Origin of the sequence: Microbacterium sp. GXS0129 (assembly GCF_044769785.1) — a bacterium.
GTDB classification, from domain to species: domain Bacteria; phylum Actinomycetota; class Actinomycetes; order Actinomycetales; family Microbacteriaceae; genus Microbacterium; species Microbacterium nymphoidis.
Genome location: NZ_JBIZVZ010000005.1, coordinates 167,586 through 225,003, shown reverse-complemented (window position 1 = coordinate 225,003; position 57,418 = coordinate 167,586). Strand labels below are relative to the sequence as shown.

Annotated in this window: 52 protein-coding genes and 1 tRNA gene (2 of these 53 only partly in view); 31 read left to right on the top strand and 22 right to left on the bottom strand. The window is 67.8% G+C overall.

What is annotated here, in order from left to right; all coding sequences use genetic code 11:
- Positions 1-800: the 5' portion of an APC family permease gene (locus ACIQJ5_RS15395; protein WP_402845140.1), read on the bottom strand. The gene continues 685 nt to the left of window position 1, outside the view; only the first 800 of its 1,485 coding nucleotides appear in the window; it begins with the start codon at positions 798-800; its stop codon lies off the left edge, out of view.
- A gap of 132 nt (positions 801-932) precedes the next feature.
- On the opposite strand from ACIQJ5_RS15395, the gene ACIQJ5_RS15390 reads away from it, so the two are divergent.
- The 6 genes from ACIQJ5_RS15390 (at position 933) to ACIQJ5_RS15365 (ending at position 8,472) form a co-directional block, all read left to right on the top strand.
- Entirely contained in the window at positions 933-1,481 is a 549-nt protein-coding gene (locus ACIQJ5_RS15390) for a TetR/AcrR family transcriptional regulator (RefSeq protein ID WP_231091178.1), read from the top strand.
- Between the two features lie 109 nt (positions 1,482-1,590).
- Positions 1,591-2,913: an NAD(P)/FAD-dependent oxidoreductase gene (locus ACIQJ5_RS15385; protein WP_231091179.1), complete on the top strand. Its 1,323-nt coding sequence runs from the start codon at positions 1,591-1,593 to the stop codon at positions 2,911-2,913.
- A 4-nt stretch (positions 2,914-2,917) separates the two neighbouring features.
- Positions 2,918-3,889 (top strand): helix-turn-helix domain-containing protein, encoded by a 972-nt coding sequence (locus ACIQJ5_RS15380; RefSeq protein ID WP_402845137.1) that lies wholly within the window; start codon positions 2,918-2,920, stop codon positions 3,887-3,889.
- The gene (locus tag ACIQJ5_RS15375) at positions 3,876-5,285 is read left to right on the top strand and encodes an aldehyde dehydrogenase family protein (RefSeq protein WP_231091181.1); all 1,410 of its coding nucleotides are present in this window, start codon (positions 3,876-3,878) and stop codon (positions 5,283-5,285) included. The genes ACIQJ5_RS15380 and ACIQJ5_RS15375 overlap by 14 nt, the downstream gene beginning before the upstream one ends.
- A 155-nt stretch (positions 5,286-5,440) precedes the next feature.
- Positions 5,441-6,328, top strand: a complete 888-nt coding sequence (locus tag ACIQJ5_RS15370) for a hypothetical protein (protein ID WP_402845135.1) — start codon at positions 5,441-5,443, stop codon at positions 6,326-6,328.
- A complete protein-coding gene (locus ACIQJ5_RS15365) occupies positions 6,325-8,472 on the top strand; it encodes an alpha-galactosidase (RefSeq protein WP_402845133.1) in 2,148 nt (715 codons plus the stop codon). The genes ACIQJ5_RS15370 and ACIQJ5_RS15365 overlap by 4 nt, the downstream gene beginning before the upstream one ends.
- 28 nt (positions 8,473-8,500) lie before the next feature.
- Here the strand turns inward: ACIQJ5_RS15365 and ACIQJ5_RS15360 are convergent, their stop codons facing one another.
- The 4 genes from ACIQJ5_RS15360 to ACIQJ5_RS15345 form a co-directional block, all read right to left on the bottom strand.
- Positions 8,501-9,526, bottom strand: coding sequence for a LacI family DNA-binding transcriptional regulator (locus ACIQJ5_RS15360; protein ID WP_402845131.1), 1,026 nt, complete (start codon positions 9,524-9,526; stop codon positions 8,501-8,503).
- 77 nt (positions 9,527-9,603) lie between these two features.
- Positions 9,604-10,485, bottom strand: a complete 882-nt coding sequence (locus ACIQJ5_RS15355; protein WP_402845290.1) for a carbohydrate ABC transporter permease — start codon at positions 10,483-10,485, stop codon at positions 9,604-9,606.
- A 2-nt stretch (positions 10,486-10,487) separates the two neighbouring features.
- Positions 10,488-11,417: a carbohydrate ABC transporter permease gene (locus ACIQJ5_RS15350; protein ID WP_402845129.1), complete on the bottom strand. Its 930-nt coding sequence runs from the start codon at positions 11,415-11,417 to the stop codon at positions 10,488-10,490.
- A gap of 55 nt (positions 11,418-11,472) precedes the next feature.
- A complete protein-coding gene (locus ACIQJ5_RS15345; RefSeq protein WP_402845128.1) occupies positions 11,473-12,834 on the bottom strand; it encodes an extracellular solute-binding protein in 1,362 nt (453 codons plus the stop codon).
- 153 nt (positions 12,835-12,987) lie between these two features.
- Between ACIQJ5_RS15345 and ACIQJ5_RS15340 the strand changes: the two genes are divergently transcribed.
- Positions 12,988-14,172, top strand: coding sequence for a GDSL-type esterase/lipase family protein (locus ACIQJ5_RS15340; protein ID WP_402845126.1), 1,185 nt, complete (start codon positions 12,988-12,990; stop codon positions 14,170-14,172).
- A gap of 60 nt (positions 14,173-14,232) precedes the next feature.
- Positions 14,233-16,281, top strand: a complete 2,049-nt coding sequence (locus ACIQJ5_RS15335; RefSeq protein WP_402845124.1) for a glycosyl hydrolase family 28 protein — start codon at positions 14,233-14,235, stop codon at positions 16,279-16,281.
- Between the two features lie 25 nt (positions 16,282-16,306).
- On the opposite strand, the gene ACIQJ5_RS15330 is transcribed toward ACIQJ5_RS15335, so the two are convergent.
- Complete coding sequence (locus tag ACIQJ5_RS15330) at positions 16,307-17,074, bottom strand: AraC family transcriptional regulator (RefSeq protein WP_402845123.1); 768 nt, start codon at positions 17,072-17,074, stop codon at positions 16,307-16,309.
- 87 nt (positions 17,075-17,161) lie between these two features.
- Here ACIQJ5_RS15330 and ACIQJ5_RS15325 point away from each other — a divergent pair, with 87 nt between their 5' ends.
- Both ACIQJ5_RS15325 and ACIQJ5_RS15320 read left to right on the top strand, forming a co-directional pair.
- A complete protein-coding gene (locus ACIQJ5_RS15325) occupies positions 17,162-17,947 on the top strand; it encodes a sulfite exporter TauE/SafE family protein (protein WP_402845121.1) in 786 nt (261 codons plus the stop codon).
- A 159-nt stretch (positions 17,948-18,106) separates the two neighbouring features.
- Positions 18,107-19,255: an SLC13 family permease gene (locus ACIQJ5_RS15320; protein WP_402845288.1), complete on the top strand. Its 1,149-nt coding sequence runs from the start codon at positions 18,107-18,109 to the stop codon at positions 19,253-19,255.
- A 106-nt stretch (positions 19,256-19,361) separates the two neighbouring features.
- On the opposite strand, the gene ACIQJ5_RS15315 is transcribed toward ACIQJ5_RS15320, so the two are convergent.
- From ACIQJ5_RS15315 to ACIQJ5_RS15305, 3 genes are all read right to left on the bottom strand, one after another.
- Positions 19,362-20,108 (bottom strand): ThuA domain-containing protein, encoded by a 747-nt coding sequence (locus tag ACIQJ5_RS15315; protein ID WP_402845119.1) that lies wholly within the window; start codon positions 20,106-20,108, stop codon positions 19,362-19,364.
- On the bottom strand, positions 20,105-21,175 hold the full coding sequence (locus ACIQJ5_RS15310) for a Gfo/Idh/MocA family protein (protein WP_231091194.1): 1,071 nt from the start codon (positions 21,173-21,175) through the stop codon (positions 20,105-20,107). Before ACIQJ5_RS15310 ends, ACIQJ5_RS15315 begins: the two co-directional genes overlap by 4 nt.
- 195 nt (positions 21,176-21,370) lie before the next feature.
- Positions 21,371-22,579 (bottom strand): ROK family protein, encoded by a 1,209-nt coding sequence (locus ACIQJ5_RS15305; protein WP_402845117.1) that lies wholly within the window; start codon positions 22,577-22,579, stop codon positions 21,371-21,373.
- A 144-nt stretch (positions 22,580-22,723) separates the two neighbouring features.
- Here ACIQJ5_RS15305 and ACIQJ5_RS15300 point away from each other — a divergent pair, with 144 nt between their 5' ends.
- From ACIQJ5_RS15300 to ACIQJ5_RS15285, 4 genes are all read left to right on the top strand, one after another.
- Positions 22,724-23,998, top strand: a complete 1,275-nt coding sequence (locus ACIQJ5_RS15300) for an ABC transporter substrate-binding protein (protein WP_231091196.1) — start codon at positions 22,724-22,726, stop codon at positions 23,996-23,998.
- Entirely contained in the window at positions 23,995-24,906 is a 912-nt protein-coding gene (locus ACIQJ5_RS15295; RefSeq protein ID WP_231091197.1) for a carbohydrate ABC transporter permease, read from the top strand. The genes ACIQJ5_RS15300 and ACIQJ5_RS15295 overlap by 4 nt, the downstream gene beginning before the upstream one ends.
- Positions 24,907-24,986: 80 nt before the next feature.
- Positions 24,987-25,808 (top strand): carbohydrate ABC transporter permease, encoded by an 822-nt coding sequence (locus ACIQJ5_RS15290; protein WP_231091402.1) that lies wholly within the window; start codon positions 24,987-24,989, stop codon positions 25,806-25,808.
- An 87-nt stretch (positions 25,809-25,895) separates the two neighbouring features.
- Complete coding sequence (locus ACIQJ5_RS15285; RefSeq protein WP_402845116.1) at positions 25,896-27,539, top strand: glycoside hydrolase family 13 protein; 1,644 nt, start codon at positions 25,896-25,898, stop codon at positions 27,537-27,539.
- A gap of 471 nt (positions 27,540-28,010) precedes the next feature.
- Here the strand turns inward: ACIQJ5_RS15285 and ACIQJ5_RS15280 are convergent, their stop codons facing one another.
- From ACIQJ5_RS15280 to ACIQJ5_RS15260, 5 genes are all read right to left on the bottom strand, one after another.
- Positions 28,011-29,207, bottom strand: a complete 1,197-nt coding sequence (locus ACIQJ5_RS15280) for a hypothetical protein (RefSeq protein ID WP_402845114.1) — start codon at positions 29,205-29,207, stop codon at positions 28,011-28,013.
- A 40-nt stretch (positions 29,208-29,247) separates the two neighbouring features.
- The gene (locus ACIQJ5_RS15275; RefSeq protein WP_402845112.1) at positions 29,248-30,012 is read right to left on the bottom strand and encodes a Gfo/Idh/MocA family protein; all 765 of its coding nucleotides are present in this window, start codon (positions 30,010-30,012) and stop codon (positions 29,248-29,250) included.
- A 261-nt stretch (positions 30,013-30,273) separates the two neighbouring features.
- The gene (locus ACIQJ5_RS15270; RefSeq protein WP_231091207.1) at positions 30,274-30,864 is read right to left on the bottom strand and encodes an HAD family hydrolase; all 591 of its coding nucleotides are present in this window, start codon (positions 30,862-30,864) and stop codon (positions 30,274-30,276) included.
- Positions 30,865-30,900: 36 nt separating this feature from the next.
- Positions 30,901-31,266, bottom strand: a complete 366-nt coding sequence (locus ACIQJ5_RS15265; RefSeq protein ID WP_231091208.1) for a cupin domain-containing protein — start codon at positions 31,264-31,266, stop codon at positions 30,901-30,903.
- Positions 31,267-31,356: 90 nt separating this feature from the next.
- Positions 31,357-31,809: a VOC family protein gene (locus tag ACIQJ5_RS15260; protein WP_231091209.1), complete on the bottom strand. Its 453-nt coding sequence runs from the start codon at positions 31,807-31,809 to the stop codon at positions 31,357-31,359.
- Between the two features lie 98 nt (positions 31,810-31,907).
- Here ACIQJ5_RS15260 and ACIQJ5_RS15255 point away from each other — a divergent pair, with 98 nt between their 5' ends.
- Entirely contained in the window at positions 31,908-32,891 is a 984-nt protein-coding gene (locus ACIQJ5_RS15255) for a helix-turn-helix transcriptional regulator (protein WP_402845109.1), read from the top strand.
- A gap of 143 nt (positions 32,892-33,034) precedes the next feature.
- Entirely contained in the window at positions 33,035-33,547 is a 513-nt protein-coding gene (locus ACIQJ5_RS15250) for a hypothetical protein (protein WP_402845107.1), read from the top strand.
- A 46-nt stretch (positions 33,548-33,593) separates the two neighbouring features.
- Here ACIQJ5_RS15250 and gap read toward each other — a convergent pair whose 3' ends face one another.
- The 3 genes from gap to ACIQJ5_RS15235 form a co-directional block, all read right to left on the bottom strand.
- On the bottom strand, positions 33,594-34,592 hold the full coding sequence (gene gap / locus ACIQJ5_RS15245; RefSeq protein WP_402845105.1) for a type I glyceraldehyde-3-phosphate dehydrogenase: 999 nt from the start codon (positions 34,590-34,592) through the stop codon (positions 33,594-33,596).
- A gap of 139 nt (positions 34,593-34,731) precedes the next feature.
- The gene (locus tag ACIQJ5_RS15240; RefSeq protein ID WP_402845104.1) at positions 34,732-35,784 is read right to left on the bottom strand and encodes a GlxA family transcriptional regulator; all 1,053 of its coding nucleotides are present in this window, start codon (positions 35,782-35,784) and stop codon (positions 34,732-34,734) included.
- Between the two features lie 118 nt (positions 35,785-35,902).
- Entirely contained in the window at positions 35,903-36,343 is a 441-nt protein-coding gene (locus ACIQJ5_RS15235; RefSeq protein ID WP_402845102.1) for a hypothetical protein, read from the bottom strand.
- A 244-nt stretch (positions 36,344-36,587) separates the two neighbouring features.
- Between ACIQJ5_RS15235 and ACIQJ5_RS15230 the strand changes: the two genes are divergently transcribed.
- Positions 36,588-37,841 carry a ferrochelatase gene (locus tag ACIQJ5_RS15230; protein ID WP_402845100.1) on the top strand — a complete coding sequence of 418 codons (1,254 nt, stop codon included), beginning with the start codon at positions 36,588-36,590 and terminating at the stop codon, positions 37,839-37,841.
- An 88-nt stretch (positions 37,842-37,929) separates the two neighbouring features.
- Complete coding sequence (locus ACIQJ5_RS15225) at positions 37,930-38,466, top strand: hypothetical protein (RefSeq protein WP_231091216.1); 537 nt, start codon at positions 37,930-37,932, stop codon at positions 38,464-38,466.
- A gap of 73 nt (positions 38,467-38,539) precedes the next feature.
- Here the strand turns inward: ACIQJ5_RS15225 and ACIQJ5_RS15220 are convergent, their stop codons facing one another.
- Positions 38,540-39,103, bottom strand: a complete 564-nt coding sequence (locus ACIQJ5_RS15220) for a TetR/AcrR family transcriptional regulator (RefSeq protein ID WP_231091217.1) — start codon at positions 39,101-39,103, stop codon at positions 38,540-38,542.
- A gap of 97 nt (positions 39,104-39,200) precedes the next feature.
- Here ACIQJ5_RS15220 and ACIQJ5_RS15215 point away from each other — a divergent pair, with 97 nt between their 5' ends.
- The 4 genes from ACIQJ5_RS15215 (at position 39,201) to ACIQJ5_RS15200 (ending at position 42,779) form a co-directional block, all read left to right on the top strand.
- Positions 39,201-40,058, top strand: a complete 858-nt coding sequence (locus ACIQJ5_RS15215; protein WP_402845098.1) for an alpha/beta fold hydrolase — start codon at positions 39,201-39,203, stop codon at positions 40,056-40,058.
- Positions 40,059-40,276: 218 nt separating this feature from the next.
- Positions 40,277-41,425 (top strand): ACR3 family arsenite efflux transporter, encoded by a 1,149-nt coding sequence (arsB, locus tag ACIQJ5_RS15210; RefSeq protein WP_402845096.1) that lies wholly within the window; start codon positions 40,277-40,279, stop codon positions 41,423-41,425.
- Positions 41,426-41,457: 32 nt separating this feature from the next.
- A complete protein-coding gene (locus tag ACIQJ5_RS15205) occupies positions 41,458-42,387 on the top strand; it encodes a metalloregulator ArsR/SmtB family transcription factor (RefSeq protein ID WP_402845094.1) in 930 nt (309 codons plus the stop codon).
- Entirely contained in the window at positions 42,384-42,779 is a 396-nt protein-coding gene (locus ACIQJ5_RS15200) for an arsenate reductase ArsC (RefSeq protein WP_402845092.1), read from the top strand. The genes ACIQJ5_RS15205 and ACIQJ5_RS15200 overlap by 4 nt, the downstream gene beginning before the upstream one ends.
- A 50-nt stretch (positions 42,780-42,829) precedes the next feature.
- Here the strand turns inward: ACIQJ5_RS15200 and ACIQJ5_RS15195 are convergent, their stop codons facing one another.
- Entirely contained in the window at positions 42,830-44,122 is a 1,293-nt protein-coding gene (locus ACIQJ5_RS15195; RefSeq protein ID WP_402845286.1) for an NAD(P)-binding domain-containing protein, read from the bottom strand.
- Between the two features lie 81 nt (positions 44,123-44,203).
- Between ACIQJ5_RS15195 and ACIQJ5_RS15190 the strand changes: the two genes are divergently transcribed.
- On the top strand, positions 44,204-44,530 hold the full coding sequence (locus ACIQJ5_RS15190) for an ArsR/SmtB family transcription factor (RefSeq protein ID WP_402845090.1): 327 nt from the start codon (positions 44,204-44,206) through the stop codon (positions 44,528-44,530).
- 147 nt (positions 44,531-44,677) lie between these two features.
- On the opposite strand, the gene ACIQJ5_RS15185 is transcribed toward ACIQJ5_RS15190, so the two are convergent.
- Positions 44,678-44,761: transfer RNA gene (locus ACIQJ5_RS15185), tRNA-Leu, on the bottom strand.
- A 152-nt stretch (positions 44,762-44,913) separates the two neighbouring features.
- Here ACIQJ5_RS15185 and ACIQJ5_RS15180 point away from each other — a divergent pair.
- The 8 genes from ACIQJ5_RS15180 to ACIQJ5_RS15145 are packed head-to-tail and all read left to right on the top strand — an operon-like array spanning position 44,914 to position 54,454.
- A complete protein-coding gene (locus ACIQJ5_RS15180; protein WP_402845088.1) occupies positions 44,914-45,648 on the top strand; it encodes an FhaA domain-containing protein in 735 nt (244 codons plus the stop codon).
- Positions 45,648-46,211 carry an FHA domain-containing protein gene (locus tag ACIQJ5_RS15175; RefSeq protein ID WP_231091282.1) on the top strand — a complete coding sequence of 188 codons (564 nt, stop codon included), beginning with the start codon at positions 45,648-45,650 and terminating at the stop codon, positions 46,209-46,211. The genes ACIQJ5_RS15180 and ACIQJ5_RS15175 overlap by 1 nt, the downstream gene beginning before the upstream one ends.
- A gap of 5 nt (positions 46,212-46,216) precedes the next feature.
- The gene (locus ACIQJ5_RS15170; protein WP_231091283.1) at positions 46,217-47,452 is read left to right on the top strand and encodes a Stp1/IreP family PP2C-type Ser/Thr phosphatase; all 1,236 of its coding nucleotides are present in this window, start codon (positions 46,217-46,219) and stop codon (positions 47,450-47,452) included.
- The gene (locus tag ACIQJ5_RS15165) at positions 47,452-48,867 is read left to right on the top strand and encodes an FtsW/RodA/SpoVE family cell cycle protein (protein WP_231091284.1); all 1,416 of its coding nucleotides are present in this window, start codon (positions 47,452-47,454) and stop codon (positions 48,865-48,867) included. Before ACIQJ5_RS15170 ends, ACIQJ5_RS15165 begins: the two co-directional genes overlap by 1 nt.
- Positions 48,864-50,321: a peptidoglycan D,D-transpeptidase FtsI family protein gene (locus ACIQJ5_RS15160; protein WP_402845085.1), complete on the top strand. Its 1,458-nt coding sequence runs from the start codon at positions 48,864-48,866 to the stop codon at positions 50,319-50,321. Before ACIQJ5_RS15165 ends, ACIQJ5_RS15160 begins: the two co-directional genes overlap by 4 nt.
- Positions 50,318-52,114, top strand: a complete 1,797-nt coding sequence (locus ACIQJ5_RS15155; RefSeq protein ID WP_231091286.1) for a protein kinase domain-containing protein — start codon at positions 50,318-50,320, stop codon at positions 52,112-52,114. The genes ACIQJ5_RS15160 and ACIQJ5_RS15155 overlap by 4 nt, the downstream gene beginning before the upstream one ends.
- A gap of 33 nt (positions 52,115-52,147) precedes the next feature.
- Positions 52,148-53,815 (top strand): Stk1 family PASTA domain-containing Ser/Thr kinase, encoded by a 1,668-nt coding sequence (gene pknB / locus ACIQJ5_RS15150; protein WP_308070730.1) that lies wholly within the window; start codon positions 52,148-52,150, stop codon positions 53,813-53,815.
- 36 nt (positions 53,816-53,851) lie between these two features.
- A complete protein-coding gene (locus tag ACIQJ5_RS15145; protein WP_402845083.1) occupies positions 53,852-54,454 on the top strand; it encodes a MarR family winged helix-turn-helix transcriptional regulator in 603 nt (200 codons plus the stop codon).
- On the opposite strand, the gene ACIQJ5_RS15140 is transcribed toward ACIQJ5_RS15145, so the two are convergent.
- Both ACIQJ5_RS15140 and ACIQJ5_RS15135 read right to left on the bottom strand, forming a co-directional pair.
- On the bottom strand, positions 54,355-57,231 hold the full coding sequence (locus ACIQJ5_RS15140) for a family 78 glycoside hydrolase catalytic domain (protein ID WP_402845081.1): 2,877 nt from the start codon (positions 57,229-57,231) through the stop codon (positions 54,355-54,357). The genes ACIQJ5_RS15145 and ACIQJ5_RS15140 overlap by 100 nt on opposite strands.
- A protein-coding gene (locus ACIQJ5_RS15135; RefSeq protein ID WP_402845079.1) for an MFS transporter crosses the window boundary here: on the bottom strand, positions 57,228-57,418 show its end. 1,093 nt of this gene lie beyond the right edge of the window; only the last 191 of its 1,284 coding nucleotides appear in the window; the start codon falls outside the window, past its right edge; it ends in the stop codon at positions 57,228-57,230. Before ACIQJ5_RS15135 ends, ACIQJ5_RS15140 begins: the two co-directional genes overlap by 4 nt.

The following is a 57,418-nucleotide window of genomic DNA, read 5'->3' as shown; positions in this document are numbered from 1 at the left end:
ATCTTGTCCGATCCCACGGCGAGCGCGAGTGCCCACGACGAGAGGGCGTAGAACGCCCCGATGATGAGGACGGCGCTGAACGTCGCCCGCGCCACGGTGCGCTTCGGATCCTTCGCCTCCTCGCCGTAGATGGCGGCCGACTCGAAGCCCATGAAGGCCGCGATGCCGAAGACCAGAACCGCGCCGATCCCCGGCGTGAACAGTTCCGCGGGCGAGATCGGCCGGGCGGTGACGCCTTCGGCAGGGTTCGCGAACGCAGCGATGTCGAACACCAGGACGGCCGCGAACTCGAGCAGCACGAACAGACCCAGCACGCGCGCCGAGAGGTCGACGCGATTCACGCCCATCACCGCGACGACCGCGATGCACACCAGCACGGGGATCCACCACGGCACGTCCCAGCCGAGCTTCTCGGCGAGAAGCGTGGAGACCTGAAAGCCGAACATGCCGTATATGCCGATCTGCATGCAGTTGTACGAGACGAGGGCGATGAGCGCAGCCCCCACGCCGACGGGCCGCCCCAGGCCCTGCGCAGCATAGGCGGAGAAGGCTCCCGCGTTCGTCACGAATCGGCTCATCGCCGCGTACCCGACCGCGAACGTCGCGAGGGCGATCGCGAGGACGACGTAGGCGATGGGGATCGCAACCGAGCCGGTCACCGAATACGCGGTCGTCGCTCCCCCGGCGATCACGGTCAGTGGCGCAGAGGCGGCGATGATCATCATCGTGATCGCGGGCGCGCCCAGGCGACGGCGCGTGGCGGCGGGGGCGGCGGTCAGCAGATCGGGCGAGGCGCTCATGGGAACTCCAGTGTTCATCGAGTGCAGGTGGGGTGCCGTCAGTCTCGTGCGCCGCGCACCACGGGCGTTGTCCGTTTCCGCACGGCTGTTGACCACACTCGAAGGGTGAGTTCGCGCCCGTAGGGTGATGTCGTGGTCAATTCTCCTGGACGTGAAGCCCTGCTGCGCTCGACCATCGCGGTCGTCGCCGATCAGGGGCTGCGAGCACTCACCTATCGCGCCGTCGCCGCCCATGCGGGGGTCTCCCACGGCCTGGTCCGCCACCATTTCGGCTCCCGCGACCAGCTCATCACGGCGGCCCTGGAGTACGCGGTGGAGGAGAGCCTGCGTGAGACCAGCATGCGCACGCCCTCGATGACGGCGGCGGAGTTCGCCTCCGGCATCGAGTCGGCCACCGGCCGGGACATGAGCGTCGAGGCGTTCCAGTACGAACTGCTCCTCGAATCGCGCCGGCGCCCCGAGCTGCGCGAGCATGTCACGCGCTACTACGAGGCGTACCGGCGCGCGACCACCGAGCGGATGCACGAGCTCGGCATTCACGACGACGATCTGATCGCCGCGATCTGGTTCGCCCTGGACGGCATGGTGCTCAAGGAGCTGGTGCTCGGCGAGAGTGCGGACATCGAGCGGGCTCTCGCACGCATCAGACGCCTGATCGCGGAGGTCGCGCGCACCAGCTGACACCGTCAGAGGCCGTCGAACGCCCGCGGAAATCGCTTGACTATCCATTTGGATAGTCCTAGTCTCGGCTCCACTGAGAACGAACCAAAGGCGGTTTTCCATGCACTCGATGCGCTCCCCTCACGTCACCATCGTCGGCGCCGGCTTCTCCGGTCTGGTCGCCGCGCGCGAACTGGAGGCGAACGGCGTCGACGTCTCGATCTTCGAGGCTCGCGATCGCATCGGCGGCAGGGCCTGGACGGACGAACGCCTGGGACACGCGCTGGAGATGGGCGCCACCTGGGTGCACTGGATGCAGCCGTTCATCTGGACGGAGATCGCGCGCTACGACCGCTCGATCCACCCGAGCCCCGTGGCCGACACCGCCTACTGGATCAGCGCCGGTCAGGTGCACTCCGGCACGGAGGCCGAACTGGACGCGAAGCTCGAACGCCCTCAGACGGAGATCTTCGCCGGCTCCCGCGAGTTCTTCCCCTTCCCGCACGACCCGCTGCACATCCTCGACAGCGCCGATGCGGACCTGATCGATCGCTTCCGCGCCGCCGATGAGGGCGGCGTGCTCGACGCGCTCCGCGACGGCGACTTCAGCCAGGAGGAGATCGACCTGGCTGATGCGTACTGGTCGGCCGGGTACAACGGCCACACCGCGAGCGCGTCCCCGCTGATGGCCAAGCACTGGGCAGCTCTCAGCGATCACCGGCTCTCCCTGCTGGACGAGCAGACCCTGCGGTACAAGCTGGTGGGCGGCATGCGCGGCATCTACGAGGCCATCGCCGCCGACCTCCGCGCCCCGATCACGCTGAACACCGCCGTCACCGCCGTGGCTCACACCGAATCCGGCGCCGCCGTCACCCTCGCCGACGGCACGGTCGTGGACTCCGACGCCGTGATCGTCACGGCACCGCTGGGAGCGCTGGACCGCATCGCGTTCGTGCCGGAGCTTCCCGCGGAGGCACGTGCGGTGATCGACGCCGGGTTCAACTCCACGGGTTTCAAGATCTGGATCAAGGTCCGCGGCCATCACTCCCTGATCGCCTACGCACCCACCGGACACCCCCTGGCCCTGATCCGCAGCGAGTACTTTCTCGACGACGACACCACGATCCTCGTGGGATTCGGGCCGGACCACTCGCGCATCGACCTGCACGACCCACAGAGCGTGCAGGAGATCATCCGCGCCTGGCGTCCCGATCTGGAGGTGATCGAGACGACCGGTCATGACTGGGTGGCCGACCCCTGGTCCGGACAGACCTGGGCAACGCCCCGATCGGGGCAGTTCCTCCATGGCTGGAGCCTGTTCCGGGACACCAGCACGCGGCTGCGATTCGCCGGAGCCGACTGGGCGTCGGGATGGAACGGCGTGGTGGTGGACGGCGCCATCGAGACCGGCATCACCACAGCCCGGCGACTGCTGGCCGACCTGAGGCGGTGATCCCGTGACCACGACAGTCCGGGAGCCCCTGCTGGACTTCTCCCAGTTCCGCACCGCGGTGAACGACTCCTTCGTCCCGCTGCAGGTCACCTCCGACCACCCCGACCCGTTCGCGGGCCGTATCCGTCATGCCGAGCGCGATGGCGTCCACCTCTCGCTCGTGGAGGCGACAGCGCACCAGGTGGAGCGCACACCCGCCCTCATCGCCGCGCAGCAACGGCACTGCGTCAAGGTCGGGATGCAGCTGAACGGGCGCGGAATCCTGGTGCAGGACGGTCGCGAGACTCTTCTCGAGCCGGGTTCGCTGAGCATCTACGACACCTCGCGGCCATACTCGCTGGCCTTCGACGGCCGGTTCCGCAACTTCGTGGTGATGATCCCTGCCGATCGCATCGAACTGCCGCTGGATGCCGTGTCCCACCTCACGGCAGCGCCGCTGCACCGAGCGGGCGGCGCTGCTTCGCTGGTGACCGGCTTCCTTCGCTCCCTCGCCGCAGACCCCGGGACCATTACGGGTCCGGTCGGCTCGCGCCTCGCCCGCAGCACGGTCGAGCTCATCGTCGCCCTGCTCTCACAGGAACTCGCCCACGCTCCCGCCGCGGCCGATCCCCGCCGGCAGCTGTTCGAGGAGGTGCTGCTCTACATCGAGGAGCACCTGCGCGAGAGCGATCTGGATCCCGCGCACATCGCCGCGGCGCACTTCATCTCGCCCCGCCTGCTGCACGCCCTCTTCCAGGAGAACGGGCGGAAGGTGAGCACGTGGGTGCGCCGACGCCGTCTCGAGCAGTGTCGTGTGCGTCTCGCCGACCCCGCGCTGGCACACCGCTCGGTGATGAGCATCGCCACCGACTGGGGCTTCACCGACCCCGCCCACTTCAGCCGCGTCTACCGTGCGGAATTCGGCTGCTCGCCCAGCAGCACGCGCACGACCGCGATCGACCACCACACGGAGGACACCAGCCATGCACACCTATGACGACCTGCTTGATGCCGTCGCCTCGGCCCACCACCCCGCGCGCGAGGTTCTCGATCCCGCCACGGGCGAGGTGATCGGCCGCGCTCCCGCCGGCGATGCCTCCCAGCTGGCACCGGCGATCGAGCGCGCGCGCCGCGCTCAGCCGGCGTGGGCAGCACTGTCCGACGACGACCGATGCGCCACGCTGTCACGAGTAGCGGATGCGGTCGAGGAGTCGGCCGAAGCGCTGGCCCTCCTGCTCTCCCGCGAGCAGGGGAAGCCGCTGAACGGACCGAACGCCCGCTTCGAGGTGGGCGCGTGCGTGGCCTGGCTGCGTGCCACCGCTGCGACGCCGCTGCCGGTGGAGACGGTCGTGGACGACGGAGAGACGTACGCGGAACTGCATTACCGGCCGATCGGCCTCGTCGGGGCGATCACACCCTGGAACTGGCCGATGATGATCGCCATCTGGCAGATCGCGCCCGCGCTGCGGATGGGCAATGCGGTGGTCGCCAAGCCGTCGGAGTACACCACGCTCAGCGGACTCGCGCTGGCCGCGGTCATGAACGAGGTGCTCCCGGACGGCGTCCTGACGATGATCACCGGCGACGGCGCGGTCGGTGCCGCACTGGTGGCGGACCCCGCCTTCGGCAAGATCATGTTCACCGGATCCACGGCGACGGGGCAGCGCATCGTGGCGGCGTCCGCGCCGAACCTGACCCGGCTCACCCTGGAACTCGGGGGAAATGATGCGGGCATCGTACTGCCGGACGTCGACCCACGAGCCATCGCCGAGGACCTGTTCTGGGGCGCGTTCATCAACACCGGTCAGACGTGCGCCGCCCTGAAACGGCTCTACGTCCACGACGACGTCTACGACGCCGTGGTGGAAGCCCTCCACGAGGTGGCCGCGGGCATGCCGATGGGTGTGGGAACCGATGAGGCCAACGTTCTCGGGCCACTGCAGAACCGGATGCAGTGGTCGGTGGTCGACCGCCTCGTCGAGGCCGCACGTGACAGCGGAGCACGCATCGTGATGGGCGGGGATCCCGACCGGCAGGCACCCGGGAACTTCTACCCGACCACACTGGTCGCCGACATCGCACCCGAGAACCCGCTGGTGCTGGAGGAGCAGTTCGGCCCGGCACTGCCGATCGTCCGCTATCGCGATGTGGAGGAGGCCATCGCCCTCGCGAACGGGGTGTCGGTGGGCCTCGGCGCATCGGTGTGGACTGCCGACCGGGATCGGGCGCGGGAGATCGCGAGCCGGCTGCAAGCCGGAACGGTCTGGATCAACTCGCACGGCGGGGTTCACCCGCTCATCCCGTTCGGCGGGGTGAAGCAGTCGGGGTACGGCCTGGAGTTCGGCGTGGAGGGCCTGAAATCCGTGGCGGTACCGCAGGTGATCAACGGCTGACACCCACAGGAGGACAGGGGATTCCGCCACCCTCGGGCGGGATCCCCTGTCCTTCCTTTTGTCCCTGCTCACCTCACACCCAGGTGGGCAAACGGTTGCGCTACTGTGTAGCCATGCCACATATCGTCACCGCGACCGCGTCGATTGGAGAATCCATGCCCACTGTTCACGTGCTCTCGTACTTCACCACGGAGGAGGAGTCGCTCCACCTCGCTGTGAGCGTGGACGGTCGCACATTCCACGCGGTGGACGACGGTGGCGAGATCCTGCGCGGCGCCATCGGGTCCGAGAGCATCCGCGACCCGTTCATCGCCGTGGGCCCGGACGGCCGTTTCCACCTGCTCGGCACGAACGGATGGGAATCCGACGCGATCGTGCACACAGCGTCTGACGACCTGCTCACCTGGGACGAACAGACGCTGCTTCCTGTCATGGGTGCTGTCGCAGGCACACTCAACTGCTGGGCCCCGGAGTTCTTCGTGGAGCCCGACTCCGGCCGCGCCCGGATCATCTGGTCGTCGGTGGTGGATCCCCACCCGGTGGACGGACCCCAGACAGACCGGGACTGGAATCGTCGCCATCAGGTGATCTGGAGCTGCCTCACAACGGACTTCACCGAGCTGTCGCGCGCCGAGGTGTACTTCGATCCCGGCTTCTCGGTGATCGATGCCAGCGTTCTCGTCCAGGACAACGAGGTGCTGATGGCCTACAAGGACGAGCAAGGTGATCCGGTGGTCGGTGGCGCGCACAACCGGATTCACGTCCGTCGCACGACCCCATCCAGCTCGGAGGAACTTGGCGCGGTCACACCCTCACCAACGGAGGGCCCGACCCTCTACAGGCACGACGACGAGATCGTGATGCTGTTCGACCACTATCTGGAAGGTCGCTACGGAGCGGTCTCCTCTGTCGACGGGCACACGTGGACCCCCGCCGCCGTGCAGGTCCCCTCTGGCGTGCGTCACGCCGCCGTGATGACCATTCCCTCCGAGCATCCCGCTGTCGCGGCATTGCTCGCGCGCACGATGATCGGCGGACGATGACCGCCTCCCCGCTCCTCCACCTGCGTCGAGACGGCGTTTCGGTCCTGCTCGATGTCTCCGACACGGACCGTCTGCCCACCGTTCTGCACTGGGGCCAGGACCTCGGACCCGTCACCTCCGGCGACGCGGACTACCTTCGCCTCGCCACCGCCCGCATGGCGGGCTCCTCACTCCCGCCCACGACGGGTCCATCACTTCTGCCGGCATCCACAACGGGTTGGTTGGGGCAGCCGGGCCTGGTGGGCCACCGCAACGGCTCGGGGTGGTCCCCTCGGTTCACCACAACCGCGATCCGTGATGAGCGAGTCGACGGAGAAGCCGTTTCCGTCGAGGTGGAGGCCATAGACCGCGCAGCCTCGCTGATGCTCGTCACCACCCTCGAACTGCGACCCGGCGGCCTTCTGCGGCTGCGCCATCTGCTCCGCAACACCGGCGAGAGTGCCTATAGCGTGGAGCGGCTGACCGCCGCTCTCCCGGTGGGGGCTGATGCCGCCGAGCTCTTGGACATGACGGGCAGGCACGCACTCGAACGGGTGCCCGTACGGCTGCCTTTCGAGACGGGCGTCCGGCTTCGTGAGTCTCGCCGCGGACGCCCCGGCGCAGACGCGGCATACATCACCGTGGCCGGTGAGCGCGGGTTCGGGTTCCGGCGAGGTCGCGTCTGGGGAGTGCATCTCGGCTGGTCCGGCAATCAGCGCTCGTTCGCAGAACGTCTGCCCACCGGCGAGCGGATGCTCGCCGGTGGAGAACTGCTGCTGCCGGGCGAGATCGAGCTCGCACCGGGCGAGGATTACGTGACTCCCTGGCTCTACGCCTCCTTCGGAGCGGACGGTCTCGACTCCATGTCCGTCCGCTTCCATCGCTTCGCGCGCTCACTCCCGCACCTGCGGGATCGGCCCCGTCCCGTGACATTCAACAGCTGGGAGGCGATGGGATTCGACATGACCGCGGACCGGCTCATCGCGTTGGCGGAGAGCGCCGCGCAGGCGGGAGCGGAGCGCTTCGTGATCGATGACGGCTGGTTCGGCGGGCGGCGCGACGACCGGTCGTCGCTCGGCGATTGGCATGTCTCCCCCGATGTGTTCCCCGATGGCCTCGAACGCGTCACCACTCGAATCCGCGAGCTCGGCATGGAACCGGGGCTCTGGTTCGAACCCGAGATGATCAACGAGGACTCCGACCTCGCGCGAGCACACCCGGAATGGCTGATGCGCCTTCCGGATCGCGTCCCGATCGCCTCCCGCCACCAGCAGGTGCTGGATCTCACCAACCCCGACGCCTGGTCGACAATCCTCGCGGCGATGTCGGAGATCATCGAGCGCTATGACATCGGCTATGTGAAGTGGGACCACAACCGCGACCTCATCGATGCAGGTGTCGGGCCGGACCGCGTTGCGGGTACCCATGCACAGACCCGGGCGCTCTACGCGCTCCTGCGCGCCCTGCGCGAGCGGTTCCCGCGTCTCGCCATCGAAGCCTGTGCATCCGGTGGGGCACGGATCGATCTGGGCATCCTGGAGCACAGCGATCGGTTCTGGACCAGTGACAGCGTGGATCCCGTCGACCGGCAGGCAATCCAGCGCTGGACGGCACTCGTCATGCCGCCGGAGATCCTCGGAGCACATGTCGGCGCTCCGGTGGCGGGCTCCACTCGACGTCACCATCGCCTGAACTTCCGGGCGGGAACGGCGCTGCTCGGCGATTTCGGCATCGAGTGGGATCTCTCGCACGTGAACGAAAACGAGATTGCGGAACTCGCCGAGTGGGTCGGGCTGTATCGAGCGCACCGCGACCTCCTCCGCCAAGGCACGCTCGTGCACGGCGACGACCCCACCTCCCCCGTGACCGTGACCGGCGTGGTGGATGCGGACTGTTCGGTCGCGCTCTACGCCGTGGCCAGCGTCCGCAGCGATCCGCAGTACACCACAGGACGTATCGTCCTCCCCGGCCTGGACCCCGATGCCCGATACCTCGTCACGGCATGCCCGCCCGCTGTCGCCGACAACGACTACCTCGGCCGGCCTGCCTGGCTGGACGCCCCTGGAGTCGTGCTTCCGGGACGTCTCCTCGCCACGATCGGTGTCGAGGGGCCCACTCTCTGGCCCGAGGAAGTCGCGGTTCTGACCGCGATCCGCGCGGACTGATCGCGCCCGCGGCTGAACCGGCCCCCGATCAGAAGAACGGGAAGTCGAGTTCGGCCGCGGGAAGCGCACCCGATGAGAAGCCGGGGATCAATCGGCAATCCTGGAGCGTGATGCCGCCCTCAACCGTATGGCCCACCGAATCCAGGAGGTGTCGGGCCGCCGAGCGACCGAGTTCCACATGTCCCGGATCGACCGTGGTCAGGTACCGATCCTCGCCGCCCCCGAAGAAGCTCCAGTTGTCATAGCCGACCAGTGCGACGTCCTCGGGGATGCGGATGCCGGCAGCCGTGAGCGCGCGGCCGAGGCCCTGCGCGATGAAGTCGTTTCCGCAGAACACGGCATCGATCTCGGCGATCCGGTCGCGGATGCGCAGCCCCGCCTCGTAGCCCCAGGCGCGATGCCACGTACCGTATAGCGGGGCGCCGAGGGCGAGCGGGAGGCCCGCATCAGACAGCGCATCCATCAGGCCGTCGTGGCGCTCACGGACCGTACGGAAGCCCGGATCGGCGGTGACGTGAGCGATGCGCGTCCGCCCCTGGGCGATCAGATGCTCGCCGGCGAGGCGACCGGCCATCGCGTCGTTGGGAAGGAAGGTCGCGTCTTTCGGGTTATCCGTGACGCCGAAGACGTGCACCTGCGGCGCCGAAAGCATGTGCGAGATCGAGGGCACCGGTGAATCGGTGCCGTCGCCCACGATCAGCACGCCGTCCACCTTGCGGGCTTTGAGTTTGCGGACGTTCTCGGCCCGCAGCGACGGATCGTTCTCATCGTCATAAACGAGAGTCGCGACGTCGTGGGTGCTCAGCTCGTGCACGATGCCCGTGATCACCGGCATCGAGAAGGTCCCGGACGCCTTCTGCGCAAGCACGCCGACCGAGAAACTGCGCCCGAGAGCGAAGAACTGTGCAAGCGCGTTCGGCCGGAAATCCAACCGTTCGGCGGCTTCGATGATCCTCGCTCGCGTCTCTGGTGAGACCCGCCCGGAACCGTTGAGCACCTTCGACACGGTCGGCACCGACACCCCGACCACGGCCGCGACATCCCGGAGAGTCACGGATCTTTCGTCCGCCACGTCTTCGTTCCCCTTTGTTCTGGAATCAGTTCTGCTGTCGGCTGCCATCCGCAGCGATGCTACCCCTTGGTCGCCCCGCTCATGCTGACGCCCCGGAGGATCTGTCTCTGGAACACGAGGAACAGGACCACGGGAATCACCAGCCCGAGGAACATCGCCCCCATCTGAACGCTGAGTTCTGTGGTGTTCGCGAAGCGCGGCAACGCCACTGAGATGGGCTGCAGATTCGGATCCTGTAGCACCAGTTTCGGCCACAGGAAGTCCTTCCAACTCGCAAGAATTGCCAGCACGGAGACCACACCGAGGATCGGCCGGGCAAAGGGGAGCACGATCTGCCAGAAGATGCGGAACGCACCCGCGCCGTCCACACGCGCGGCCTCGATGATCTCCTGCGGGATCGCATCGAAGAAGCGCTTCACGATCAGGATGTTGAACGCGCTCGCCGCCGCGGGGAGCCACACGGCCCAGAACGTATTGAGGAGGCCGATCTGCGTGCCGGGCACCCGGATCACGGTGACATACAGCGGCACCATCGCCACAATGCTCGGGATCAGCATCGTGGCCAGGATCGCCCCTGAGAACACGGGCGCCCACCGCGGGCGCAGAATGCTCAGTACGTACGATGCCGTCGTGGTGACGATGATGTTCGCGATCCACGCCCCGGCGGCCATGATGGCCGTGTTGCCGAGGTACCGCCCCACCTGGAGTTCGTTCCAGGCCACGGCGAGATTCTCGACATGGACACCGTGTGGGAACCACTCCCAGGGTGCGGAGATGATGTCCTGTGTGGTCGACAGCGACGCCTTGGCCAGCCACAGCAACGTTCCGGCACCGGATATCAGAAGACCGATGAGGATCACCGTCTGGGCGATGCGGAGCGTCCATTTCACGCTCGGACGACGGCGATCGGCCCATGAGATCGCGCTGCGTTCGTCGGTCATGGTCACGAGCGGCTCCAACGACGTGTGGCCCACAGATAGAAGGCCGAGATGATGCCGAGCACGACGGCCAGCATGAGGGAGAGCGCTGTCGCAGCGCCATAGTCGCCGTTCACGAACGCATAGTCGTAGATCATCATGAGGATCGTCTTGGTCGAGTTGTTGGGGCCGCCACCGGTAAACAGGAACGGCTCCGTGAACACCTGCAGGGTGCCGATCACCTGCAGCAAGAGCAGAACGAGGATCACGCCGCGCAGCTCCGGCAGGGTGATATGCCAGATTCGGCGCCAGATTCCGGCGCGATCCAGCTCTGCTGCCTCGTAGAGCTCGGTGCGGACGCCAGCGAGAGCAGCGAGGTAGATGATCACCGTCCCGCCGGCGGTTGCCCACGTGACCTCGAGGACGATGGCGGGCATAGCCATCGCCTCGGAGTTCAGCCAGGGTTGGGCAGGAAGCCCCACGCCGATGAGGATGCGGTTGAAGAGACCGTCGGCGCTCGGATCGTAGAAGAAGCGCCACAGCAGGATCGCCACGACCGGCGGGATGACGACAGGCAGATAGGAGAGCACGTTGTAGAGCCCGCGACTGCGTCGCAGTTCTGACATGAACACGGCGAGGAACAGCGGCACCGGGAAGCCGATCACCAGCGCGAGGGCGGCGAACCACAACGTGTTCATCACGACGCGCGGCAGCAGCGGATCACTCAGCACATAGGTGAAGTTGCTCCACCCGACCCAACTAGCTGCATCCACGAGGTTCGTCTTCTGAAACGCGAAGACCACCGACTGCAGGATGGGGCTCCACGCGAAGAGGCCAAACACGAAGAGGGCAGGCAGTGCGAAGACGATAGCCGCCAGCCCACCGCCTCGCATCCATGCGCCAGGGGTGCGCCGTCGGCGTTCGCGCCGGCCGGAAGCCGCGGAATCACTGCTCACCGATTTCTCCGTCCTTCGGATGACCGCCCCGTCCACAAGGACGGGGCGGTCAGTGTCAACGAGCGATCTTGGCATCCACGGCCGCCGACGCCTCGGCGATCAGGGCGTCGATGTCGGCATTCTGGGTAGTCAGCGCGCCCTGCAGCAGGGTGTCCAGCACCGCGTACATGTCCTGCGCCTTGGTCCGCGGCTCGGGGACCAGCTTCTGAGACTCCGCCACGGCGGTGTAGGAGGCGAAGTTCTCCAGCGGAAGGTTCACGTAGGGCGAGATCCACTCCTGATACTGGGCATAGGCGTCGGAACTCACCGGAGAGAGCGCCGGAAGCCCGACGATGTTGCCATCCGCAGCCTCCGCCTCGGCCTTCGCGACCGCGGTGTCCTTGTCGGTGTAGGCGTTGAACCGGTTGAACTTCAGCCACTCCAGGCCTGCCACGATCTGCTCCTTCGTGGCGGAGGGGCTGAACACCTGCACGTTGCCTCCGGTAAGGGTGGCGGATTGACCAGGCGCCTGGGGCAACGCACCGAACCCGAAGTCCTCGGGCTTCATCTTGTACTGCTGCACGAGGCCGGGGTAGTCGAACGGCAGGCTGAGGAGCATGCCGATCTTGCCCGCGGCGAAGTCCTGCAGGGTGGGCTGAGCGTCGTTGACAAAGCTGCTGCCGAGCGAATTGTCGCTCCAGCGCATCTCGCTGAGCAGGTTCACGTAATCCTGCACCGGCTTCGAGTCGACCGTGCTCGCGGTGCCCTCCGCATTCTCGATAGTGCCCCCGAAGCTGGCGACTGCTGCCGTCATCATCCAGCCGCCGAAGTGGTTGGACGTGTACAGGGAGTAGCCGGCCTTGCCGGTGGTGTCGGCGATCTTCTTCGCAGCAGCGCGCACCTCGTCCCAGGTGGCCGGCGGGGCATCGGGGTCGAGCCCTGCGGCGGTGAAGAGAGCGCGGTTGTAGGCGAGCCCCACCGAGTAGACGTCGGTGGGCACGCCGAAGCTGTTGCCGCTCGCGTCCTGCGCGACCGCTGCCACGGCAGGATTGAGGACCTCGCCGAGGCCGGTGCTCTTCAACTCGGCCGAGATGTCGGCGATCTGGTGCGAAGCGATCAGCGACTGCGGCTCGGTGAACGGAACAGTCATCGTCGTCGGCATCGTGCCGCCGGCCACCATGGCCTGGAACGTGTCGGCAGCCCAGCGGGTCTCCACCGATTCGATGGTGATGTCCGGATGCGCCTTCTCGAACGCGGCGATCGACTTGTCGAGCGCCGCGAGGCTCTCCGTCTGATCTGCGGGTGGACGGTCGCCGACGACGATCGTGATCGTCCCGTCGCCAGAAGACTCATCGGCGGGGGCGCACGCGGCGAGAAGGGCGGCGGCGGTTCCCGTCGCGAGCACTGCCGCCAACAGACGGCGCGGGTTCTTCATCATTGAATCTCCAAGAGTGAGCAAGCGGTTGTCCAGATGCGATTGTGCGGGACATACACCGCCATGTCAACTCGGATTGATGGCGGCGGGCCAGGTTTGGGTAATCGGTTGTCCATTCTGCCAGAATCCAGATACTCAGACGAGAGGACCCCGCCAATGACAAGCGAAGTGTTCACGATGACGCGAGAGGCGATCCGCGAGGCACTGCGTGGAGCGGCGGAGATCGAGGAGACCGCGAGCGGCCTGCGCCCGCGGCGGCTGGACGCGTCCGCACGCGCACGCATGTCCGACGACGGCGCACTGCGTGCCGCCGACGACACCGCGGGCGTGAGACTCGTGCTGCTCACCGCCGCGCGGTCACTCACCCTGGAGGCGGACATCAGCCGCAACGCAGACGGTGACGCCGCGCCCGCTTTCCCCGCGGTGATCCTCGCCCTCACCGACGGCCGCGAGGTCGATCGCGTCGTCGCGGACGTTGGCCCCGTGCGGCGCCTGCGTGACGGAGTGATGCAGGAGGAAGCCGGCGAGACGCTCACGCACCGATTCCGCCTCGGCGGTGACGGCGCGCGAGTTCGCGAAGTCACCCTGCACCTGCCCCACACCGCCGCCACGCTGATCCGCAGCGTTCGACTCTCGTCTCCTGCGTTCCCCGCACCCAACGGCTCATCATTGCGATGGCTGCACCACGGAAGCTCGATCAGCCACGGCCACGAGGCGGGCGATCCGCTCTCTTCCTGGCCGGCAGCAGCAGCGCGGGAACTTGGCATAGAACTGGTCGACCTCTCCCTGGCCGGCAACGCAATGCTCGACCCCTTCGTGGCCGACACCATCGCCACCACCCCCGTCGACCTGATCACCCTCAAGGTCGGAATCAACCCGGTCGGCACAGCCGCCCTGCGACCGCGCACTCTGATTCCCGCTTGGCACGGGTTCCTCGATCGCATCAGGGTCGCCCATCCCGACGTGCCGATCCTCCTCATCAGCGCGATCTCGTGTCCGATCCATGAGAGCACCCCCGGCCCCACGCGACGGCGCCCCGATGGCCGACACGAGGGCACTCCACAGCCCGAATCCCCCGACGCGCTGACCCTGGCGATGACTCGCACTGCCATCGACCGCGTGGTGGCGGCCAGGCGCGATCCCCTCATCGGCGTACTCGACGGGCGCCGCCTTCTCGGCCCCATCGACGCACACCACCTGCACGACGAGGTGCATCCGGACCACAACGGCCATGCGCTGATGGCGGATCGGTTCGTCGAGCTCGTGACAGGCGGCGATGCGACGGCCACGTCCGCGCTCCAGACAGCACGACGCTTGACGCTGTTGAAATTGCGACGGTAACATCACGAATCGGTGAGCAACCGCTTGCGCAACATCCGTCCAACGAAAGGCAGTGCAGCCATGTCGCCCTCCCCTCACCGGCGATCTCCTCGCCTGCGCGCCGCCGCGGCGTTCGTCGCCGCCGCCATTGCGTGGTCAGTCTTCTCCGTCGCCTCCCCGGCGGCTGCGATCGGCACGGTCAGTGCACCAGCGATTCCCAGCGGCGTCGCCACGAGCTCCGATTTCACCGTCACGGCCGCTGGCCAAACCGTCGGCGTGTTCGACGCCGGACAGAACGCCTGGGGCAAGCACATCGGTTTCGGGCGATTCGACATGCCCGGCGGCCCCGTCACGGTGAGCGTCACCGTGGGATTCGCATTTTCCACCGCGAAACTCGTTCCCGCCTCTCTCGGACTCGTGCCCGCGCGATCAGGTCAGACCCTGACCTTCACGCTGGACCAGCCGCGAGACGTCACCGTCGTTCTCGACGGTGACTACCAGGGCAGGACCCTTCACCTGTTCGCTCAGGCTCCCGAGGTGAACCCACCGTCGCCATCCGACCCCAACGTGATTTACTACGGCCCCGGCCTGCACGTCCAGACCGGCGCGCCGGTGTTCGTTCCTTCGGGCAAGACCCTCTATCTCGCTCCGGGCGCAGTCCTGCGCGCTCGGATCCGGATCGAGAACGCCACCGGCGCGACCGTCCGCGGACATGGAGTCCTGCTCAGCGACTACAACGCCAGCACCGGCGGCTATGACGACGTCGCGATCGCGGTGTCCCGCTCCCATAACGTCGCGATCTCCGGTATCACCACCAATCGCAGCGTCGTGGGGTGGACCGGGTTCATCAGCGAATCCTCCGACGTGCGGGTGAGTGATTATCACGTGGTCAGCCCCACCTACGCGAGCACAGACGGCTTCGACATCAACAACAGCAACCACGTCACGTTCCAAGACGTATTCATCCGCGCCTGTGACGACGCCGTCTCGATCAAGGGCTATGCACCGCAGGGCGGCTACGACCGACTCGCGAACCCCGCGAACGCCACCCCGAACCACGACATCTCCTATGTCGATTCGCAACTGTGGTCCGACGCGAACAACGCCATCGTGGTGGGTGAGGAGACGATCGCCGCGCGATACGAGAACATCACCTTCCGCAACATCGATGTGCTGCAGAGCTTCGACGACCGCGACCACCCCGACCAGCTCACCGATCGAGCGGCCCTCACCGTGTTGATGTTCAATGCCACGGCGATCTCGGACATCGTGTTCGACGACATCCGGGTGGAGCACGCCAAGCGGCTGATCAACGTCGATGTTCGCAACAGCCTGTGGTTCGACTCGCTGCTCGGCAACCTGGGCTGGCCAGGGTCAATATCCGGGGTCACGTTCTCGAACATCACATCCACCTCTCCGGGCTCCAATGAGATCCGCATGAGCGGCTGGGATGGCGTCCGGCGAATCGACGGGGTTCGCCTAGAGAACGTGAAGATCAACGGATCACCGGTGGCATCGGCGAGCGATCCGCACCTTCGCGTGAACTCGCTGGTCTCGAACCTCACATTCGTCACGCCGACGGGAACGAGCACGGTCAACGGCCCTCTCGGTATCTCGCCCGCGGAAGACTGGACTGCCGCGCGCTACGATGCCGCACACGACTTCACCCCGCAGCAGGGCAATCAAGGGTGGAACTATCGCGTGTGGAAGGCCGGGGTGGGGACACAGTCGATGACCTGGAACATCGGCGAGGGTCGGTGGCGCGGCATGGGATCGTGGGACGCACTCTGGACCGCCGGAGCGGAGACGCTGATGCATCCGGACGGCGACCAGATCCTGGTGGAGTGGACGGCACCGCACGCGGGCACGGTGACTATCACCGGACAGGTGCGGAAATGGGACACCTCCGGTGGTGACGGCATCACTGCCAGCATCTGGAAGAACGGAACCACCACTCTCTGGCCCGCCGGGGGCGGCTGGAAGGTGATCGCTGGGTCGGACGGCGTCGGCGTTGCGACGAACGCCACCGTGACGGTAGCAACCGGTGACGTGATCTCGTTCCGAGTGGACGGCCGCGCGACGACGAACAACGACACGACCGCTTGGACGCCGCGGATCACCTACCAGTGAGGCACCCTCTGAGCGCCCGCCTCTCTCAGGGACGGCGGGCGCTCAGACTCGACGGCGTCGCGGCGAACTCACGAGTGAACGCCACCGAGAACGCCGAAGGTGACGCGTAACCGAGATCGGCCGCCACCTGCGAGACACTGCGATGACGCAGCATCGGGATCGAGGCCAGCAGCAGTGCGCGGGTGCGCCAGGCGGCGGGGCTCATCCCGGTCTCGGCGACGAAGCGCCGCGTGAGCGCGCGCTCGCTCATCCCGACGCGACGGGCCCAGACGGCGTTGGTGACCGCCGCATCGGGGTCCGCGACGAAGGCTCGGCACAGCGCGGCGAACGGCGCGTGCACCGGCAGCGGAACGTGCAGCGGCGTCTCGGAAAGCGTCGCGAGCTCATGCAGGATGAGGGCGATGAGGGCTCCGTCCCGGCCCTCCGGGACGTAGCCCGCGGGGAGGTCGGAGGCTGCCAGCAGAAGCTCACGCAGCATCGGGCCGACTCCCACCACCCGGCACGAAGCCGGCCACCAGGGAACCGCCGACGGCTCGATGTAGAGACTGGACGTCTGCACGTCGAGCATCCTCACGCGATGCGGGGTGCGCGGCGGGATGAGCACGGCGCGTTCGCCGGGCACGGTCCACGCGCCGTCGTCGGTCTCCACCAGCATGGTTCCGGTGGCCGCATACAGGAACTGCGCGCGGCGGTGCTCATGCCAGTCCAGCAGGTGTCCCGGCGGGTAGTCGGTGGCGATCGGCAGCACCGGTACCGGGAGGTGATCGACCACGGGGAGCGACACGTTACGCACGCCTTGAGCATAGGCGCCGGAACTCACATGTTTCCGCCCGTCATTCGAATGCCAGACGATCCGGATCCCGGTGTACTGGGTTCAGTGATGTTTCTTCTCCTCCTCATCGGCGTTCTCACCGGTCTCACCACGGTGCTCTTCGGCTTCGGCGGGGGGTTCGTCACCGTGCCGGTCATCATGTGGGTGGAGCTCGCCGCCGGAGCAGACGCCGGGCGCGTCGCCGTGGCGACGTCCGCCGTGGTGATGGTCACGGGCGCCGCCGTCGCAACTCTCGCAACACCGCGGGATGTGCTCGGCCGGTTGCGGGGGCGCCGGCTGCTGCTCGTGCTGCTCGGTGCCGGTGGGGCCGCGGGTGCCGCCATTGCACTGCACCTCCCCGCCCGCATCGCGTCGGTCGGGTTCGTCGTCTACCTGGCGGTGACCATCGTCGATGTGCTCGTCCGACCGGGCTTCCTGCGTCCCGCCGCGTCGACGGATCGGCGAAGCCGCGCGATCCCCGATGTGCTCGGGTTTCCGATCGGCACCGTCGCCGCCTTCCTCGGTGTCGGTGGCAGCGTGATGACGGTTCCCCTCCTGCGCAGGTCAGGGCTGGCGATGAGCGTCGCCACGGCACTGGCGAATCCGCTGACCCTCGCGGTGAGCATCCCCGCGACGGTCGTCTTCCTCACCGCGAATGCTGCCGCCGTGCCGGGCGGGATGCTGATGATCGGTGCGGTGGACGCGGGCGCCGCCTCCCTCTTGCTCCTCGGAGCGATTCCGACGATCATCCTGCTGCGGCGCCGCCCGCCGCGCATCCCCGACCGCGTCCACGCCTGGACCTACCTGGCTCTCCTGGTCGCGGCCGCCGCCGCGATGCTTCCGCGCGTGCTCTGACCCGACGCGCGGCCTTGCGAAATGAGGAGACTGTCGCCGAAAGAGGACGGAAACCGTGGTTTGGTCCTCGATTGGCGACATTCTCCTCGTTTCGCGGCACCCCCGCTTCGCGGGGCCATTGTTTCGCGGCGACGCCGGCGGGGTTCATGATTGATCCTTGTGATCCTTGCCCTCGTCGGCGGCGTGCTGCTCGTCGCCGGACTCACCGCGGTGGCGACCGGAGTTCTGCCCACAGCCGACGCCCTGCTCGTCGCCGATCGGGTGTGGCCCGTCCTGCTGTTCGTGCTCTCCGTCACCATCGTCGCCGAGCTCGCCGCCCTCGCCGGCGTCTTCGACGCGCTGGCCTCCCGGCTGGCACGGTGGGCCCGCGCGCGCGTGGTCGTGCTCTGGCTGCTGGTGGTCGCTCTTGCCGTCCTGGTCACCGCTTTCCTGTCGCTCGACACGACTGCGGTCCTGCTCACCCCCGTCGTGATCTCCGTGGCGCGCGCCAACGGACTGCGACCGCTGCCGTTCGCCTTCGTCACCGTCTGGCTCGCCAACACCGCGTCACTGTTCCTCCCGGTGTCCAACCTCACCAATCTGCTCGCGGCTCACACGCTCGACGGCGGCGACGCGGGCACCTTCGTGACCTTGATGTTCTGGCCCGCGGCCGTCGCGGTCCTCGTCACCGTCGGGCTGCTCTGGATCATCAGCCGACGCTCGCTGCGCGGCACGTTCGTCCCTGCACGACCGGTCGCCGTCAGCGATCTCACGCTGCTGCGGTTGTGCAGCGTGGTCCTGGTCGTGATGATGCCCCTCCTGGTCATCCTCCCGCCGTGGCTGCCCGCGACGCTCGCCGCGATGCTCATGCTCGCCGTGTTCACCCGGCGAGCGCCCGGCACGGTGCGGTGGACGCTGGTCCCCTGGCAGCTCGTGGTGTTCGCATCCGGACTGTTCCTCGCGGTGGCCGTGCTCGAGCAGCTGGGATCAGCCGCACTCCTGGCCTCCGTCGTCGGCAGCGGGGACGATCTGCTCTCGCTCTGGCAGGTCGCGGGAGTGGGTATGCTCAGCGCGAATCTGGTGAACAATCTGCCCGCGTACCTGGCTCTGGAGGCCACGGCGGGCTCACCTGCCCGCCTGGCCGCCTTGCTCATCGGGGTGGGCGCGGGCCCGCTGATCACACCGTGGGCATCGCTGGCGACGCTGCTGTGGCATTCGCGTCTCAGCAGTCTCGGCGTGGCCGTCCCGTGGCGCCGCTACATCCTCCTCGGCTGCCTGGCCGGCCCGCTCGTGGTCGCGTGCGCGGTGCTTCCGCTGGCCCTGGGCTGACACCGCGCCGGCACAGCGCCGGAAAGGAAACGCCGCCGAACGGGGACGAAACGCCTGTTTCGACCCCGTTGCGGCGGCATTCCCTCGTCCTCGGGAGAGCGAAGACTCAGACGTACCAGTCGCGCGCGGCATTGGCGACGCTCGGCTCGGCGCGGTGCAGAGCCGGCTGGGCGGCCCAGCCGACGCCGTTGGCGAGCACCTGATGGATCTGGGGCTGGTGGTAGACCGGATACTCCTGGTCGCCCGGGCTGAAATAGAAGATCCGCCCCTTGCCACGCGTGAACGTCACACCAGAGCGGAACACCTCACCCCCGGTGAACGAGCTGATGAAGATCAGGTCGTCGGGGTCGGGGATGTCGAACAGCTCACCGTACATCTCCTGCTCGGGGATGATCAGCGGGCTCTCGACCCCCGCGGCGATGGGGTGCGAGGGCTTCACGGTCCACACCAGCTCGCGTTCGCCCTCGTTGCGCCACTTCAGCGAGCAGGTGGTTCCGAGCAGGCGGATGAAGATCTTCGAGAAGTGGCCGGAGTGCAGCACGATCAGCCCCATGCCGCCGAGCACGTGCCGCTGCACACGCTCGACGGTCTCGTCGCTGACCTCGTCGTGGGCGATGTGCCCCCACCACAGCAGCACGTCGGTGCGCGCGAGCGTCTCCTCCGAGAGACCGTGCTCCGGGTCGACGAGCGTGGCGGTGGAGATGTCGGCGTTCGGGTAGTGGGCGCGCAGACCCGCAGCGATCGCGCCGTGCATCCCCTCGGGGTACATCTCCGCCATCGTGGCCGGCTCATTGCGCGCCTCGTGCACACCCTCGTTCCAGACCAGGATGTTCAGCTTCTCCGTGCGGGTCACAGCTGCACCTCCCGGCCCTCGCGAGCCGATGCGTAGCAGGCATCGATCACCCGCGTGCGCTTCAGGGCGAGCGAACCGTCGTGACGCTTCCACTCCTCCTCCCCGGCGCGGACCGCGGCGACGAAGTCGATCACCACGCCCAGGTGCATGCCACTCTCCCCCACCTCGGGCGAGTAGTCGGCGTTCTCGGCGCCGTTGTCGCGGAAGATGCGCAGCTCGCCCGGGTCCCCCGCCACGCGCAGCTCGGCGCCCCCGTCGGTGCCGTACACGAGGAAGTTCATCTCGTCGTCCGGGTTGCGGTAGCTGGCCCAGCCCGCCTCGATGAGAAGGGTGGCGCCACCTTCGAGACGCAGGAAAGCCGTGGCGAAGTCCTCGACTCCGAACGCATGGTCGGTGGCCGCGGCGCTGTACTGCGCGTTGCCGCCGAGGCCGCGCGGACCGAGTTCGGAGTAGGTGCTCGCCGACACGGCCAGCACCTCCGGCTCGCCGAGCAGGTCCAGCGCGTAGTCGAGCACGTGCACGCCGATGTCGGCGAGCGGGCCGCCGCCCGCGAGTGCGGGGTTGGTGAACCAGCTGCCCAGCATCGGAATGCCCTGCCGGCGCAGCCAGGCCGCCTTCGCGAAGTACGGCCGTCCCACTTCACCGCGGTCGATGGCGCCCTTCAGCGCCTGGATGTCGCCGCGGCGACGGTGGTTGAACGCCACGTCGAGCACGCGGCCCGCGGCGCGGGCCGCGTCGACCATCTGCTGACCCTCGTCACCGTTGCGCGCGATCGGCTTCTCGCTCAGCACGTGGATTCCCCGCTCCAGCGCGGCGATGGCGATGGGCGCGTGCAGGAAGTTGGGCACGGCCACGCTGATGGCATCCAGCCCCTCGAGCTCGAGCAGGTCCTCCCAGCGGGCGAACGTGTTCGCCACCGCGTACTTCTCCGCGGCGGCGGCAAGCAGATCCTGCTCCATCGCCGCCACAGCGATGATCTCGACACCGTCGATGGTGCTGTACGCGTCCAAGTGCTGCTGGCCCGCCCAGCCCAGGCCGATCACGCCGACCTTCAGATCCGTGGTCACAATGTTCCTTCTCGTCGACGGCGCTGTCCCAGTAGATTCGGATTGCAAATCAACGCCGATTGCGTCTACTCAACCACTCCGCGGCCGACATCGTCAACCCCGAATCGAATCGATACGATGTCCATTCACCGTGCGCAAACGGCGCCTGTTCCGCCGCCGAAGGGTCCACGTGCGCGCTATGAAGCGGAAGCGGCGTCAGCCGACGGGCGAACGCTCGACCCACACATCCAGCACGCGGTCCCGGGCGGCGACGGAGGCAGCAGCCAGCGCGCCGAGCACCACGACGTCGGCACCCAGCGGGGAGATCACCAGCTCGGGCGCGGGGAGGTGCATGTCCTTCGGCAGATGCTGCCGCGCCGCATCGACGACGGGCGCGATGCCGGCGGAGATCGCACCGGACACCACGAACCGGGCGGGGTCGAACATCCCCGCCATCACACTGACGATCCGGGACAGCACGACGCCCGCCCTCTCGGCCAGCGCGCGGGCGTCCGGGTCTCCCGCGGCCGCGAGGTCGAGGATCGCGCGACCGGTCAGCTCCTCCACGGAGAGGCGCGCGAGCGGAGCGTCGACCGCGTACTCGCCGTGCGCGCGGGCATCGACGGCCCACCGCGTGAGTCTCGTTCCGATACCGTCCGAGCCGCCGACGCCCACAACATTGTCGAAGGCGACCATCTCCCCCACACCGCCGTGAGTCCCGCGCAACAGGCGTCCGTCCACCACGACGCCCGCGCCGAGGCGACCGCCCGCCAGCAGGGCGATGTAGTTGTCGCTCCCGACGGCTCCGCCGACCGATCCCTCGGCCACGGCGGCGAGTGAAGCGTCGTTGTCGATGCGAACGATGGGCGCCCAGTCCACGACGTCGACGAAACCGGGATTGGTGCGCCCCCAGTACCCGAGGGGGTGCTGGGGGGAGCGACCGTCGACGCCCACCGGCGCGGCCACGCCGATGCACACCGCAAGCACGTCGGAGCGGTTGCAATGTGCGCGTGACAGCGCCGTGTCGATCGCGTCCACCAGCAGCGTCGAGCGCGCATCAGCGGCGTCGGTGTCCGAATCCACCTCGATGCACAGCGTGGCCAGGGGCTGCGAGCACAGATCCGCCACCCGCACCGTGATGTGCCGCTCGCCCGCGTCGACGCCGACCAGCACCGCGGCGTCACCAGCCAGGCTGAAGCGGCGCGCGGGCCGCCCCTTGCTGTACTCGCCCACCTCGCGCGCATTGGGCAGCTCGATCAGCAGGCCGAGATCCACGAGCTCGTCGAGCGCCTCGATCGTAGTGGACCGCGTCAGCCCGGTGGCAGCCATGGCGTCCGAGGCGGTGAACTCCCCCGAATCCCAGGCGAACGCCAGCACGGAATCGAGGCGTGCAGGGCGCGAGGGTGCAGCGGCAAGGGGGTTCACGGGTCTTGACCTCTCCGGGATCGTTCTGTCATGATGCCTTCCAGATATTGATTTCGCTAGTAAATCTAATATCCGAAGGTTCTGCCCCGAACGGGCGCAAAGAAGCGGACGGAGACGACGGTGACAGGAAGCAGAAGACGCGCGATGCGCGCGATCGCTGCGGGGGTGAGCATCGGGGTGAGCGCGGCGTTGCTCGCCGGCTGCTCGAGCGACGGGACGGAGACGATCCGCTTCACGTTCAGCAAGCGCGAGGCGATCGAGTTCATGACGCAGGTGGTCAACGACTACAACGCGTCGCAGGACAAGGTGGAGGTCGTCATCGACACCTCCGGCGTGGACGTGGTCTCGGCGAGCTTCGTGCGCGGCAACCCGCCGGATCTCATGCTGGCCAACTACAACATGGAGATTGCGCGGTTCATCGATCGCTGCACGCTCAGCGACCTCAGCGAGACGACGGCCGCCTCGCAGATGACCGACACCTATCAGTCCCTGCTCGACCAGTACGGCGTCTGCGCCGGCCGTCAGAGCGCGCTGCCCTATTCGGTGATGGCGGCGTCCGTCATCTATAACAAGGACATCTTCGACGCGAACGGCATCGAGGTTCCCACCACGTGGGATGAGCTGATCGCCGCGTGCGACAAGCTCAAGGCGGCGGGCATCGATCCGTTCTACGCCACACTGGCCTCCGCCGACGCCTGGACCGTGGGCCAGGGCTGGTTCGACTACGCGGTGGGCGGCTCCCTGAACGTGGTCGACTTCTACAACGACCTCGCCGCCGAAGGCGCCGACGTGGGTCCGGACTCGGAGGTCTCCTTCTCGAAGGACTTCGCCGAGCCGATGGACAAGATGCAGCAGCTGCTCGGCACCTACATCAACGCCGATGCCCGCAGCCGCGGCTACAACGACGGCAACACCGCGATGGCGGAGGGCAAGGCCGCGATGTATCTGCAGGGACCGTGGGCTTTTAGCGAGATCGCGAAGACGGCCCCCGACGGCAACTTCGGCACCTTCCCGCTCCCGATGACCGATGACCCCGACGACCTCGCCGTTCGCGTCAACCTGGACCTCGCGGCCATGATCCCGGAGGGATCACACCACAAGGATGCGGCGCGGGACTTCCTGGAGTACCTCTACCAGCCCGAGATCATCGAGGCCTACAACGAGTCACAGCTCGGATTCACGCCGACAAAGACCGCAGCACCACCGTCCGATCCGCGCGTGGCGGGAATGATCCCCTACGTCGACGAGGGCAAGGTCTACCAGGGCGCCTCGGTGCTCGTCCCCAAGACCATCCCGGTCATGAACTACGCGCAGACCATCGCGCTCGGCGGCAGCGTGAAGAACACGCTGAGCACGCTGGATGCGGACTGGGCACGGCTGGCCTTCCGCGCACCCGCGAAGAAGGAGACGGAGCAATGACAACGACGTCCACCATCGTCACGGCGGGCAAGACCAAGCCGCCGCGCTCCACGCGCCGCGTCGAGCCGATCTACTACCTGTTCCTGCTTCCCAGCATCATCCTGTTCACCCTGGCGATCACCGTCCCGGGCGTGATGGGCATCTTCTTCAGCTTCACCGACTCCATCGGCATCGGCGACTGGAGCTTCAACGGGCTGACCAACTACATCGCGGCGTTCGGGGACCCCGCCATCGTGCAGAGCTACCTCTTCACGTTCGGCTTCTCCATCGCCACGGTGATCGTGGTCAACGTCCTGGCCTTCCTGCTGGCGGTGGGACTCACCTCCCGCATCCGCTTCAAGACGGGCCTGCGCACCATCTTCGTGATCCCGATGGTGATCTCCGGCATCATCATCTCCTACGTCTTCAAGTTCCTGTTCTCGAACTCGCTGCCGGCGTTCGGCGAGGCGACCGGCATTGAGTGGCTGCAGACGAGCATCCTCTCCAGCCCGGACTTCGCCTGGGTCGCGATCGTGATCGTCACCGCCTGGCAGGCCATCCCCGGCACGCTGCTCATCTACATCGCGGGACTGCTCTCCGTCCCCGGCGACGTGTACGAGGCCGCCGACATCGACGGCGCCAGCAAGTTCCAGCAGCTCACCCGCATCACGGTGCCGCTGGTGGCCGGATACGTGGTGATCAACTTCATCCTCGGCTTCAAGGGCTTCCTCAACGCCTACGACATCATCAAGGGCCTCACCGACGGCGGCCCGGGTACGTCCACGCGCAGCGTCGCGATGACGATCATCACCGGCTTCAACGGCGGTGACTACGCCTACCAGATGGCGAACGCGACGATCTTCTTCGTCGTCGCCATCCTCATCTCCCTCCTCCAGCTGTCGCTGACGCGCGGAAGGAACGCACTCTGATGGCCATTCAATCCGCACCCGCACCGAGCACCAGCACGATCGTCCTGGGCGGCAAGCCCGGAAAGTCGCCCCGCGCGGCGATGGAGCGCGTCAACTGGTCGGGGACGATCATCCTCATCCTGTGCGCCGTCACCGTGCTGCTGCCGCTGTACGTCACCGTATCGATGGCGTTCAAGACCAGCGCGCAGGCGGTGGACGGCAACGCCTTCTCGTTGCCCGCGCCGTTCTCCGTCGACGGCTTCGTCGAGGCGTGGAACCTCACCAAGTTCCCGGTGGGGGCGGCGGTGTCGATGTTCGTCACCGCCGGCACCGTGATCCTCACCATCCTGCTCTCCGCGTTCGCGTCGTACGCGATCGTGCGCAACTGGGACAAGCGCCTGTTCCGCTGGTCGTTCTTCTACCTGCTGGCGGCGATGTTCATCCCGTTCCCGGTGGTGGCGCTGCCGCAGATCCAGCTCACGGGCCTGGTGCACCTGGACAACCCGCTGGGCGTGCTGATCCTTGCGACCATGTTCCAGCTCAGCTTCAGCGTGCTCCTGTTCACGGCGTTCCTGCGCTCGATTCCGATGGAGCTGGAGGAGGCGGCGCGCATCGACGGCGCATCCACCTGGCAGACGTTCTGGCGGCTGATCTTCCCGCTGCTCGCTCCGATGAGCGCCACCGTGGGCATCTTCGCGTTCCTCTACGCGTGGAACGACTTCATGATGCCCTCGCTGATCATCTCGGACCCGGCGCTGCAGACGCTTCCGGTGCGGCAGAACCTGTTCCAGAACCAGTTCAGCAACAACTACAACGTGTCCTTCGCCTCGTACCTCATGGCGATGGCCCCCGCCATCGTCGCGTACCTCTTCACCCAGCGATGGGTGATGGAGGGCGTGACCCAGGGAGCCGTGAAGGGCTGATCCACCCCGCGGGTGATCCGATGGTGATCGGATCACCCGCGCCCCTGTCCGCGCTCCCTCCCCCGGAGCACAACCGAGAAAGCAGTCATGTCCGACACCACACCCACCACCGCCCCCTGGTGGCGTCAGGCCGCCGTGTACCAGATCTACCCCCGCAGCTTCGCCGATGCGACCGGTGACGGCATCGGCGACATCCCCGGCATCGTCTCACGTGCCGACTACCTGCACGCGCTCGGCATCGACGCGGTGTGGCTGAGCCCGTTCTATCCGTCGGAGCTCGCCGACGGAGGGTACGACGTGGCGGACTACCGCAACGTGGACCCTCGCCTCGGGACCCTGGACGACTTCGACGACATGGTGACGGCGCTGCATGAGCGGGGCATCAAGGTGGTCGTGGACATCGTCCCCAACCACACCTCAGACCAGCACGAGTGGTTCCAGGAGGCTCTCGCCGCCGGTCGGGGATCGGCCGCCCGCGAGCGCTACATCTTCCGTGAGGGCCGGGGCGAGAACGGCGAGCTGCCGCCGGCGGACTGGCGATCGGTGTTCGGCGGATCGGCGTGGGAGCGGGTCGAGGACGGTCAGTGGTACTTCCACAACTTCGCCGTGGAGCAGCCCGACCTCAACTGGGACCACCCGGAGGTACGCGCCGACTTCGTGAAGACGCTGCGTTTCTGGTCGGACCGGGGAGTCGACGGCTTCCGCATCGACGTGGCGCACATGCTCACCAAGGATCTCAGCGAGCCGCTGCCCTCGCAGGCGGAGCTTGACGCGATGCCGCAGGACGGGAACCACCCGCTCATCGACCGTGACGACGTGCACGAGGTGTACGCCGAGTGGCGCGCGGTGTTCAACTCCTACGATCCGCCGCGCACAGCCGTGGCTGAAGCCTGGGTGAGCACCCCCGAGCGGCGCGCCAAGTACGCGCACCCGGACAGCCTGGGGCAGTCGTTCAACTTCGACCTGCTGGTGGCCGACTTCGATGCGGCCTCCTTCCGCCGGATCATCACGGACAACCTCGCCCAGGCGGTGGCGACCGGATCGTCCACCACGTGGGTGCTGTCCAACCACGACGTCACCCGTCACGCCACGCGCTACGGGCTGGAGCCGCTGAACGGGCGCCCGGTGAAGCAGGGCACAGAGTGGGTCGAGGCCGGCGGTCCGGCTGACTGGCTGGACCGCGAGGGTGGTATCCGCCGGGCGCGGGCGGCGACGATGCTCATGCTCGCGTTGCCCGGCAGCGCATACCTGTACCAGGGAGAGGAGCTCGGTCTTCACGAGGTGGCGGAGATCGCCCCCGATCAGCGCCAGGACCCGGGATTCTTCCGCGGCTCCGAGTACGACCGACTCGGCCGGGACGGCTGCCGTGTCCCGCTCCCCTGGACCGCCGAGGGCTCCTCGTTCGGCTTCGGCCCCGGCGGTGCACACCTGCCGCAGCCGTCGTGGTTCGCCGACTACGCCGTCGCGGTGGAGGACGCGGACCCCGATTCCACCCTCAACCTGTACCGGAAGGCGCTGGAGCTGCGACACGGTCTGCAGACCGACGAGGACCTCGAGTGGATCGAGACCGGCCGCGACGACGTGCTGCGTTTCCGCCGTCCCAACGGGTGGGAGGTCATCACCACCTTCGGCGGCGAGCCCTTCCCGCTGGCAGACGAGAACGTGGTGCTGACGACGGCGCCGCTCGCCGACGGCGCGATTCCCGCTGACACGACGGTGTGGATCGCCTGACCCGAACGCTCACGCCACCGGCCCCGCGCATCTCGCGCGGGGCCGGTGGCGTCTCCTGTCGCTGCGTGGCCGGCCGGTTCCACCCGCACCCAACTTCCAGCCGCAGCCATCAGAGAACCCGTCATTCCCACGCCATGACCGTGCTTCGAATCCGTGATGAATCCGGCGGATTCATCATGGATTGGTGACCGGGTCATCGTTTCGGGACACGCGACGCACACTCACGAACCGCCGCGCGTCAGTCCGCCGGGCCCGCGCGCTGGCGACGAGTTCATGACGCTGCACCGAATCCATGACGAATCCGGCGAATGTTTCCTGGATCCGGCGCCCGGTCATGATTTCATGACCCCGCATCGACACCGGCAGTGCCCATCGCCGCCGGTGCCACGGCGCTCGGCTACGGCATCCGTACCGTCAGCCGCGCGCGGGAACGCCGGATCGCGGAACGCGACGACATCTCGTAGAGCGCACTCAGCGCTCCGCCGCCCACTGCGGGTTCACTGCGATGGCCTCGACCAGAAGATCCCGCTTCGGGAAGTCGATGCCGCGCAGTTCCAGCTCCACGCGACGATCGCCGCTCGCGGTATCAGCACTGAAGATCACCATCCGGTCGAGCCGGTCGTACGCACTCCCCCGGCGCGGATTGATGAACTTCTCCTCGGTGGCGACCCCGTAGACCCGGCCACCCGCGGCCGCGAGCGCGCCCTCATCTGTCCCGGCCACGACATTGGCGTCATCGATGAACCCGCCGAGGTCCGCCACTTCGGTCACGTCCACCGCGTCGCCGAGCTCCGCTCCGACGGGAACCGACCACAGCGTCGACCACGCGGCCCAGTACAGACGCCCCTCCCAGACGAACGGCGTCCCCGAGATCCAGGCGTTGACGGACTCCGGATAGCGGATCTCGACCCCACGGCGCTCGCCGGTGGCTCGATCCCAGATCCGCAGGACCTGGGTCGAGTGGTCCGCGTGGTCGACGATCTCGTCCAGGCCGTACACCCGGTCGCCATCGCACGTGACGCTGCCCACGCCGGTGAAGGCCCGGCTGCCGCTGAAGTCGTCGGTGGCAGCAGTGACCGCACGAATGCCGCGGTCGCCGTCAACCAGAACCGCCTCCCCATCGCAGCTGGTGAGCATCGCGCTGGTGTAGCCGGCGTCTCGCTCCGTGAGGCGGCCAGCCTCGACGTCGACGAAAGACAGCTGGGCGCCCTCGGCCGACCCGGTCAGCACGGCGAATCCGCCGGCGGTGGCCACGCGATCGCGCTCCGATGAGGATTCGACGGTCTGATCCAGAGGAAAGGAGGTGAGGCCGTCGGCACCGAGGACGTACTCCTCGTCCGGTCCCCCGGTGCTCAGCCCGTCCTGGGTCCACAGCACGCGGGAGTCGCCGGATCCGCGCTCGTCCAGTCGCACCGACCGCGTCTCACCGGCGTCGTTCACGAGAGTCAGATACGACTGATGATCGGCGTCGAGCCGGAGCGCGACCACCGCATCCTCCAGACCGAAATCCTCAGAAATGGCGGGCGTCTTGAGCATCTGGATGCCGGCGGGCAGCCCGAAGAACACCGCCCAGATCCCCACCCCCACCAGCACGACGATGCCCCACGCACCGAGCGCGCTGACGCCGGACGTGGCCTTCTTCCCGGTGGCCTTCTCCCCCTGACCCATGGGTCGATCCTGTCACGCCGGATCGATCAGGAACCGCCGGCTAAAACGCAACGTCCGTCACGGTGAGCTGGTGGCGGATCCGTTCCACCGTGCCCAGCACGGCGGTCACCTCGTCTAGCGGATGCAGCGGCGACTCGAGTCGGCCCTCCGCGACGAAGGACGCCAGCGCCGTGGCCTGATATCCGAGGGCGTCGTAGCGCTGCGAGAAGCGATCGTCGATCCACTCCTCGCTCTGCTCACCGCGTGTCAGCCGAAGACCCGATGGCGCGAAGAACGCCGGGAGCACGTCCACGCGAGAGAGGGTGCCGACCACCATCGCCGACGCCGGGGTCTTCGCCAGGAGCGAGGTGGACACGACGGCATCGGCAGCACCTCCGGCAGAAGTGAGGAGCGCGGTGGCTCGCAGGTCGATGCCATCCGGGGTCATCAGCCCGGAAGCCTGCACCCGTTCCGGGGTGCCGAGGATGGAGGAGGCGAAGGAGATCGGGTACACACCGATGTCCAGAAGTGCTCCGCCGCCCTGCGCGGGATCCCACAGCCGACTGGCGGGATCGTAGGAGGCCGCCGAGCCGAAGTCGGCGACGACCTGGGTGATGTCGCCCAGCTCACCCTCCGCGATGAGCTGGCGCAGCACGTCGCTCTGCGGCAGGTACCTGGTCCACATCGCCTCCATGGCCAGCACCCCGGCGGCGCGCGAAGCAGCCGCGATCTCGGCCGCCTCGGCGGCGGTCATGGCGAACGGCTTCTCCACGAGCACATGTTTTCCCGTCGCGATCGCGCGGAGAGCGAGGTCGCCGCTTCGCACCCTTCGCCGCCCCTCGAACGCTTCTCCCGTTCTCGCCGACCGTCACGGTTGACCACCCTTCCGACCTTCCGCATCGCGTCTCACGGGCACCACAACCCCCTCAACGCTCACACGAAAGTCTATATCTTGTGGTTGCGCGGGTATTGGAACACAACATGGTGTGTTTCACTCGGGCAGGCGTGTCGGCAATGCACAACGACCGCCCTCAGCACGAAGGGCTGGTGGGAACGCGGGACGAGGCGCCGCGGCTGCGGCGTCAGATCAGATGCGTGCTCCGGCGTCACGGAGCGCGTCGAGAAGGGGACCCTGCGCCCGGAAGTGGTGCGTGATCATCCCGAGTGCCGTGGCGCCGGCGAGCTGAGAGGGTGAGTCGTCGGTGAAGAACGTTCGCGCGGCGTCCACCGCCAGGGCCGACATGACGTGCTCGAACGCCCGGATGTCGGGCTTCGCGAACCCGATCTGCGCCGAGTTGAAGATGGCGTCGAAGTGGGTGTCGATGCCCTGTGCCGCAACCTCGGCGCCGATGGTGTCCGTGCCGTTAGTGAGGATCGCCGTGCGGGTTCCTCCCCGTCGCAGGCGGTCGGAGAGCTCGAGCATGCTCGTATCCACCGTTGGGCACTGAGCCGCCCAGGCCTCTGCCGCCGACGCGTTTCCGATGCGGTGGGCCAGATCGGCCACCCATTCCGCGCGGGACACACGCCCCGTGGTGACCGCGGAGATCAGGGGGCCGGAGAACGCGGCGTCCGCAATCGACCCCGACGGCAGGCCGTGTTCACGTTCGATGGACAGCGTCAGCGACTCATCGAAGTGCCGGATGACGCCGTCGAGATCGAAGAGCGCAAGTTCCAGCATGCCCGTATCGTCTCACGCGAGTGCAGACGTGATGCCTCAGGGCAGCTCCCGCAGTTCTGAGGTGAGCTCTCCGCCCGCATCGCCGGTGTTCACGGTGCCCTTCGGCTCGAAGAGCACCGCCTGCACCTCCTCCAACGCCTTCGGGCAGTGCTCGACGCCGCGTGGCACGACGAACACGTCCTGTGGGCCCAGCACCACATCACGATCGCGCAGCTGGATGGTCAGCTCGCCGCTCACGACGAGGAACAGCTCATCGGTGTCAGGGTGCGTGTGCCAGACGAACTCACCCAGCAGCTTCACGACTTTCACGTCGTAGTCGTTGACGCTGACCAGCCGATGCGGCTGCCAGGGACCCGAAACCGCGGCCAGAGCGTCGTGCAGGTTGCGAACGTCGTCCGTCATGCGTCGGAGCCTACCGCCGGGCGCCCGGGCCGGGGGTCCGGGCGCCCACCGGAGGAGCCCCCCGGAGGAAGGCGGCCTCCCCGGGATCGGTCAGACGCTCACGCTGAAGCTCCATGTGACGCCGAATCGGTCGGTGAGCATGCCGAACCCGCTGCTCCACGCGGACGCGGCGAGGGCCTCGACGACGGTCGCGCCCTCCCTCAGGAGGTTCCAGTGCCCCTGGAGCTCGTCGAGGGTGTCGGATCCGAGGGAGACGAACAGCGCCTGATCGGTCATCGTGGCGTTGTTCTCCCGGCGCGTCGCCCCGCCGCCGACGATGCCTCCCCCGGCCGCGCCCGGGGCGTCGTACCCCATGACGCGGAACCCGTTCGACGCGGTCACCAGACCGAACACGATCCGGTCAGCTCCGGGCAGGTCTGCCGGCATACCGAAATCGGCATATGTGTTGAGGATGAGATGCCCGCCGAAGACGGACTGGTAGAACTCCAGCGCTTCTCGCGCATCGCCGCGGAAGTTGAGGTGGGTGGTGGTCTGAAGGCTCATGGCAACTCCTGTGGTTCGCGAGCCGCACCGGCCCGCAGACCTCACTCTTCTCGCCATATAGGTCAGTTTTTGTCCTCGATGGGAAATACGGTCGTCTCATGACCACCACCTCGCGCCTGCTCGCGCTGCTGTCGCTGCTCCAGACGCACCGTGACTGGCCGGGCCCCGCGCTCGCCGCCCGCCTGGACACCAGCGCGCGCACCGTGCGTCGAGACATCGACCGCCTGCGGGAGATGGGCTATCGCATCGACGCAACAAGGGGACCGGACGGCGGCTACCGTCTCGCCGCAGGGAGTGAGCTGCCGCCGCTGTTGTTCGACGAAGACCAGACGGTAGCAATCGCCATCGCCTTGCAGACTGTCTCCACCACGGGCGCGGGGGTGAACGATGCTGCACTGCGTGCCCTCGCCACGATCCGCCAGGTCATGCCGTCTCCGCTTCGCCACCGGCTCGATGCCGTCGAAGTGACAGCATTGCCACGCGTGGGCGGCGGCCCCGCCGTGACCGCCGCGCCCGCTGTGCTCGATGCGGTCTCGCGCGCCATACGATCGCGCGAGGTACTGCGCTTCGATTACGCGTCTCCGGGACATCCCGATGATGACGCTCCGCCGCGCCGCACTGAACCCGTGCAGCTGATCGCCTCCGACGGGCGCTGGTACCTTCTCGGCTGGGACAGGGATCGCGAGGACTGGCGTCTGTACCGCGTGGATCGCCTGGCGCCGCGAACGCCCAACGGCCCGCGCTTCACCCCTCGCGCGGTGCCCGGGGGTGACGCGGGCGAGTTCGTGGCGGCGCGGTTCCGCGGTAACCACGTGAACGAATGGGCGTGCCACGGCACCGTCATCCTCGATCTGCCCGCCGACGACGTTCGCCCGTTCGCGGGCGACGGAATCGTGACCGCGCTCGATTCTGCGCGCTGCACGCTGTACGCGGGCTCGTGGTCGTGGAGCGCACTCGCGGCCTCCTTCGGCCGGTTCGATGCGCCGATGCGGGTCGTCGGCCCTCCCGAGCTCGCCGCGGCGTTCGAGCTTCTCGCCTCCCGCTACGCGGACGCCGCGGGCAGAGAAGTCAGCGAGGAATGAACGGTGCGTCTCACCCTCGGCACAGGCGTTGTCACCCGTTCCGTGCGAGCCACCGCATCTGCGAGCCAGTGCCGGCGGATTGGCGTGCCGCGGCCGGTACGTGCACGATGGGGGAAGGCACGCGCGATCGAAAGGAGCCGCTCGTGACGCATTCCGCACCCCCGCCCGTGAGGACCACGCACCGGCGGCGCGGCGCCTGGTGGCTGGCCGCAGTGATCGCGAGCGCCGGCGTCATCACCATCGTTGCCACCATGCTCGTGGTGGGTCAGCGTCCGTGGCTCCACACCAACGTGACGATCCCCTTGAGCTACGTGGGCGAGGACGGGAAGACGTACTTCTGCACGTACGACTACCGGACCTCGGACCGCCTGCCGATGCCCACCTCCGTCGCCGACAACATGAATGCGCGGGACTGGTCGCAGACGGGCCAGCTCATCTATGAGTGGGCGAAGACCCACCCCGCCGAGTCCTGGACGACCCAGGATGACATCCCCGCAGACGATCCGCGATCCACGAGGCCCGACGCATCGTGGGCCCTCGCGATGGACGAGTACATCGACTTTCCCCCGTGGCAGATCGAGACGGAGCACGGGTCCGAGTACGAGCTGTGGCACGAAGTACGCCCGGGGAGCACCTGCGTCGACGGCCTGCGCTGATCCCAGGACGGTCCGGGGCACCCGCGAGCGCCCCGGACCACACAGCTCAGGACTGGGCGAGCAGCAACAGGGTGTCCACCACCCGGTTGGAGAAGCCCCACTCGTTGTCGTACCAGGCGACGACCTTGACGTGCTTGCCGTCCACGCGCGTGAGAGCCGAGTCGAAGATCGACGATGCCGGCTGCCCGGTGATGTCGCTGGACACCAGCGGATCCTCCGAGTACTCCAGAATGCCCGCCAGCGGACCCTCAGCCGCGGCTCGATAGGCGGCAAGGACCTCGTCGCGAGTGACTTCGCGCGCGACGGTGGTGTTCAGCTCGACGATCGAGCCGACCGGAACCGGCACACGGATCGAGTCGCCCGACAGCTTGCCGTCGAGACCCGGCAGCACCAGCCCGATGGCCTTAGCCGCACCCGTGGTGGTCGGCACGATGTTCACCCCGGCGGCGCGAGCGCGGCGCGGATCGCGATGCGGACCGTCCTGGAGGTTCTGCTCCTGGGTATAGGCGTGCACGGTCGTCATGAAGCCGTGCTCGATCCCGGCGAGGTCGTCGAGGACCTTCGCGAGCGGGGCGAGAGCGTTGGTCGTGCACGAGGCGTTGGAGACGATCGTGTGCGCCGCCGGATCGTACTGCTCGGTGTTGACGCCATAGGCGAGGGTCACGTCGGCCCCATCGGAGGGGGCGCTCACGAGCACGCGCTTCGCGCCGGCACGCAGATGGGCCCGGGCGGCTTCCGCTGACGTGAATCGTCCGGTCGCCTCCAGGACCACTTCCACGCCGAGTTCAGCCCAGGGCAGGTTCTCGGGCTCGCGCTCGGCGAGAACCCGGATGCGGCGACCGTCGACGACCAGGCTGTCACCCTCCACGTCGACCGGCCGGCCGAGACGGCCGAGCGAGCTGTCGAAGCGCAGCAACTGAGCGAGGGCATCGGGCGCGGTCAGGTCATTGACGGCGACGACGTCGAGGTCGGTGTCGCGCTCCAGAAGTGCGCGCAGGGTGTTTCGTCCGATACGTCCGAAGCCGTTGATGGCGATACGGGTCATGGCTGTCCTCTCGTTTCCTGTGCCGCCTTCCATGCTCGGGACAGTCGACGGACCGGGACAGTGGCTTGCAGGACAGCATGCGCAAGTATCACGCCACGCTTCCTGCCACGGGGCGCGAGGATTCCGCCACCGGGTCGGCCTAGGCCGAGAACGTGTGCCGGTACTCCGTCGGAGATGTGCCGAGGATCCGCTGGAAATGCAGCCGCAGGTTCGCGCCCGTGCCCAGGCCCACCCGGTGAGCGATCTGCTCAACGCCGAGATCGGAGCGTTCGAGCAGTTCCCGCGCGAGATCCACGCGTGCCCGCAGGACCCACTGCATCGGGGTGTAGCCGGTGTCCTCGACGAACCGGCGGGAGAAAGTGCGCTCTGAGACGTTCGCGTTGCGCGCCAGATCAGCGAGCGTCAGCGAGCCGTCGAGCCGTCCCAGAGCCCACGCGCGGGTCTCCGCGAAGAGATCGCCGAGCGGCTCCGGCACGCTCCGCGGGACATACTGTGCCTGTCCTCCGCTCCGGTAGGGCGCAGCCACGAGGCGCCGCGCCACCCGGTTCGAGAGCGCCACACCGTGATCACGCCGGACGAGGTGCAGGCAGAGGTCGATGCCCGAGGCGGCCCCCGCGGACGTCAGCACGTCGCCCTCGTCGATGAAGAGCACGTTCTCATCGACCCGGATCAGCGGGTGCCGTTGTGCCAGAGCGCGCGTGTAGTGCCAGTGCGTGGTCGCACGACGTCCGTCGAGCAGGCCCGTGGCCGCAAGCGCGAAGGCTCCGGTCGAGATGGCGGCCAGCCGAGCGCCGCGGGCGTGGGCGGCGCGCAGAGCAGCGACCACCGCGGCCGGCGGCTCCGTATTCGCCGGTTCGCGGTACCCGGGCACGAACACGGTGTCCGCCTGCTCCAGCGCCTCGAGCCCTTCGGCCACGTGATACGAAAGGCCGTCTCCGCCGGTGACGAGACCGGGCTCGGCTCCGCACACCCGCACCTCGTACGGCATGCTCGCCCGATGCGCGAACACCTGCGAGGGGATTCCGACATCCAGCGGCTTCGCGCCCTCGAGGACGAGGACCGCGACACGGTGGTTCTCGGCAGTCGCCCCGGTTTCTGTGCGCACAGCGGCCGGGGCTGCAGCGGACGGATCGCCGCCCGGGGTGCGCTCACCGGAATCACCCGTGGTGAGGACCACATCGAGGTCTGTCATACGCCCATCTTCATGGACGTCCCGCCCGGCTGGACGCCCGTGCGAAGAACGGCGATTCCCCTCCAGCCCAGCAGCGCCCGTCGTCTCGATCTCCTCGGGCCGCCGTCCGGTGCCGGGGTCACGCGGCGTTCGTCGCTGCCTGCGAGCGTGTGCGGCGCACCCAGAGCGCGGAGTGCCCGAAGAACAGCACGGCACCGGATGCGAAAGCGGTCACGATCAGGGTGTTCGTGTGCGCGTCGCGGGCCCGCCCGCACGCGAGGTCCACCCGGAGGGATTCGATGTCGTTCTTGATGATCTGCTGGTTCAGGAACTGCATGGCGGGGCCCGTTCCGTCAGCGAGCTCCTGGCCGCGGCTCACCGTGGGCGAGTCCCATCGCGACGGGCCGGCGTTGGCGCACCGGATCGTCGTGCTCTCCCCTGCCGTGGCCGACGCGACCTCGACCACCGGGGTGTGAAACCAGGCGAACATCACTGTCGCCAGGGCCGCGACGACCAGAACGAGATAGAGAGGGCGCGTCCAGCGCCGGGGAGTGACGGGAATCGGTCGAGGCTCGCTCATGGCTCTCTCATTTCTCCCGGGTTTCGGCGGGGCCTCCCCGGGATCGCACAGTCCATGCGGCGAGTGCCGCGTCGACCGACACCGCGCCGCCCCTTTCGTCCCGCAGTCTCTCATGACAGGAACCGCGCGCCCCAGGCCGGGACCGGGAAGGCCGATCCCGTCGAGAGGGCCGACCCGGCGCCGTGGAGCAGTCCTTCATCAGATGAAGGCTATGATGGCGCAGGAACTCAACCGGAGGAATGCCATGAGAGAAGACCACGAGTCACCTCGCGGGGGCACCGCGCCCGAGACGGGCGAGCAGGCTCCGCGAGAGCGCAAGCCGGATCCGGCCTCACACGCTCATTTCGATCCCGGAGCCCGGGTGGCGAGCGCCACCCCCGCCACCGCCGACGGACCGGAGCACACGACCCAGCCGTTCGCCTACGACGGGATCTTGCTCTCGGGCTTCGGCGGACCGGAGGGTCAGGACGATGTCCTCCCGTTCCTGCGCAACGTCACGCGTGGCCGCGGCATCCCCGACGAGCGTCTCGAAGAGGTCGCGCACCACTATCGTCACTTCGACGGCGTGAGCCCCATCAACGATCAGAACCGACGGCTGCTGGAGGCGCTCCGCAATGCGCTGCAGGCAGCGGGGGTCGATCTGCCTGTCTACTGGGGCAACCGGAACTGGGCGCCGTACCTGGACGAGGCGCTGACGGCGGCCGCCGCTGACGGCGTCCGGAACCTGCTGGCGATTCCCACGAGCGCGTACTCGTCGTACTCGTCCTGCCGGCAGTACCGGGAGGACTGGGCGGACGCGCTGGAGGCATCCGGACTTCAGGAGGACATGCGAATCGACAAGGTCCGGCAGTTCTTCTCCCACCCCGGATTCCTCGAACCGTTCGTCGAAGGACTCGCCTCCGCGCTGCGCGAGGCCGCTGCCGCCGGCAACAGCCGGGACCAGATCGAGGTCCTCTTCGCCACGCACAGCATCCCCACCCTGGATGCGGAGCTCTCCGGAGCGTCGCTGTTCCCGGACTCCCCCGGTGGCGGATACGCCGCCCAGCACCTCGCCGCCGCGCGGGAGATCGTCGCACGGGTGGAGCCGGACATCTCCTGGCAGCTCGTCTACCAGTCGCGCTCCGGTCCCGCATCCCAGCCGTGGCTCGAGCCCGACATCAACGACGCGATCGAGGCGCTCACCGACCGCACCGCCGTGATCATCGTCCCGCTCGGCTTCGTCAGCGACCACATGGAGGTCATGTGGGACCTCGATGAGGAAGCGACGGAGACGGCGGAGAACCGCGGACTCTGGGTGACCCGCACTCCCACCCCCGGCGTGCACCCCGCCTTCGTGGGCGCGCTCGTCGACCTCGTGCAGGAGCGCCTCGAAGGACGCCCCGTCGAGCAGCGGAAGAACACCACGACGATCGGTCCCTGGTTCGACGTGTGCCGGCCCGGGTGCTGCGAGAACCGGCGACTCGGCTTCAAGCCCGCCGTCGCGGGCCTCGTCCCCTGAGTCATACCCCTTCGGCGGGGAGCTGCGTCTCCGCCGAAGGGGTGCCTGCCCAGCGTCCGCCGAGCGCAGCACGGGCTAGCATCGCCAAATGAAGCTGGATCTCCTGGAAGTCGTCGCCCTTCTGACGGACTACCGGTCGGTACGCGTCGTCGACTGCACCGCGGATGTCATCCTCGGCGATGTGCGATCCGTCTACCGATTGCATGCGGAGCCGTGGATCGACTCCTATGAGGTCGTGGGCGCCGAGGGGCAGGTCGTCGCCGCCTACATCGCCTCTCTCGGGGCCGTCACCGACGGCGAGGAGACACTCCGGTACGACCCGCGGATGATCGTCTGGCGCGCACTCGCCGCGCGCCTGGCCTTCCCACTAGAACTGCCGATCTGGGGCCGATCGATCGACAGTCATCGGATGAGTGCGGTGGATGTCCGAGACGACGGAACCGCCCGGGTCACACTGGCACCGAACCGCGACCGGGCCGGCGCCGGTCACATCGACATCGACCTCGACAGACGACTCGTGACGGACTTCAGCATCCCCAGCCTGCGGATCAGCTATCGAGATTTCGCGCTCGGTCGTGGCCGCCTCTTCCTCGGGTGGGACCGCAGCGCGCCGGCGGCGGGATGACCGGCGCGGGGACACTGCGCGAGATGGGCAAGCCCCGTGATCTGCATTCCCCTGCCCCCGTCGAATCCGGCAACTAGCGCGCGAGTGCGGAGTCGATCAGCGTCTCGGCTGCGGCCCGTGCCTCCGTCGCCACGCGAGGGTCCGACGATATCGCCGCTGTGGTCTGAGCACCTTCGGCGAGGATGGAGAGCTGCGAGGCGAGCGCAGCAGACGCTCCGGCCTCTGCCGCGAGCGCTGCCATCTGCTCTTGAAACGACGCCTTGTGCTCTCGCACGATCTGCGCGATCTCGGGATGGGTGCCACCGAGCTCTCCGAACGCATTGATGAAGGCGCAGCCGCGGAAGTCATCGGCACAGAACCAGTCCTCCAGGTGACGGTAGACGGCGAGCATGCGAGCCCGCGGTTCCTCCCCCGCCGCGCTCACCGCCGCGGCCAGCCCGGACTCCCACTCCTCGTGCTTGCGCTGCAGCACAGCCGCGATGATGTCCGTCTTGGACGGGAAGAGTGCGTACAGGCGCCGGAGCGACACGCCGGCGGCGGTGCGCAGCTCGTCCATTCCCACGGCCGCGTATCCCTTGCGGTAGTAGAGGTCCTCCGCCGCAGCGAGGATTTTCTCCCGCGCTTCCGATTCGGTCATGCGCTCAGTCTACTTGACAAGAGAACGGTCGTTCTCATATGGTCGACGCATCAGGTGAGAACGACCGTTCTCGCTCGTGATTGAGAGGAACAAGATCATGGGATTCATCACCGTCGGCACCGAGAACACCACCCCGATCGAGCTCTACTACGAGGACCAGGGCGAGGGGCAGCCAGTCGTCCTGATCCACGGCTACCCGCTGAACGGGCACAGCTGGGAGCGCCAGACCCGCGAGCTGCTGAGCCAGGGCTACCGCGTCATCACTTACGACCGCCGCGGCTTCGGTCAGTCCTCGAAGGTGGGCACGGGTTACGACTACGACACGTTCGCCGCAGACCTCAACACCGTGCTCGAAACCCTCGACCTGCGCGACGTGGTTCTGGTCGGCTTCTCGATGGGGACGGGCGAGCTCGCCCGCTACGTCGGCACCTACGGACACGACCGGGTGGCGAAGCTGGCCTTCCTCGCATCGCTCGAGCCGTTCCTCGTGCAGCGCGACGACAACCCCGAGGGCGTCCCGCAGGAGGTCTTCGACGGCATCGCCGCAGCCGCCAAGAGCGATCGCTGCTCCTGGTACACGCAGTTCTATCAGGACTTCTACAACCTCGATGAGAACCTGGGCACCCGCATCAGCCAGCAGGTCGTCGACGCCAACTGGAACCTCTCGGTGACCAGCGCACCCGTCGCCGCGTACGCGGTCGTCCCGTCCTGGATCGAGGACTTCCGGGGCGACGTCGAGGCCGTCCGCGCATCGGGCAAGCCGACCCTGATCCTGCACGGCACCAAGGACAACATCCTCCCGATCGACGCCACCGCGCGCCGCTTCCACCAGGCGGTGCCGGAGGCGGAGTACGTCGAGGTCGACGGCGCCCCGCACGGACTGCTGTGGACGCACGCCGACGAGGTGAACGCCGCGCTGACGAGCTTCCTCTCGAAGGACGAGATCAGCTCCTGACACAGCAGGTCGGCCCCCGGCGCAGATTCCGATAGCCGAGCGCCACCTGAGCACACCTGCTCACGTGGCGGCTCTGGCCTCGTGCCCCCCCGGGGGCACGAGGCCAGTTCGCCAATCTGCGCGCACCGGACCCGATCCGCGGCCCATCCCGGTTCGTCCGGCAACGGACTCGCAGGGCTTCACTTGTGGTTTGCATCGAAGTTCTTCAATATAGACGTATGTCAATACAAGGAGGCGGCCCGGCAGAGGTTGAGGGGTCGGCAGTATGCGGAGATACGACGGCGCGGCGGCACCTATCGACGCTCGACCGCTGGCTCCCGCTGTGGATCGCGCTCGCCATGCTTGCGGGGCTCCTGCTCGGACGATTCGTCCCTGGCGTCTCCGAGGTGCTCGCCCGCCTTGAGATCGGTGGAATCTCGGCCCCCATCGCACTGGGGCTCCTCGTGATGATGTACCCCGTGCTCGCGAAGGTCCGATACGACAGGGTGGCCGCCGTCACCGGCGACAAGAAGCTGCTCGTCTCATCCCTTGTCCTGAACTGGCTCGTCGGCCCCGCGTTGATGTTCGCACTCGCGTGGATCTTCCTCCCTGAGCTCCCGGAGTACCGGACGGGACTCATCATCGTGGGACTCGCTCGGTGCATCGCGATGGTGGTCATCTGGAACGACCTCGCCTGCGGGGACCGCGAAGCAGCGGCCGTGCTCGTGGCCATCAACTCCGTGTTCCAGGTCTTCGCATTCTCGCTCCTGGGCTGGTTCTACCTCACCGTGCTCCCCGGCTGGCTCGGACTCGGCAGTCAGGGCCTGAACGTCTCGGTCTGGCAGATCGCCCTCAACGTGCTGGTCTTTCTCGGTGTCCCGCTCGTCGCGGGCTTCGCGTCGCGCCTCATCGGCGAGAGGGCGAAGGGCAGGGAATGGTACGAGGAGAAGTTCCTGCCACAGATCGGACCGTGGGCACTCTGTGGACTGCTGTTCACCATCACCCTGCTGTTCGCGCTACAGGGGCACCAGGTGACCTCCCGTCCGTGGGATGTCGCACGCGTAGCTCTTCCCCTGCTGGCATACTTCGCGATCATGTGGTCCCTCGGTATCGGCGTCGGAAGGGCTGTGGGGCTGGGCTACGCTCGATCCTCGACACTCGCCTTCACCGCCGCCGGGAACAATTTCGAACTCGCCATCGCCGTCGCGATCGCGACGTTCGGGGCCACATCGGGCCAGGCTCTCGCCGGCGTCGTCGGTCCGCTGATCGAAGTACCGGTTCTTGTCGGCCTCGTTTACGTCTCCCTGTGGGCAGCCCGTCATTGGTTCCGAACCGATCCGTTCGCTTCCGCGACCAGCGCCCGGGCGACGTCGGAGATTCTCGCGTGACCGAAGGATGCACTCCCACCACGATGCACGCCATGGGTGAACCGGCCGCCGGTGCTCTGGCGGCAATTCTGAAAGCGCTCGCCGATCCGCTGCGCGTGCGCATGCTCTCGGCGATCTCGACAGACTCCCGCGGCGAGGCGTGCGTCTGCGATCTCGAAGCCCTCGCTGACGTCTCACAGCCCACCATCTCGCACCATCTGAAGGTCATGCGTGACGCTGGAGTGCTCGAATCCGAGCGGCGCGGCACGTGGGTGTACTACCGGATCACGCCCAGCTTGCGGCCAGCGGTGACAATGCTGCTGGATTCCTTTGCGCCCACTGCCGTAGACGCCGACCAGCCCACCGATACCCGCCTTGCGGATGTCGATGCCCAGCTCACCCGCATCGCCGCGGATATGCATCACAACCACCCGGCACTCGATCCGCAGCTCGTTGTGTACGTGGTTCGCGAGTCTTACGCGGGCCTCGCCCGCCGCACCACCGTCTCGCGCCCACTCGTCCCGCTGACCGAGAAGTTCGCCCGCCAGCGCCTCGACGACCTCTCGCGCGACACGACGACGGACGCGCCGCACGTTCTGTTCGTCTGCGTCGCGAACGCCGGACGCTCACAGCTCGCCGCGGCGCTCCTCACCGAGCGCTCGGGTGGGCGCGTCATCGCCCGCTCCGCCGGATCAGCTCCGGCGGGACGCGTTCAGCCCCGGGTACGTGCGCTGATCGAGGAGATCGATCCCACATCCGACCCGTTCCCCAAACCCCTCACCGATGACGCGGTGCGGGCTGCCGATGTGGTCATCACAATGGGCTGCGGTGACGTCTGCCCCGTCATTCCCGGCGTCCGCTACGAGGATTGGCCCGTGGGCGACCCCGCGCTCGCCTCCCCCGCCGGCATCGAGGCCATCCGCGACGACATCGCTGCACGCGTCGAAACCCTCCTCACCACCCTCGGAAAGCGACCATCATGACCACAGTCCTGTTCGTCTGCGTGCACAACGCCGGCCGCTCCCAGATGGCCGCCGGATTCCTGCGCGAGCTCGCCCCCGGCATCCAGGTGCTCTCCGCGGGCTCCATCCCTGCCGATCAGATCAACCCCACGGCTGTCGACGCGATGGCCGAGGTCGGGATCGACATCGCCTCGCAGGCACCGAAGGTGCTCACCACCGAGGCCGTCCAGGAGTCGGACGTCGTCATCACGATGGGTTGCGGCGATGCCTGCCCGTTCTTTCCGGGCAAGCGCTACGAAGACTGGAAGCTCGACGACCCTGCGGGGCAGGGAATCGAGCCGGTGCGCGTGATCCGTGACGAGATCAGGGGACGCGTCGAGGAGCTGATTGCGAGCCTTCAGCCTCGGCCCTGACCAAAGCAAGTGAGAGGCCATGAGCAAGGTGCTCACGGCCTCTCTGTGGTTCATCGGGCTCCGATACCACCCAGCTGAATCAGCTGCGGCGCTGGGGCTGCGCAGCAGCTGCCGGCCGCTGGGGCATCCCCAAAATCACCCGCGCCACCGCACACGCCGGTCTCCGGGAGCACGAGCTCGCTCCGCATCGCGGCTTCGTGGTCGCCCGCAAGTTCGGCCACGACCGAACGCACCTGCTCGAAGCCGGTGAGCGCGAGGAACGTTGGGGCACGTCCGTAGCTCTTCGCACCGACGATGTAGAAGTCCTTCTCAGGTTGAACGAGCTCTCGGGCACCCGTGGCGCCGATGGAGCCGCAGGAGTGCAGGTTCGGGTCGATCTCCGCTGCGATGCCCGCCACAGCTTGGAGTACGTCGTCCGTGCTCGTTCGCACCTCAGAGAGGTAAGAGTAGTCGGGGCGGAAGCCAGTCAGAGCGAAGACAGCGTCCACGTCCTCCACGCGCGCTCCGTCCTCGGAGATGATGCCCCGACTCGTGAACTCCGCCACGCGGAAGCCGCGAATCAGCTCCACAGCACCGGATTCGACGGCACGCTGGGCGCTCTTACCGAGGGCTGCGCGTTCAGGCAATTCGTCGGCGGCACCTCCCCCAAATAGTCCTGACCCCGCCTTGCGGCGCAGCAGCCAGGTCACCTTCGTTGTCCTATCGCGGCGGGCGAGGGCCGCGAGGCGAATCACTGCGTGGGTCGCAGAGTGGCCCGCGCCGATGACAACGACGTGCTTACCGGCGAGCGCGGAGACATCATCCGGGATGTCGTGACGGATGTCCGCAGTGCGCTCACCGAGTGCCGGCGTCCCATCCGCTCCCGCCGGGTTCGGGGTACGCCACGTGCCACCCGCATCGATGACCGCACGAGCCAGGACGCGCGATTCAGTGCCGTTGGGTGCAACGGTGTGAATGACGAACGGCGTCCGCGCGCGAGCGGACGACACGGTGAGGTCGCGGCCCTGGCGAGCAACGCCCGTTACGCGCTGCCCAAATCGAACACGATCACCGAGCGCCGCAGCCAGCGGAGCGAGGTAGCCCGAGACCCACTCGCCCCCACGAGGGTAACCCTCCGTCGGCTCGACCCAGCCAGTTGAGACGAGAATCTCACGTGCCGCAGCGTCCACGAGCTCCGACCAGGCCGAGAGAAGGCGAACGTGCGACCACTCCGAAACGGCTGCTCCGGCCGCGTCCCCTGCTTCGAGAACGATGACCGGCATGCCCCGCTTCACGAGGTGCGCGGCGGCTGCGAGACCCTGGGGACCAGCTCCGATGACGACGACAGGTAGTTCAGACACAATGCTCCTCAAATTGACGAGTGTCGATATGACAAGCATTTCCTTCACATTGAAGAATGTCAATATGAGGGGTACGCTGAGTCCATGACCACCGTTGAGACAGGCACCTGCTGCGCGCCCGCGGCGGTCGCGATGAGCGACGACCAAGCTGAGCGCACCGCACGACTGTTCAAGGCTCTAGGCGACCCCGTCCGCATCAAGCTCCTCGGTCTCATCTCAGCATCGGAGGGACAGGAAGCGTGCATCTGCGACCTCACGGCGCCGGTCGGCCTCACGCAAGGCACGGTTTCGCACCACATGAAGATCCTCACCGAAGCGGGCTTCGTCTCACGCGAGCAGCGTGGCAAGTGGGCATACTTCTCCATCGGCGACAGTGGATTCACGGCCGCCCACGCAGCGCTCATCCGCTAGCCATTCACGCTATTTCTTGCCCCCAACCCGGCCCGCTGCGCCACAGACCTGGAACGGGCACGACAAGGCCCCGTGTTTCCTAAGAAACACGGGGCCACAGCACGGTAATACGCAAGAACCCCCGATCCACAGGATCGGGGGTGTCTGTGCGCGAGGGGGGAGTTGAACCCCCACGCCCTTTCGGGCACTGGCACCTGAAGCCAGCGCGTCTGCCTATTCCGCCACTCGCGCGCATCCGGATCGCTCCGGAAGCACCTGATGAGATTAGCACGGTTTGGACGGTGCTCATGACCATCGTGACCCGAATTCCCAGCCGGTCCCAGCCTCACCGTCTAGCATGGCCCAGTACGGCACGCCTGCCGTGACCTGGCCGGAGGAGAGACGTGGGACTACTGGACAGCTTCGAGAAGGGCTTGGAGCGCGCCGTCAACGGTGCGTTCGCGCGCACCTTCCGCAGCGGCATCCAGCCGGTCGAGATCGCCTCCGCGCTGCGGCGTGAGATGGACACGAACGCGGCCGTCGTGAGCCGGGATCGCATCCTCGCCCCCAACGCCTTCACGGTGCTGCTGTCGCCCGCCGACGAATCGAAGATGTCGAACTACGGCGGCACGCTCACCACCGAGCTGGAGCAGATCGTGCGCAAGCACGCGAAGCAGCAGGGGTACTCGTTCGCAGGCCCACTGTCGATCACCATCGTGGCCGACACGACCACCCCCACGGGTACGGTCAGTGTGGAATCCGAGTCGGCGCAGGCCGCCTCCGTCTCCTGGCGTGCGGTCGTGGACATCGACGGCCAGCGTCATGCGCTCACCAAGGCGCGCACGGTGATCGGGCGCGGGAGCGATGCGGACATCACCATCGCCGACCCCAACACGTCACGCAAGCACGTGGAGATCCTCTGGGACGGCACACGAGGCATGGTGCGCGACCTCGGATCCACCAACGGCTCCAAGCTCAACGGCGTGAAATTCTCCTCCAGCGCGCTGGAGCCCGATTCGACCATCACGATCGGCAAGACCCGCATCGTGTTCCGCGTCGTCGCGCAGCAGGCTCGTCCCGCGCGCTCTACAGCGCGTGATGACGCCACGCGCATCTTCGACGCGAGGGAGCTCAGCTGATGACCGACCTCACTCTCCTGCTGCTGCGCATCGGATTCCTGGTGCTGCTGTGGTTCTTCGTCTTCGGTGTGGTGTACTCGCTGCGCTCGGACCTCTTCGGCGTGAGGGCGCGCAAGCTCCCCGATGGCCCTGAAGGAGTCGACACTCCGCCGCGGCCGGCACAGGCCGTTGCGGCGCCCGTGGCTCCGTCCAACGATCGCACCGCCCCCGTCGAGCCGGTGCGCACGCCTCGGGCATCCGCCTCCGCCGCGACCGGGCCGGCCACCACATCGACCGTCTCGCGTATCGTCATCACCTCCGGACCGAAGGCCGGTCTGGAGATTCCGCTCGGAAACCAGCCGCTCACGATCGGGCGATCGCGTGAGTCCGGACTCGTGATCCGCGACGACTACACCTCCTCCCACCACGCTCGCCTCGTCCTCTGGGGCGATCAGTGGATGATCCAAGACCTCGATTCGACCAACGGAACGTGGCACGACGGCGATCGCGTCGCCTCGCCCGTCCCGATCCGCGTCGGCGCACCCGTCAAGGTGGGCGCGACGACGTTCGAATTGAGGAAGTAAGGGCGATGGTCTTCCAGGGCTCCGCCGTCGCGATCTCCCACACGGGGAAGGTCCGATCGAACAACCAGGACTCCGGCTACGCCGGATCCAATCTCTTCGTCGTGGCCGACGGCATGGGCGGTCACGCCGGTGGCGATGTGGCCTCGGCTCTCGCGATCAGCCGGCTGCAGGCGCTCGACACCGCCCACGCCAGCACCCGCGACGCCGAGAACGATCTGCGCGACGCCATCACCGAGGCCGCCGGCGACCTCATCGACATGACCCGGCGACGCCCGGAGCTCACCGGCATGGGCACCACGGTCGATGCGATCCTGATGGTCGACGACAACGCCGTCATCGCGCACATCGGCGACTCGCGCATCTACCTCTACCGCGAGGGCGTGCTGACCCAGATCACCACGGACCACACCTTCGTGCAGCGGCTCGTGGACTCCGGCCGCATCACCCCCGAGGAAGCGCGCTACCACCCGCGTCGTTCGGTGCTGATGCGCGTGCTCGGAGATCAGGACCCGCACCCCGAGATCGACACCTTCATCATGCAGACGCAGGAGGGCGATCGGTGGCTGCTGTGCTCCGACGGTCTCTCGGGCGTCGTGGATGAGATCCACATGCAGAAGGTCCTGGACCACGGCTACGCGCCGGGTCGCACGGCGGACCTGCTGCTGAAGCAGGCCCTCGACGGCGGGGCCCCGGACAACGTCACCATCGTCATCGCCGACGTCGGCGGCCCGCATCCGGCGTTCGCGACGGCAGGCACCATCGTCGGGTCCGCGGCCAACCCGATCGGCATCGAGATCCCGGCAGCGCGCACCGCCCGCCCCGGATGGCTGCACACCGCTCGCCAGGCCGCAAACGAGCCCACGCACTTCGAACCCGCAGCCGAGTTCCTCGAAGAGCTCATCGAAGAGGACCGCCGCCGCGCCAAGCGGCGCCGGATCGCCTGGTTCGCAGGGCTCGTGGTCGTGCTGATCGCCATCGCGGGTGCCCTGTTCGTGGCGTACGAGTGGACGCAGACCCGCTACTACGTGGGCGCTGATGACGACTCCGTGGTCATCTACCAGGGCATCCAGCAAGGCATCGGCCCGATCGCGTTGTCCCATACGTACGAGGACAGCAACATCCTGCTCGCCGAGCTCACCGAGTTCCAGCGCGCCAACGTCGAGAAGACGATCAGCGCACGCTCGCTCGCCGACGCCCAGGCCATCGTGGAACGCCTGCGCAAAGATGCGGGGGTGAACTGATGTCCGACGCGCTCACGCGAGACGCTCCCGCATCCGGCGACACCGCCGTCATCAAGGCGCTGCGCAAGATCCGCATGCCCAAGAAGCAGCGCAACCGGGAACTGGTGCTTCTGCTGTTCGCCCTGCTGATCAGCGCCGCCGCCGTCTACATCGTCCAGATGGCCACCAGCGGCACCCTCGACGCGGAGTACTTCGGCCTGCTCGGCGGCACCGCCCTGCTCGTGATCGTCCTGCACGTCGTCCTGCGGTGGCGCGCGCCCAACGCCGATCCCTTCGTGGTCCCCATCGCCACTCTGCTCACCGGTATCGGCATCGCGGAGATCTACCGCATCGACTTGCACTGGCTGAGCGTGGGCGAGATGAGCCCGGGCTGGGACCAGAACTCGATCAAGCAGATCGTCTGGCTGATCATCTCGCTGGTGGCGACACTCGCCGTGGTCCTGCTGCTTCGCAACTACCGCCTGCTGTACCGCTACACGTACATCTTCGGACTGGCGGGCATCCTCCTGCTGCTGCTGCCGTTCATTCCGTTCCTGAGCGCCGACGGGAACGCGCAGGTGTGGGTGTCGATCGCCGGCGTGTTCTCGTTCCAGCCGGGTGAGATCGCGAAGATCTGCCTGGCGATCTTCTTCGCCGGCTACCTGGTGCGCACCCGCGAGAGCCTGGTGTCGGTGGGCCATCGCTTCCTCGGCCTCACCTGGCCGCGCGCACGGGAGCTGGGCCCGCTGCTGGTGCTGTGGTTCGTCTCGATGGGCATCATCGTCATTCAGCGCGACCTCGGCACCGGTCTGCTGATGTTCGGCATGTTCGTCGCGATGCTCTACGTGGCCACCGGCAAGACCAGCTGGGTGGTGATCGGTCTGCTGCTCGCCGGCGGCGGCGCCTTCCTCGCCTCTCGGGTGCTCCCCTACGTCGGACACCGCTTCAACAACTGGCTGAACGCCTTCGACCAGGGCGTCATCGACCAGGAGAACGGCAGCTTCCAGCTGGTGCAGGGCATCTTCGGGCTGGGCCAGGGCGGCCTGGTGGGCACCGGTCTCGGCCAGGGCCGGCCGTATCTCACCCCGCTGGCGCAGAGCGACTACATCATCCCGAGCCTCGGTGAAGAACTCGGACTCGTCGGCCTGTTCGCTCTGCTCTGCCTCTACATGGTGTTCATCAGCCGCGGCCTGCGCATCGGCCTCACCGGCCAGGACGACTTCGGCAAGCTGCTGGCCACGGGCCTCGCGTTCACCCTGGCGCTGCAGGTGTTCATCATGGTGGGCGGCGTGACGCGCGTGATCCCGCTCACGGGTCTGACCACGCCCTTCCTGGCTTCGGGTGGTTCCTCGCTGGTGGCCAACTGGATCATCGTCGGCCTCCTGCTGCGGGTCTCCGACGCGGTACGCAGCCAGCCCCGGGTGGTGATCGGATGACCAAGGAAGTTCGTCGACTGGCGATTCTCATCCTCGCGATGTTCCTCACCCTGTTCTGCTCGGTGACCGTGATCCAGGGTGTGCAGAGCGACTCGCTCGCGGAGAACCCGAACAACAAGCGCGCGCAGTACGACAGCTACGAGGTGCAGCGTGGATCGATCATCGCCAGCGGTTCGGTGATCGCATCGTCCGTGCCGACGAGCGATCTCTACTCGTTCCAGCGCGTCTACACCGACGCCGCGATGTGGGCGCCGGTCACCGGCTATTACAACCCCGCCCTGGGGTCGTGGACCGGCATCGAAGCGGCGATGAACAGCGAACTCTCCGGCCGCGGCGGTTCGCAGTTCTTCGAGCGGCTCGACCAGCTGATCTCGGGTCAGGCGCCGCGCGGCTCCAGCGTGGCGCTCTCCCTGGACCCGGTGGTGCAGAAGGCTGCGTTCGAGGCGCTCGGCGACCAGCAGGGCGCCGTGGTCGCCATCGAGCCGAAGACCGGCCGCATCCTCGCGATGGTGAGCTCGCCCACGTTCGACACGAACAGTCTCGCCACGCACGACACCGACGCCGCCAATGCGGCGTACGACGCCCTAGACGCCGCCAACCCCGACCCGCTGATCAACCGCGCCATCGGCGGCGACATGAACCCTCCGGGCTCCACGTTCAAGCTGGTGGTGGCCGCGGCCGCCCTGGATTCGGGCAAGTACACCGCCTCATCCACGCTGCCCAACCCCGCGAGCTTCACGCTGCCGCAGACCAATCACCAGGTCATGAACGCGAGCGGCGGCACGTGTGGCCCCGGTGAAACCGTGACCATCGCCGACGCCCTGCGCCTCAGCTGCAACGTGCCGATGGCCGAACTGGCCATCGAGCTGGGCGATGACGCCCTGCGCCAGATGGCCGAGTCGTTCGGCTTCAACCACTCGTTCGAACTGCCCCTCAAGGCACCCGCCTCCGTGTTCCCGCAGAAGCTCGATGTGCCGCAGACCGGCATGGCGGGATTCGGCCAGAGCGACCTGCGCGCCACCCCGCTGCAGATGGCGCTCGTGGCCGCCGGAATCGCCAATGGCGGCGTGGTGATGACCCCCACCATGGTGGACGGGATCGTGGCGCCGGACCTGAGTGTGCATAATGCAACTGAACCCCAGCAGCTGTCTCAGCCCGTGACCTCGAAAGTGGCGGATGCGCTGAAGAGCATGATGGTCGCCGATGTCAGTAATGGCGTCGCGGGCGGTGCAAGAATAGACGGAGTCGACGTGGGCGGTAAGACCGGTACCGCCGAGAACGATTCCGACGAACCCTACACGCTCTGGTTCACGGGCTTCGCTCCGGCGGAGAACCCCGAAGTGGCCGTTGCGGTCGTCGTGGAGAACGGCGGCGGTCAGGGGCAGTCAGGATCGGGAGATGCCATCGCAGCTCCCATCGCGAAGCAGGTCATGGAGGCGGTGCTGAACAAATGAGGCCGACACAGGGCGTCACCTTCGGTGGACGGTATGAGCTGGTGTCCCGCATCGCCATCGGCGGCATGGGCGAGGTCTGGGAAGCGACCGATCACGTCATCGGGCGAACCGTCGCGATCAAGATCCTCAAGGACGAGTACATGGGGGACCCCGGGTTCCTCGAGCGGTTCCGCGCCGAGGCGCGCCACGCCGCCCTCGTGAACCACGAGGGCATCGCGAGCGTCTTCGACTACGGCGAGGAGAACGGCTCGGCCTTCCTCGTCATGGAGCTCGTTCCCGGCGAGGCCCTCTCCTCCATCCTGGAGCGCGATGGTGCGCTCAGCAGCGACAAGACGCTCGACTACGTGGCGCAGACGGCCGCAGCGCTCCAGGCAGCGCACGCCGCCGGGCTGGTGCACCGCGACATCAAGCCGGGAAACCTGCTGATCACCCCCGACGGCCGCGTCAAGATCACGGACTTCGGTATCGCCCGCATCGCCGATCAGGTGCCGCTCACGGCCACCGGACAGGTGATGGGAACGGTGCAGTACCTGTCGCCGGAGCAGGCGTCCGGTCATCCTGCATCCCCGGCCACGGACACGTACTCGCTGGGAATCGTGGCCTACGAATGCCTGGCCGGCAAGCGCCCCTTCACCGGCGAGTCGCAGGTCGCGATCGCCATGGCGCAGATCAACGACACCCCGCCGCCCCTGCCCGCAACCGTGGCGCAGCCGGTGCAGAACCTCGTGATGGCGATGATCGCGAAGAAGCCGGAGGATCGCCCCGCGTCCTCGGCCGCAGTGGCACGTGCCGCCACCGCTCTCCGACGCGGAGACATGGCAGCTGCAGTACAGGCCGTACCCGCCATCGCGACCGGAATGGGTGCGCTGGCCGGTGCTGAGGACGACGCGACCCAGCTGCTCTTCGGAGACACCGCCGCAGCCACCCGCATGCTGGACGCCACCGAGCAGCAGCCCGCGGCCACCGCGACGAAGGGCAAGCGCAGCCCGTGGACGTGGCCGCTGGTCGCGCTCATCGCGCTCCTGCTCATCGTGCTGGCCGGCACGCTGTTCGCTCTGCTGAACCCGAGCAGCAACGGCGCGGACAAGGTCACCACATCGGCGCCGCCGAGCTCGGCCGCGCCCTCCAAGACCCCCTCGTCGACGCCGACTCCCACGACGAAGCTGGTGCCGCTCGGGGACCTCAACCTCCTCAACCAGCCGTGCGACGCCGCGAAGGCCACGCTGGCCGCCCACAACCTCGTCGGCGAGTGCGTGGACGGCACCACGCCCGCGCCGAGCGCCGACCTGGTCGGCGCGGTGGCCTCCATGGCGCCCGCCGGCGGCAACGTCGAGGAGGGTTCCACCGTGACGCTCACGCTCTACGGTGCGCAGTCGGAGCTGGTGGCACCGGCAGCGGCGACGTTCGCCGTCAACGGCAACGCGGTGCAGCAGGCGGAGGCGGGCTCCACCGTGGAGCTCACCTGGCCCGCCTACCAGGCATGCCCGGCGGACGAGGCACTCACCGGCTACACGATCACACTGACGAACGCGGTGTTCCAGGACGACCAGTCCACCTCCAAGCAGGTCTCCAGCCCCGAGCGCCTGCTCGTGGTGATCGGCGACATGGCTCCGCAGGCCGCCATCGCCAGCTACACGGTGACGTGCGGTGAACGACCGAGCCCGGCGTCTGCCGAAGTGAAGGTCCAGATCACTCCGGCACCGGAGCCCGAGCCGACGCCGACCGGCCCCACCGCGACACCCACCGCTGGTGCAGGGGGCGACACGTCGGGCAACGGCGGCAGCAGCCAGTAAGCTTGTCCCACACAGATATGGGGGGCGTAGTCCGTGTCGGAACCGTCACGTGTCCTGTCGGGACGATACCGCGTCGATGACGTCATCGGCACCGGTGGCATGGCCACCGTGTACCGCGGGTACGACCTCAAGCTCGGACGCACCGTCGCCGTCAAGATCCTGAACAAGGACCTGGCACGCGACAGCACCTTCCGCACCCGCTTCCGGATGGAAGCGCAGGCCGCCTCCCGCATGGCGAACCAGTCCATCGTCCGCGTCTTCGATGCGGGCGAGGACACGGAGAACGACGTCGCGGTCCCCTACATCATCATGGAGCTGGTGACGGGGCGCACCCTCAAGCAGCACGCCGCGGAGGGACGACTCACCACGTCGGACGCCCTGCGCTACGTCGACGGCATCCTGGAGGCGCTGGAGTACTCGCACCGAGCCGGGGTCATCCACCGAGACATCAAGCCCGGAAACGTGATGATCACCGAGGACGGCCGCGTCAAGGTGATGGACTTCGGGATCGCACGCGCGGTCTCCGACTCCTCGTCCACCGTCGCCGAGACCACGTCCATCATCGGCACGGCGGCCTACTTCTCGCCGGAGCAGGCGAAGGGCGAGCCGGTCGATGCCCGCACCGACCTCTACTCCACCGGCATCGTGCTGTACGAGCTGCTCACGGGGCGCCAGCCGTTCCGCGGCGACTCCCCCGTCGCCGTCGCCTATCAGCACGTCAGCGAGACACCCGTGCCCCCCTCCGAGGTGGATCAGGCCGTGCCCCGGGCGCTCGATGAGGTCGTGCTGCGCGCGCTCGCCAAGGACCCCTACAACCGCTACCCCGATGCGGCCACCTTCCGCGCTGCGCTGGCCGGTGCCGCCGACGGACGCACGCCGTCCAAGCGACACCTGGAGAACCTCACCAACGAGCTCTACGGCGCCAACCCGCGCGCCGCAGCCGAGACGGCACGATCACTGCGTCAGCTCTCCACCGACACCACGATGACCCGCACTCAGCAGGGTCCGCCCGTGGCGTGGATCTGGGCGGGCGTGGCGGTCGTCGCGGTTCTCGTCGTCTCCGTCGTGTTCTGGGCCGTGAGTTTCGGCAAGCCTTCTCCCACGGCGACTCCCACCGGCCTCACCGTCCCCAATGTGGTGACGATGGAGTTCGACCAGGCCACGCACGAACTCACCGAGAAGGGCCTGCGCTTCAAGAAGACCGAAGAAGCCAGCGAGGATGTGGCCGCGGGTTCGGTCATACGAACAGATCCCGCACCCGGAACTCCCATCGAGCCGGCGTCGTCGGTCACGCTGGTGGTGTCCACCGGTGCAGCCACCGTGGAGGTGCCGGCGCTGGTGGATCAGACGTCCGCGGCCCAGGCGCTACAGGCGGCGGGGCTGCAGCTCGGAGCCGTGAACGCGCAGAACGACCCCTCGCGTGCGAAGGGGACCGTCATTTCCTCGGAGCCGGCCGCGGGTGAGAAGGTGGCGCCCGGAACCACCGTGCGACTTCTCGTGGCCTCCGGCAAGGTGACCGTCGTCAACTACAAGGGCTGGTCGCTCGAGGCCGCCCGGGAGACGCTCGAGGGGCCCGAGTTCGAGCTCACCGTGAACGCCACGCCCGATCCCTCATGCACCGGCGGAACCGTTCAGTCGCAGGTGCAGATCGGCGACGTCGACATTCACTCCACCGTCGATCTGACCTACTGCGCGGGCTGACCGCGTCCTCGTGACGCCCTGCGAGAGAATGAGCGCATGCCCCGTCCGCCCTCCGCGTCCGTCAACCTGGAATCCGTTCCCGGCGCTGATCGATCGGTCATCGGGGACGGAGGACTGAACGCGCGGGCGGCGATGCAGGCGATGATCACGTGGGCGTCGTCGATGACCCGCCGCGAGGATCTGCTGCGGCGCAGCGACTTCCCGCTCGCCGACGACATGCTGGCGTTCCTGGTCATGAATCAGCTCGCCTATCGCGGCCTCGCCCGCCCCACCGAGCTCGCCGACGCCGTGCACACGGGACGATCCAACCTCAGCAAGGTGATCCGTCGTCTGGAAGAGGCCGGTCTCGTCGGTCGCATGCCGAACCCCGAGGACGGCCGCGAGACGATGATCGGGATGACCCTGCAGGGGCGGTCCGTGGCGAGCCGCATCGTCGCGGCCAGCGACGATGATCTCGGCGCCGCGGTCGCCCACTGGAGCGATGAGGATCTGACCCGGTTCGAGGAACTGCTCGTCCGTCTGGTGCGAGACCTGGACGATCAGATGGACGGCGGGGTGCGGCGTGTGGCAGGCGTCAGCTGGGAGCCTTCGGCAGCCCGATGGGATCCGAGCCGGTCCGCAGACAGCTCTGCCAGCTGACGCGCGATCTCGGCCTGGATCATCGGGCTGGCGTACTGGAACACCACTTCGGCCAGGGTCTGCCGTGCTGTCCAGCGCGTGCCCGCGTGCATCGCCGCCACCGATCCCGGGCCGTGCTGCTCCAGCAGCTGCTCGACCAGCCGCAGCGCTTCCGGATCGTCGATGACATCCGCGAGCGCGGTGTCCATTCCCACTGCGCCCGGCGATGATCCACCCTCCGCCGGGCACACCCAGCGATGGTTGCCGGCGCCGACGGAGAACTCACGCCCGTCGGGAAGACGCACCTGGGCCGTGACGCCCGCGGGAAGGGCGGCGTGGACCACGATCTGCGCGTCCTCTCGTCGCCATCCCGCCTCGATCCGGCCGAACGGACCCTCGTAGGACGCGGAGGCGTCGTCGACACCGGGCAGCGGGTGCGGTGCGATGCGGACGCTGCGATGACCCGGTCGGGTCAGGGCCAGGCCCGCGAGCTCGCGATGCATCCAGTCGGCCACCGCACCCAGCGCGTAGTGGTTGAAGCTGGTCATGTCGCCGGGGTTGATGGATCCGTCGGGAAGCATCGAGTCCCACCGTTCCCAGATGGTCGTGGCACCCATGGTGACCGGGTAGAGCCAGGATGGACAGGCCGTCTGCAGCAGCAGGCGCCCTGCCGCGGCATCGTGCCCGGTGGACGTGAGGGCATCGAGCACGATCGGCGTGCCCACGAACCCTGTCGCGATGCGATAGCCGTTCTCCCGCACGAGAGCGGCCAGCCGCCGTCCCGCGGGGTCACGCAGCGCCGAGGGGAGCAGATCGAACGTCAGCGCCAGCGCGTAGGCGGTCGGAGTGTCGGAGAGCAGACGCCCGGCCCCGGTCACGTACTCGCGCACGAATGCCTGCCGCACCTCGTCCGCGACGCCGCGATAGCGCTCCGCGTCCGTCGTGTGCCCGAGGATCTCTGCTGCTCGCGACAACAGACGCGTCGAGTGGGCGAGATAGGCCGTGGCTACAAGCCCGGTGGCGGTCATCGCCTGGCCCGGTCGGTCGGGCGGTGCCGTCGGGTCGAGCCAGTCCCCGAACTGGAAGTCCCCCTCCCACACCCGGCCAGCCCCCGCCCGTCGCAGGCAGAGCTCGACCCACGCCCGGGCACTCGGGTACTGACGTGTGAGCACATCGCGGTCGCCGAAGTGCCGTTCCAGCACGTCCGGCACGATGACGGCCGCGTCCCCCCATGCGGCCGCGGGCCGTGCCAGGCCGATCACATCGGGGATCACGAACGGGACCACGCCCTCGTCATCCTGTTCCAGAGCAAGATCGCGCAGCCAGGAGTCGAGGAATCCCCGGACGTCGTAGAGGAACGCGGCCGTGGGGGCGAAGACCTGGATGTCGCCGGTCCATCCGAGCCGTTCATCGCGCTGTGGGCAGTCTGTGGGCACGGACAGGAAATTCCCCCGCAGACTCCACACGACGTTCTCATGCAGCCGCTGAAGCAAGGGATGAGAGGTGTGGAACCAGCCGGTGCGTTCCAGGTCGCTGTGGATGACCACGGCGGTCACGTCGTCGGTGACGATCTCACCCGGCCAGCCGCTCACCTCGGCGTACCGGAAGCCGTGGAAGGTGAACTCCGGCTCCCACACTTCGACGCCCTCGCCGCTGAGCGTGTAGCGATCGGTGGCGGCGGCCCGGCGCAGCGGCCGGACGCCGAGCTCACCGTGCTCGAGCACCTCCGCGTGGCGCACCGTCACTGTCGTGCCCGCCGGGCCCGTCACGCGCAGCCGCACCCGCCCGACCAGGTTCTGCCCGAAATCGAGGATGGTCGCATCGCCCGCACCGGGCAGCAGCGCGACGGGTCGGCGTTCGTCCGTGCGGCGCACGGGAGGAGAGATCCGCGGCCCGGGGACGTGCTCCGCGGGATGGATCAGTGCCGGTGTCCACCCGCCATCGTCGTACCCCGGCTGGTCACAGGGGCGACCCGCTGCGTCCCGCAGGTGCATACGCGCGTCATAGCACTCACCGGCGTAGAGACCGCTGGTGCGCAGCGCGCCACGGGTAGTGCGCCAGGCACCGTCGGTCGAGATCCACCGATGTGCACCGTCTGCCGATTCCACGAGAAGCTGCATCGCCACGCGCGGCTGCTCGCCGTAGCGCGGCTGCGCGTTCTGGCGGAAGCCGAAGTGCTCCGTGGCCCAGGCGCCGGCCAGGCGGATCAGGATGCAGTTGTCCCCCTCACGGAGGAGGCCGGTGACGTCGGTGGTCTCGTGGACGGTGCGTGCGGAGTACGGGGTCCATCCGGGTGCGAGGACATGGTCGGTGACGTCGGCGCCGTTGACACTCACCTGGTGCACGCCCACGGAACTCGAATACAGGGTGGCGCGCACCACGTCGTGCGCCGTGAACTCGTGCCGGAGCAGTACCGGCTGCGCGTGGATCTCCGGTGTCCGCTGGCCGATCCAGTCAGCATGCCATTCGCCGTCCCCGAGAAATGCGGCAACGACCGGCACCGGTTCGCTCCAGTCGCTCGCCGACTCATCGTCGCCGAACACCCGGACACGCAGCGTGCCCTGCTGTCGGGGCGCGAGCGGAGCGAACGGCCACGTACGCCGAGGTCGCCCTCCACCCGGCAGCCGGACCCGCTCCACCGCGCCCGCGCTGCTCCACTCGACCTCTGCACCGGCCTGCCGCCATGACGGCGACGGCACGGTGATCCGCCAACCGATCCGCGGCTCGGCCACCGGTGTGGGATCGCCCCGACGGGGCGCTTCCACATCCACCCGGGTGACGACGGCGACGGCGGTCATCGGCTTTCCCCGGCCGTGACCGTCTCCGAGCGTCCGGGGTCCTCATCGGGGATCGGAGCGGGACGACGACGGCGGAAGGCCAGCCACGCGCAGCCGAGGCCCACGACGTTGAACACGGTGAGCAGCACGTACATCACCGCGACGCTCGTGTCGAGGATCAGCGGCGTGATCACCGCGAGCCCCGCAG

Coding starts and splice junctions, on each gene's coding strand:
- ACIQJ5_RS15385 (WP_231091179.1), top strand. CDS start 1,591: ATGCGCTCCCCTCACGTCACCATCGTCGGCGCCGGCTTCTCCGGTCTG.
- ACIQJ5_RS15375 (WP_231091181.1), top strand. CDS start 3,876: ATGCACACCTATGACGACCTGCTTGATGCCGTCGCCTCGGCCCACCAC.
- ACIQJ5_RS15370 (WP_402845135.1), top strand. CDS start 5,441: ATGCCCACTGTTCACGTGCTCTCGTACTTCACCACGGAGGAGGAGTCG.
- ACIQJ5_RS15365 (WP_402845133.1), top strand. CDS start 6,325: ATGACCGCCTCCCCGCTCCTCCACCTGCGTCGAGACGGCGTTTCGGTC.
- ACIQJ5_RS15355 (WP_402845290.1), bottom strand. CDS start 10,485: ATGACCGACGAACGCAGCGCGATCTCATGGGCCGATCGCCGTCGTCCG.
- ACIQJ5_RS15345 (WP_402845128.1), bottom strand. CDS start 12,834: ATGATGAAGAACCCGCGCCGTCTGTTGGCGGCAGTGCTCGCGACGGGA.
- ACIQJ5_RS15340 (WP_402845126.1), top strand. CDS start 12,988: ATGACAAGCGAAGTGTTCACGATGACGCGAGAGGCGATCCGCGAGGCA.
- ACIQJ5_RS15335 (WP_402845124.1), top strand. CDS start 14,233: ATGTCGCCCTCCCCTCACCGGCGATCTCCTCGCCTGCGCGCCGCCGCG.
- ACIQJ5_RS15325 (WP_402845121.1), top strand. CDS start 17,162: ATGTTTCTTCTCCTCCTCATCGGCGTTCTCACCGGTCTCACCACGGTG.
- ACIQJ5_RS15300 (WP_231091196.1), top strand. CDS start 22,724: ATGCGCGCGATCGCTGCGGGGGTGAGCATCGGGGTGAGCGCGGCGTTG.
- ACIQJ5_RS15295 (WP_231091197.1), top strand. CDS start 23,995: ATGACAACGACGTCCACCATCGTCACGGCGGGCAAGACCAAGCCGCCG.
- ACIQJ5_RS15290 (WP_231091402.1), top strand. CDS start 24,987: ATGGAGCGCGTCAACTGGTCGGGGACGATCATCCTCATCCTGTGCGCC.
- ACIQJ5_RS15285 (WP_402845116.1), top strand. CDS start 25,896: ATGTCCGACACCACACCCACCACCGCCCCCTGGTGGCGTCAGGCCGCC.
- ACIQJ5_RS15280 (WP_402845114.1), bottom strand. CDS start 29,207: ATGGGTCAGGGGGAGAAGGCCACCGGGAAGAAGGCCACGTCCGGCGTC.
- ACIQJ5_RS15270 (WP_231091207.1), bottom strand. CDS start 30,864: ATGCTGGAACTTGCGCTCTTCGATCTCGACGGCGTCATCCGGCACTTC.
- ACIQJ5_RS15265 (WP_231091208.1), bottom strand. CDS start 31,266: ATGACGGACGACGTTCGCAACCTGCACGACGCTCTGGCCGCGGTTTCG.
- ACIQJ5_RS15260 (WP_231091209.1), bottom strand. CDS start 31,809: ATGAGCCTTCAGACCACCACCCACCTCAACTTCCGCGGCGATGCGCGA.
- ACIQJ5_RS15255 (WP_402845109.1), top strand. CDS start 31,908: ATGACCACCACCTCGCGCCTGCTCGCGCTGCTGTCGCTGCTCCAGACG.
- gap (WP_402845105.1), bottom strand. CDS start 34,592: ATGACCCGTATCGCCATCAACGGCTTCGGACGTATCGGACGAAACACC.
- ACIQJ5_RS15240 (WP_402845104.1), bottom strand. CDS start 35,784: ATGACAGACCTCGATGTGGTCCTCACCACGGGTGATTCCGGTGAGCGC.
- ACIQJ5_RS15235 (WP_402845102.1), bottom strand. CDS start 36,343: ATGAGCGAGCCTCGACCGATTCCCGTCACTCCCCGGCGCTGGACGCGC.
- ACIQJ5_RS15230 (WP_402845100.1), top strand. CDS start 36,588: ATGAGAGAAGACCACGAGTCACCTCGCGGGGGCACCGCGCCCGAGACG.
- ACIQJ5_RS15225 (WP_231091216.1), top strand. CDS start 37,930: ATGAAGCTGGATCTCCTGGAAGTCGTCGCCCTTCTGACGGACTACCGG.
- ACIQJ5_RS15220 (WP_231091217.1), bottom strand. CDS start 39,103: ATGACCGAATCGGAAGCGCGGGAGAAAATCCTCGCTGCGGCGGAGGAC.
- ACIQJ5_RS15215 (WP_402845098.1), top strand. CDS start 39,201: ATGGGATTCATCACCGTCGGCACCGAGAACACCACCCCGATCGAGCTC.
- arsB (WP_402845096.1), top strand. CDS start 40,277: ATGTCAATACAAGGAGGCGGCCCGGCAGAGGTTGAGGGGTCGGCAGTA.
- ACIQJ5_RS15205 (WP_402845094.1), top strand. CDS start 41,458: ATGGGTGAACCGGCCGCCGGTGCTCTGGCGGCAATTCTGAAAGCGCTC.
- ACIQJ5_RS15200 (WP_402845092.1), top strand. CDS start 42,384: ATGACCACAGTCCTGTTCGTCTGCGTGCACAACGCCGGCCGCTCCCAG.
- ACIQJ5_RS15190 (WP_402845090.1), top strand. CDS start 44,204: ATGACCACCGTTGAGACAGGCACCTGCTGCGCGCCCGCGGCGGTCGCG.
- ACIQJ5_RS15175 (WP_231091282.1), top strand. CDS start 45,648: ATGACCGACCTCACTCTCCTGCTGCTGCGCATCGGATTCCTGGTGCTG.
- ACIQJ5_RS15170 (WP_231091283.1), top strand. CDS start 46,217: ATGGTCTTCCAGGGCTCCGCCGTCGCGATCTCCCACACGGGGAAGGTC.
- ACIQJ5_RS15165 (WP_231091284.1), top strand. CDS start 47,452: ATGTCCGACGCGCTCACGCGAGACGCTCCCGCATCCGGCGACACCGCC.
- ACIQJ5_RS15160 (WP_402845085.1), top strand. CDS start 48,864: ATGACCAAGGAAGTTCGTCGACTGGCGATTCTCATCCTCGCGATGTTC.
- ACIQJ5_RS15155 (WP_231091286.1), top strand. CDS start 50,318: ATGAGGCCGACACAGGGCGTCACCTTCGGTGGACGGTATGAGCTGGTG.
- ACIQJ5_RS15145 (WP_402845083.1), top strand. CDS start 53,852: ATGCCCCGTCCGCCCTCCGCGTCCGTCAACCTGGAATCCGTTCCCGGC.
- ACIQJ5_RS15140 (WP_402845081.1), bottom strand. CDS start 57,231: ATGACCGCCGTCGCCGTCGTCACCCGGGTGGATGTGGAAGCGCCCCGT.